The sequence below is a fragment of the Tropicimonas sp. IMCC6043 genome, assembly GCF_004146235.1.
Classification (GTDB): Bacteria; Pseudomonadota; Alphaproteobacteria; order Rhodobacterales; family Rhodobacteraceae; genus Tropicimonas.
Genome location: NZ_SELO01000024.1, coordinates 1 through 57,671, shown reverse-complemented (window position 1 = coordinate 57,671; position 57,671 = coordinate 1). Strand labels below are relative to the sequence as shown.

The window sequence follows — 57,671 nt, the reverse complement described above, 5'->3', positions numbered from 1 at the left end:
ACAGCCTGGGAATGCCGGCGGGGCGCCCGAGGCGTTTGAGCGCGGCGGTGCGGTAGGGAGCGTTGGGAGCGCCGTAGCCGTCATAGCCGCCGCGCCGCTCGACGATCTCGAAGAAGAAGCCGTCGCCATAGGGCCGCGAGTAGAGCTGGAAGTAGCTGCCGCCCGCGCCGTCCTCGTCGTAGAGAATGTTCGCCGCCTGAAACGCCTGAACAAGCTCCACGTCCAGCCCGAAACCGCTCTCGATCTCGCCATAATAGTTGGCCGGGATCGGCAGGCTCTCGAACCCGTTGGCCGCGAGCATCCGGGCCGTCTCGAAGATGTCTCCAGTGGCGAAGGCGAGGTGCTGGACGGAGGAGCCGAAGCTGTCGGAGACGAAACGGCCGGCGAAGGTGCGGTGCGTGTCGACACCGTTCAGGGTGATCCGCAGCCCGCCATCCGCGCCCTGCAAGGCGCGGGAATGGACGATCCCGCCGGGATCCGCCACGTCCACCTCGGGCGCCTTCTCGATCTCGAAGATCGATGTGTAGAACAGCATCCAGGTGAGCATTTCCTCGTGTTTCATGACCTGGGCGACGTGGTCGATCCGGGTCAGACCGGTCGGGCTGGCCCCCGGGTCCGGTTTGGTCGGGTCGAACTCGACGGCCCAGACTCCGGCCAGCTCCGGGTTCCGGTCGAGGAAGTGCAGCACCGAGCCGCCAACGCCGCGGATCGCGGGGATGTCGAGCTCACCCTCGCCGCGGCGCTGCGAAAAGAGGTTGGCGCCGAGCGCCTGTGCCCGTTCCGCCGTGGCCCTGGCATCCTCGACCAGCAGGCCAATGTCGCAGACGCTGGTGCCGTGCATCACGTAGGAGGAATGCGCAAAGCCCTCCTGCTCGGTATTGATCACGATGTTGATGTCACCCTGTTTCCAGAGCGTCACCTGCTTGGCGACATGCTGTGCGGCCGGCGAGAATCCGAGCCGGTGCAGCATCCCGCCCAGGATCTCCGCCTCCTCCTCGTTGGCGGAGAACTCGACGAATTCCACGCCGGTCACCCGCCCCTTGGCAGGCATTTCCGGCACGTCGATCCGCGCCGAGGGCTCGGCCCGGCGGAGCTGGTCGGCGAGGTAGATCAGCGAGCGGTGGCCGTCCTGTGCGGCAATCCGGGCGCTGCCGCCGCGCAGCTGGTCGTTCAGGATTTCCAGGCTGTAAACGCCATCGTAGCCGGTGGCCGCGACGGCCCGCAGAAAGTCCAGCACCGGCAGGTCGCCCTCGCCCGGCATGACGCGGAAATGGCGCGACATGTAGTCGAGATCCATGTTGATCACCGGCGCGTCCGCCAGCTGGACGTGGAAGATGCGATCGGCAGGGATCGACCGTATTCCCTCCGGGTCGACCTTCTTTGCCAGCGTGTGGAAACTGTCGAGAACAAGCCCGACGGCGGGGTGGCCGGCGCGCCGCACCACCTCCCAGGCGTCGCGATAGTCCGCGACATGTTTCCCCCAGGACCGCGCCTCGTAGCAGATCCGCATCCCGCGCGCCGCGGCGCGGGCGCCAAGTTCGGCGAAATCGGCGGCGATCCGGTCGATGCCTCCGAGGCTCTCGGGATGGGTGCTCGAGCTGACCAGAAGCAGATCGGTACCAAGCTCGCCCATCAGGTCAAATCGACGCTCGATCCGGTCGAATGCCTTGGTCCGCAGCGGCTCCGGCAGGCCCTCGAAATCGCGCACCGGCTGAAACAGGTCGATCCTGAGCCCGTGGTCGCGGACCATCCGGCCGATCTCCGCCGGGGAGCCGCTATGGGCGATGAAATCCTGTTCGAAGATCTCGATTCCGTTGAAGCCGGCCGCGGCGATCGCGGTGAGTTTGTCGCCGAGGTCGCCGGCGATGGAAACGGTGGCAATGGAGGTCTGCATCGCGTGGTCCTTCCTGTGGCGCCGGGGCGGCGCGAACTGCGCGCCGCCGCCATTCTTTTGCTCCGGCCGTCAATCTGTCGAAACGTGGCCAGCATTGCCCTCTGGCGAGTAGATGTCGAGGATGTTCCAGTGCCCCGATGTCGGCGTCGGGTTGTTGACCATGGCGACATCGATGACGGTGGGCCGGCCGGAGGCGATGGCGGCCTCCAGCGCCGGCTTGAACGCGTCGGCCGATGTCACCCGCACCCCGTCGCAACCATAGGCGCGCGCGATGGCGGCGTAGTCGGGAGTCTGCTCCTCGGGGGATGCGGCGCGCGGGAAGGTAGTGCCGTGGGTCAGCCCGTAATTCGCCTTCTGCAGCCCGGCGATGGTGCCATAGGCGTTGTTGTTCATGATGATCCAGATCACCGGCGTTTTTTCGGCCTCAGCGGTGGCCAGCATCGCCGGGTTCTGGCCGAAACCGCCATCACCGACGAGGCTGATCACCACGCGGTCGGGGGCGGCGATCTTGGCGCCGATCGCAGCCGGCGGGCCAAACCCCATGGTGGCGAAGCCGCCGGGAATCAGGATCGAGCCGGGCTCGTAGATGTCGAACTGCTGAGCCACCCCGTTCTTGTTCCAGCCGACGTCGGAGGTCAGGATCGCATCCCGCGGCATTGCCGCGCGCAGGTCGGCGAGGATCCGTTCGGGCATCATCGGGAAGGCGTCGGAGCTCTGCATCTCGACATTCTTCTCCGCGAAGGCCCGGCGTTCGGCGGCAATCCGGTCCGCCAGCCCGGGCGCCGCGCGGCCTTGGGGCAGCATGTCGCGCGCCACACGGTTCAACACCTTCAATGCCGATTTCAGATCCGCCACCACGCCGATCTCCGTCGGGTAGTTACGGCCGATCTCCTGCGGCTCGATGTCGATATGGATCAGTCGCGAACCGCCTTCGCCGATGTTGAACGTGTATTCAGGGTACCAGGACGAGCAATCGGCCTCCTTGAAGCGCGTGCCAAGCCCCAGGATCCAGTCGGCGCCGAGCGTCTGCTCGTTGGTGAACTTCATGCCCCAGAAGCCGGTCATGCCAAGCACCAGCGGATGGTCGTCGGGCAGCACCCCCTTGCCCATCAGCGAATGCGCCACGGGGATCTGCATGTGGTCGACGAAATCGCGCAGCTCGTCATAGGCCCGCGCCAGGGCCACGCCGCCGCCGACATAGAGCAGCGGCGACGTGGCGGCGGCGAGACGGGAGATGATCTCGCGCGCGGTCTCTTCGTCAATCGAGGGCTTGGTCAGCGTCTTGGTATTGGCCCGAAGACGCTCCCAGAGTGCGACGTCGATCTCGGCCGAAAAGATATCCATCGGCACGTTGACCAGCACCGGCCCGGGCTGCCCGCTTTCGGCCAGAAGGAATGCCTTTTCCAGGATCTCCGGCAGCAGTTCGGGTGTGTCCACCCGCCAGGCGCGCTTCACGAAGGGCCGGTAGATCTCATACTGGCTGGCATCGCTGTGCAGGTTCACCTCCTGGTGCGGGTGCTTGCCGTAGTAGTAGGACGGCACATCGCCCGCGATCACCACCATCGGGATGCAGTCGAGCGCCGCGTTCGCCACGCCGGTCGCGGCATTGGTGAGGCCGGGCGAGAGATGCGAAAGCAGCACCGAGGCCCTGCCCGTCACCCGCGCATAGCCATCGGCCGCATGCGCCGAAATCTGCTCGTGGCGAACGTTGACGAAACGGATCTTCGAATTCGCCATCGCCGAGAGTACCGCGATATTGGTGTGCCCGCAGAGACCGAACACATGCGCGATGCCGCGCCGCTCCAGGTAACGGACGAGCTGGTTGGAGATCAGGTCGGTCGCCATCACATCACCTCGGTGTTGTAGAATTCACCGAAGAGTTCCTCGTCGGAGGGACGGTCGATGGGGATCGGCCGGGCGACCCAGGTGACGTTCATGTAATGCTTGAGCGAGATGTTCTCGTTCGTGATGTTGCCGCCCCAGATGCCGCAGCCAAGCGAGGAGGTCATAGGCATCCCGTTCTCGAAGCTTCCGGCATTGGCCTTGGATTGCGGCTGGCGCACCATCACGCGGCTGACCGGCGCATTTGCGGCGTGCCGGAGAATACGCTCTTCGTCGAAGCTGTAGATGCCGCAGGAATGGCCCTTGCCGCCGACATCGAAGATCGCGCGCACCATCGCCATCGCCTCGTCGAATTCCCGGAACCTGTAGAGCGCCATCACCACGCAGAGCTTCTCGCCGGAGAACCTGTGCTCGGGGCCAATCTCGTCTTGCTCGACCATGATGAATTTCCGGTCCTCGGGAATCTCGAACCCCGCGATGCCGGCGATGGTCTGGGCGGAGACGGCGACGGTATTGATCGTCCGGCGCCCCTGATCATCCCAAAGCGCCTTCTCCAGCAACGTCTTCTCCGCGGCAGTGCACAAATAACCGCCCTCGTCGACCAGTGCGGCGCGCAGGTCGTCATAGATCTGGTCTGCGATAACGAGGTTTCCGTCGGCCGAGCAGCCGGAGCCGAAATCGGAGGTCTTGGAGATGCGGGAGTTCCGCGCCGCCTCCTGGATGTCGGCGGTCTCGTCGATCACCATCGTCGAGTTGCCCGCGCCCACGCCATAGGCCGGCTTACCGGAGCTGTAGGCCGCCTTGACCATCGGCTTGCCGCCGGTGGCCATGGTCAGGTCGCATTGCTCCATGAGGTATTGCGTCATCGGGATCGAGGGCGTCTCGACGCATTGGAAGATGTCCGCGGGCGCGCCGAGCTTTTTCAGCGTCTCGCGCATCACGCGGACCATCTCGAAGGTGGTCGCCTTGGCGCGCGGGTGCGGCGAGAAGATCACCGCGTCCTTGCACTTGATGGCGTTGATACCGGTCACCGGCGGTGTCAGTTCCGGGTTGGTCGTGGGAATGAGCGAGGCGATGACGCCGGCCGGCTTGGCGATCTTGGTCAGGCCCTTCGCGGGGTCCTCCTCGATCACGCCCACCGATTTCTGCCGCAGGGCGTCGCGCAGAATGCCCAGGACCTTGAACCGCTTACCGCCGCGGCCCGCGCGATCGCCAATGCCGCTTTCGTCCACGCCCATCTGGGCGATGCGCAGAAACGTCTTTTCGTTGCCGCAGTTCCAGCCCAGGGCCTGGGCCAGCCGGTCCACCTGCGCCTGGTCGTAGTCCTTGATCTCGTCCATCGCCTTGCGGGCGCGGGCGAGCATTTCATCGACGGTGGCGATCTCTTCTTCGGTGATGGCGCGTGCCATTTCGTTTCCTCCTGAAATCCGGTGCCGACCATGGGCCGGCTGCGTGTTGCGCCGCGGTCAGACGTCGAAGACGGAGCGGGCCGCCTCGATGCAGTTCCGGGCGTGTTTTTCGGGTCCGAACTCCGCCATCCGCGCCGCATGCGGCAGTTCGATGGACAGCGGCAGATCCGGGAAAAGATAGTTCACCGACCAGAAGTCGATGGCCCCCTCGCCGGGATAGAGCCGGGCATCGCGGGCAATGTGGATCATGTCTTCCTTGGTATAGGCGAGGTCCTCTGCGTCGCAGATATGCAGGAAGTTGATCCACTCCGGCGGCACCCGCTCCAAGGCCAGGAGCGGCGCCTTGTTGAAATGCATGTAAAGCGTATCGACAAGCACGCCCTGATTGCGGCGTTCGGTGCGCTCGAGGATCTCCAGCACCTCCTCCAGCGTCGTCAGGCGCGAGAAGGCGGGGAACTCTAGGTTCACCGTCAGGCCGAATGGCGCGGCGAGATCGCAGATCTCGGCAAATGTCTCGACGATATAGGCACGGTCGTTCCGCACATCGGTCCAGGCCGAACAGATCACCTGAGTCGCACCGAGCGCGGCACCGGCCTCGAAGGCAGGAAGGAACTGCCTCGGATCGAGGTCGCGCACGATGCGCATCAGCTCGATGTCGAAGCATTGCAGCCCGGTGTCGGCCAGCGCCTGCCGGGTCTCGCGGATGATTTGCGGCGAGGTCGGATCGATATCCGGCTCGCCGGCCACGCCGAGATGAAAGAGCCGGTAGCTGACATATTCGTAGCCGGCCTTCGCGGCGATATGGGTCTGCTCCGGCGGCGTGACGCCCGGCACCGTCAGGTAGGAGAGCGAATACTTGTGGCTCATGTGACCTTTTCCTCTGTCCGGTCCCAGGGCGGAGGCGGGACGTGGCTCGTCCGCGCCGGCAGCGTCCGCTCCAGCAGCGCCTCGGCCGCGGCGACCGGTGCGCGCAGCGCCTGCCAGTCAATGCCGGTGTCGAGCCCCATCTGCTCACAGGCAAAGGCCGCATCCTCGGTGGCGATATTTCCTGTGGCCCCGGGCACGAAGGGACAGCCGCCCAGCCCGCCCAACGCCGCGTCAAAGATCCGTACGCCGGCCTGAAGCCCGGCCACCATGTTGGCGAGCCCCAGTCCGCGGGTGTCGTGCAGGTGGAGCGAAAGCTGGACCGCTGGGTCGATCTCGCCGCGCAGCCGCGTGCAGAGGTCGAACACCTGGCGCGGGTTTGCCAGCCCGGCGGTGTCGGCGATGTTGATCTCGCTCACACCGAGCGCCGAAAAACTGCGGGCGATGGCGACGACAGTCCCGGGGTCCACCCGGCCCTCGAATCCGCATCCCAGGGCTGACTGGATCCCGGCGCGCACCGCGACACCTGCGCCGAGCGCCGTTTCGATCGTCGGGACGATGGCCGCGCGGGCCTCGTCGACCGACTTGTTGGTGTTTTTCCTGGAATGGGTTTCGGAAGCGGAAACCGAGATCGACAGGTGCTTCACCCCGACCGCAAGCGCCCGCTCCAGCCCGGCCCGGTTCAGCACAAGCGCGGTATAGACGATTCCCGGCTGCGGCTCGATCCGCTCGAAGAGCGCATCGGTGTCGGCCATCTGTGGCACCCTTTTGGGATGCACGAAGGAGCCGACCTGGATACGCCGCAGGCCCGCGGCCTCCAGCGCGGCGAGAAAGCCGAGCTTCTCGTCGATCGAAAACAGGCGCGACTCGTTCTGCAGGCCATCCCGCAGGAACTCGTCCTCGATCAGCACATCGCCGTGAAAGTCGAACATCGGAGCCTCCCGGCACCCGGGGATCGGCCCATGAGTGCATCTGACGCAACCCTACGTCGGACCAAACGGAATATCGAATACAGAGATTGGTGGTTCGGCAAACACAATGTTAATCTCTTTCGGGAGGGGACGATCCAAATGCTGACGCTAAGGCAGATCGAGGTGATCCGCGCGGTCACTGTCGCGGGCACCGTAAAGGGAGCGGCCGAATTGCTCGGGGTCTCGGCGCCGGGGATCAGCCGGTTGATGAAACATACCGAGAGCCAGCTCGGCATCCGCCTGTTCTCCCGGACACACGGCCGCTATGTCCCGACCGACGAAGCGCGCGACATCTTTTCCCAGGTGACGGCTGTCTTCAAGTCCGTCGAGAACCTGCAATACTCGATCGAGGCGCTCAAGGCCGGGCAGGGCCGGGTCGCGGCCTTCGCGGCGGTTCCCTCGATTGCCCATCACGTGCTCCCGGCGGCCGTGGCGCGCCTTGCGGCCCGGTTTCCGGACCTTCGCATGAGCCTCAACACGATCAAGATCGAGGAGGCCATCGACTATCTGCTGCTGGGGCGCGGCGAGATCGCCCTGCTCAGCTATAAGCTCGATCATCCCGGCCTGACGATGCAGTTGCTCCACGCCGGCCGACTCATGGCGATCTTCCCGACCGGGCACAGGCTTGCTGCAAAGGACCACGTCTCCGTGCAATCTCTTGTGTCCGAACGCCTGATCGGCGTCGGGCTCGACGACCCCTATGGGCGCATCCTGCACGAGCCGTTCCGGCAAAATGGCCTCGACGTCGAATACGCGATTCTCGCCCGCACCGGCGAGATGATCGCCTCTCTTGTCGGTCGTGGCCTCGGCGTCGCGATCATCGACGAGTTCTCGCTCGCCGGACCGTCCCGCTATCCGGGGATCGAGATCCGCCCGATCGCCGAGCCGACCGCGTTCCGGGCCTATGCGGCCTTCAACGCCAACACGCCCCGGTCGGTCTTTGCCGACGCGCTGGTCGAACAGGTGAAAGCGGAAATGAGCGGCGCAACCGCCGCGCGCGCCCGGACTTGATGCACGCCGTCCGCTATCGGACGAGCCTGCGCCACGCCACTCTGTGCCAGGCAAATCTAGCCAGCTGAAACGCGCGGATTGCGTTCTCAGTCCGCACCCGAGGCCAGATCCTGCCGCAGACGATCCTCGTCCAGCGGGAGATCGGAGAAGATCGACCAGGCATGGACGCCCTGAAAGAAGAACAGTTCGTAGCCAGAGATGATCTGCATCCCCTCCGCCGCCGCATCCAGCAGGAAAGCCGTGTCGATCGGCGTGTAGACCGCATCGAATGCCCATTCCTGGCCGCCCATCAGGTCGCGCGGGATAGCGGAGCCGGGATAGCCGACCATGCCCAGCTGCGTGCAGTTGATGAGGCCAGTCGTGTCGCGCGCCATCTCGGCCGGGCTGGCGGACGCCGCCACACGTGTCTCCGTGCCGGCCTCCCGCAGCGCCCGGGCCAGCGTCTCGGCCTTTTCCGCGTCCCGGTCGAACAGACGGATCTCGCTCGCCCCGAGCGTCAGCAGGCCGAAAGTGACCGCGCGCCCGACACCGCCCGCCCCCGCAACGCCGACGACGCCGGGGGCTTTGTCTCCCCGGACCGCCCGGTAGCCGCCGATGAATCCGGTGTAGTCCGTGTTGAACCCGAATGCCGCGCCATCCTCGAACCGGATCGTGTTCACCGCGCCGATGCGGCGAACCTGCGGGTCTTCGATGGTGACCTTGCGGGCCGCGACTTCCTTGTAAGGATAGGTGACATTGATCCCGCGGAACCCGGTCGCGCGACAATCGGCCAGGATCTCGTCGAAGGACTTGCCGAGCTCCGCCGGGACAAGCCGGTCGTATCGAACGTCGAGCCCGTTTTGACGTCCGGCGAGGCGATGCAGCCGTGGTGCCGAGGAGCTGGAGATGTTGTCACCGATGAGTCCCAGTTGAAGATCGGCCATGGCCACGTCCTTGCTTTGGCAGGGCGCGGGCCTGTTGCGACCCGCGATTGGGGAGGAGACAGATTGCACCGGCGGATTCACCGGCACACTGCGGGCACAGGAGAGACGCGGCCGCCGAAGCGCGGTCCGGCCGTCGCAGGCGCTCAGTCCGCGAGGAGCGTTCCGAGGCGGCGCATGGCGAGTTCGTAGCCCTCGATGCCACAGCCGACGATAATGCCGTCCGACCGCATGCTGACATAGGAGTGGTGCCGGAAGGCCTCGCGCTTGTGTACCTGGCTGATATGCACCTCGAAGACCGGTCCTTCGAAGGCGTTCAGCGCATCCAGAATGGCCACCGAGGTATGCGTGAAGGCCCCCGGATTGATCACGATGCCGGCAGCCGCCTCGCGCGCCTCGTGAATCCAGTCGACGATCTGGCCCTCGTGGTTGGATTGAAGCAGCCGCACGTCGAGGCCGAAACCTGCGCCGACCTTGGCACAGTTCCGCTCCACGTCCTCCAGCGTCTCGCGCCCGTAGATTTCGGGCTGGCGCTTGCCGAGCAGGTTGAGGTTCGGTCCATTCAGGACAAAAATGAGCTTAGTCACGATCTCTCTCCTTCGGATCTGCGGAATCTGTATCCCCTCCGGAACGGCATGGCGACTGCCCGATTGCACGCAGTGACAAACCGGATGTTAATTTCGTGGCGCACCGCGCACCCAATCCTCGCCAGAGGCATCTCGCACCCCGGTAGGCCGGCCATAGGGCCACGCACCCGCCGCGCGACCGCGACCCGATCGGCGCGGAACGGTGTCTTCGAGGGATCGATTCCCTGTTCGGGTCGTCGCGCCGCCGGGACCTCGCGGCCCCGGCCGCCCTTCTCCCGCCGTCAGTTGAACGGCGCGGCGCGCTCGATCAGCTCCTCAAGATCCGCCTCGTCCGGGTTCCGCGGCTGGCCCGGATGGATGATGCTGACCTGGCAACTCTCCGCCGCCTCGACAAGCTGGCGGTAGGTGCCGGCGTCCGGATCCTTGATATAGGCCTGCTTGTTATCGTCATAGGCGAAGAGCGCGCTGTTTGTCTGGACACACTCGTTGCAGGTCGTGCAGCGCGGCGTCTCGATCCACGGCGCACCATCCGCCGCTCCCTCCTGCGCCGCCGCGGGTGCCTCGGCCGGGACAGGTGTTTCGGCGACTGGCTCCGGCGTCTCGGCCGCGGGGGTGGACTCTGCGGTCTGCTCGCGTTTCAGGCGGTCTTCCTGCAACAGGCGCAGCGCGTGGGAATTGTTGATCCCAGCCAGTTCCTGCAGGCGCCGCCAGGCGTCGTTGCACCGGCGCACCATCTCCGCGAGCTTGCCCTCGACGGTCACCCGGAAGAGCCGCGCGTCGGGGTCGATTACCGGGATCGCGGGCGCCGAGAAATTGGCCGCCGCCCTCTGCAGCTTCATCCAGTCGCGAACCGTGACCGGCGCCTCCTCGCGCGCCTCGCCGTTTACCGGCTGGAAGAACCGGGCGTAGCGGCTGTCGCAAGCGGCGAAATCGGCAAAGGTGAAGGCGACCTCCTCGCTCTGGCGCTGGCCTTGCGCGTCCTCATAGTCCAGCCGATGCAGCGGCCAGTCGGCCTCGCGCTGCGGGTTGTATGTCAGGTCGAACCGCGCCGCCCAGTCACCACCAGCGGACGGGTCGTAGGTGAAGCTCGGGAAGGCGCGCGATTCGGTGGCCGCCGCCGAGACGATATAGGGCGCGACATCGGGCACGCTCGGCGTCGCGCCGGAGAAGATCGAGAACAGCGCCGGGCCCTCGTATTCCATTCCGCGTTCCAGTTCCGCGTTCATGCCGTGGATATGGGCGGAGGCGCATTGCAGAACGAAGGCGTTGTTCAGCCCGATCGCCATTGTCGCGAGCCGGGCCGTGCCGGCCCCGAAACTGTGCGCGGGCGGCTCCGGCGATGTCGGGCCGAGGAGGTCGTCGACCTGGATCATCACCGTGATCGGCAGGCCACAGGCCAGCGCCTCGTAACTCCGGGCGATCTCGGCCGATTCGGTCTCGCCGTCGCGCAGGCAGACCAGCGCCGAGGGCAGCAGGTTGATCTGCTCGGCCGAAAGGTCGCTCTCGTCGAAGCTCGCGAGGATCCCGTCATGCAACTCCGGGCGATACTTGTGCGCGACCTCGAGTTCGGCCACCGTCAGCGCCTTGGTGAATTCGAGCACGTCCGGCAGGCGCTCCCGATAGGCGTCGAGCGCGGCCGAGCAGGTATCGAAAGTGTAGCTGTAGGGGTCGCGCCGTTCGGCGCAGTTATGCGAGGCGCGGCCCGGGCCGAAGAAGGGTTGGCACCGGAGCACGCCGAGCGCGCCGCGGATACGGTCGACCCGGTCGGCGGGCAGGCGGTCTTCGGGCCGGGCGCGGTGCAGCACCGAGGAGAGCGCGCCAAAATCGATCGCCCCGTTGGCGGTCTCGCCCATTGCCGAGGCCAGCGCGCTCGGACCATGCGCCTCGTCCGACTTCATGTGGTCGGATTTCAGGATGTCCTCGAGCTTCAGGATCAGCCCGTCGACGATCTTGCGGAACCGGTGCGCCTTGGCCGCCTGTTTCGCGTCCCAGGCATGGCGCAGGACCTTGCCCGGCGTCTCGCCATCGCAGCCGATCACCATGCCGTCGAGCGGAAGCGCCTTGCGCGCGGTCTCCAGGTTGTTGTCGAGGGCGCCGAACGGCGCCTCGCCGCTGGTCTCGATCATCTCCGCAGCGACCTCGCGCCAGAGATCGGAGAGCCGTCCCTCCCGGCCGGCAAAGATCCGCGCGCGGATCCCGGCCTCGAGCCGGAGCACTTGGCTCCGAAGCGCCTCGCCGGAGAGATCCGCGGGCGCGACCCGCTTCAGGGTGTCGTCGATGACACGGGAGAGCGGGCGCAGCAGGGGCCGGTCCGCCTTCCGGTCGACGAGGATGAGCGGGTAGTCGTGCCGCAAGTCCTCAAGCGCCCGGTAGCGGGCAAAGAGCGCGGGCCGAAGCGACGGCGTCGCCGGGCCGCTCGGCATAGGTGTGGGGGCAATCGTCTGGTGTTGCATCTGCCTATCTCCCGGCCTCCGCCGTCTCTGCCGGCCAGATGCCGACCTTGTCGAACTCCTCGTTGAGCACCGTCTCGACCAGCGACGGGGTCGAGGGGCGCTCGCCGGCCCGCAGCTCGTCGTAGCAGGGCACTTCGGGGTTCTTGTAGAGAATGCCGACCGGCACCTCGTCGGTCAGCGCCGCCAGCGCCAGGGCACGCGGCATGTCGAGCGGGTCATGCGTCTCCTGCTTCTTGTAGACCCGGGACAGCTCCGGCTTCAGGCGCAGACCGTCCGAATGGGTCAGGATCCGGGTGCGTGCCGGGTCCTGCATCCAGTTGTCGAAATGGTGGTCCATGAAGTTCGGGCAGCGCTGCAGGATGCGGATGAAGGAGAAGCCCTTGTGCTTGTAGGCCATGTGCAGGACCTCGTAGAGCAGCTCCGGAATCCAGTCGACCACCTGGGCCACGAAGGAGACGTTTGAGATGCCTAGCGTCACCGTCAGCGGGTTCAGCGGATTGAGCGCGGCGCCGAAGGGAGTGGTGTTGGTCGTCAGCCCCTTGGGCGAGGTTGGCGAGGCCTGTTTCTTGGTCAGGCCATAGACCTGGTTGTCATGCAGCATGACCACCATGTTCATGTTGTAGCGCACCGCGTGGAGCCAGTGCGCCGCGCCGATCGAACAGTTGTCGCCGTCGCCTGTGGTGACGAAGACCGAGAGGTCGGGGCGGCGGATCTTGATTCCTTCGGCGATCGGCAGCGCGCGGCCATGGATGCCGTGGAAACCATAGGCATTCATGTAATGCGGCAGCCGCGAGGCACAGCCGATGCCCGAGACGCTGACGGTCTTCTCCGGCGGGAGTTGCTCGTCGCGGCAAAGCCGCTGCATCGCCGTCAGGATCGCGTTGTCGCCGCAGCCGGTGCACCAGCGGGGCTCGATCTCGCTCTGGTAGTCGGTCATGCCGTAGTCGGTCTGGACCAACTGCGTCAGGCACTGGGTCATTGTCGCGGTCATTTCACTTCTCCCAGCTTGGCGAGGGCGGCGGCGGTGATCTCACCGGGCTTCAGCGGCTGTCCGCGCGAATTGCCCCAGCAGTCGACATCGACCAGCCAGCGCGAGCGCAGGAGCATCGCCAGATGCGACAGGCGGCGGTTGTCGGGGGTGACGAGCGGGTCCGACAGCGGGTCGTTCCAGTTGTTCTCGATGGTCATCACCTTCTTGAACCGCTTCATCACCGTATCGATGCCCGAGGCCATCGGTTGCAGGAATTTCAGGTGCAGCGAAGAGACCTTGTGCCCCTTGGCACGCAGCCGGTCGACCGCCTCCTGGATCGCGCCGCGGCTCGATCCCCAGCCGATCAACAGGAGGTCGCCCTCCTCGTCGCCGTGGACCGGTTCGAGGCGAAGCGTTGTCTGAAGCGCCGCGAGCTTGCGCGAGCGGTTGAGCAGCCCCTCCTCGTTGGTCGCCGGATCATAGGCCACATGGCTGTCCCGGTCGTGCGCAAGCCCGGTGAGGCAATGCATGCCGTTCGGCTGGCCGGGAATGAAGCGGGTGGCGATGCCGGTGCGCTCGTCCCAGTCATAGGGGTGCGCATCTTCCGGCACTGCGCTCTGGTTGACCGGCGGCGCCAGCCAGTCGGCGCGGAACTCCGGTCGGCGGAAGGGCTGCTGTGCCGTCGCAAGGGCGGCATCCGACAGGATCACCACGACCATGTTGAAGGTCTCGGCGATCTTCCGCGCGGTGATGACCGAGTGGAAACAGTCCTCGATCGAGGACACCGCCATCACCACCTTCGGTGCGTCGCCATGGGTACCGAACATCGCGGCCATAAGGTCGCCCTGCTCCACCTTGGTCGGCAGGCCGGTCGAGGGTCCGCCGCGCTGTACGTCGATGACGACGAGCGGAATCTCCGACATCACCGCGAGGCCGAGTGCCTCTTGTTTGAGCGAGAGGCCGGGGCCGGAGGTGATCGTCACCGCGCATTTGCCGGCATAGGAGGCGCCGATGGCAAAGCAGCAGGCGGAGATCTCGTCCTCCGCCTGGTGCACGACGCAGCCCACCTTCTCGAAGATCGCCGAGAGGTAGTGGCTCGCGGAGGTCGCCGGCGTGATCGGATACATCGCGCAGACTTCCATGCCCGAGGCCACCGTGCCGAGCGCCAGCGCGGCGTTGCCGTTCATCACCACCTGCGGTTCGGTCACCGGCGGCGCCGGGATCCGGTAGGCGATGTCGAGGTTTTCCTCGGCCCAGGCGCGGCCCGCATCGAGCAGCTCGATGTTGGCGTTGATGATCCGCTGGTCCTTCTTGGCGAAGATGTAGCGGACCTGCGCCCGAGCCGCCTCCTCGTCAAGCGAGTAGATGGCGCAGAGCATGCCGAGCGCGAACATGTTTTTGCCCTTGCGCGGATCGGGAATGAACTTCAGGCATTCCTTGCCCATCGGCACTTCGTAGAGCTTGTAGCCCTTCGCGCGCACATCGGCGCAGACCTTCAGGTAGGAGGCGACGATGCCGGGATGCATGTCCTCCTGCCAGCCGCTCTCGATCAGGATCGTCGCGCCCGGCTTGATCTCGCCGGCATTGAGCCGGCCGAGCAGCACCTGCTCGTTGAAGGCGACCACGAGGTCGGCCTGGTCGCCGATATTGGTCACCGGGCCGGCCGCCATGCGTACGCGGTTGCCGGAGGCACCGGCCACCGAGCGCGGCGGCGGCTGGATCTCGGCGGGGATGATCTCCACCGTCCAGATCCCCATACCCGAGCGCGCCGCGATCGCCGCCAGCGACTGGCCGCAGCGCTGCGCGCCTTCGCCCGAGTCGCTCACGATCTCGACGATATGTTCCTGAAGCACCTCCGCCGGGCGCGACCGCGCCGGCCGTCCTGCGTCACCCTCGTCTGCCCGGGGGTCGGCGACTGCTTCCATGCTGTCTGAGGTCATTGTCCTGCCTCGCCTTCTTCTAGATCTGCCGCAGCTGGGTGAAGTTCTTCTCGGCCATGTCGATGCCGAAGAGCGTATCCTCGAAGCCCGTTCGCTCGGGTTCGTAGACCACCATCGAGTCGCGGATGCCGAGATACTTGCGGATGCTCGTCGCCGCGCGCCGGCCGGCGCCCATGGCGAGGATCACCGTCGCCGCGCCGGTGACGATATCGCCGCCCGCGTAGACGCCCGCGAGCGACGTCGCGAGATCCGCGTCGGTGTCGATATAGCCCCATTTGTTGAGCCCGACCTTCGAGGTCTGCCCGAGGATCGGGTTGGGCGAGGTGCCGATGGCGTAAACCACCGTGTCGGCCTCGAACTCATATTCCGATCCTTCGATCGGCACCGGCCGCCGCCGGCCCGAGTCGTCGGGCGCGCCCAACTCCATCCGCTGGCAGCGCATGGCGCGGACGTTGTTTGCGTCATCCCCCAGAAGCTCGACCGGCGCGGTCAGCCAGTGGAACTCGATCCCCTCTTCCTGCGCGTGGTGAAGCTCTTCCTTGCGCGCCGGGCATTCGGCTTCGGTGCGCCGGTAGACGCAGTGGACCTCCTCGGCACCGAGCCGGAGCGAGACCCGCATCGCGTCCATCGCCGTGTTGCCGGCGCCAATGACGGCGACCTTCTTGCCGATCTCCAGCGGCGTGTCGAAATTCGGGAACTCGCCCGCATGCATCAGGTTGCAGCGGGTCAGGAGCTCGTTGGCCGAGAGCACGCCGTTGAGGTTCTCGCCGGGGATGTCCATGAACTTCGGGGTGCCTGCGCCGGTGCCGATGAACACGGCGTCATAGCCCATCTCGTCCATCATCTGCTCGACGGTGAAGAGCCGACCGACCAGCGTATTGTTGCGGATTTCGACGCCGAGATCCTTCATGTTGCCGATCTCGGCATCCACGACCGAGTTGGGCAGCCGGAATTCCGGAATGCCGTAGCGCAGTACCCCGCCGGGCGCGTGCAGCGCCTCGAAGACCGTGACCTCGCAGCCCGCCTTGGCGAGATCGGCCGCGCAGGCCATGCTCGCCGGACCCGATCCGATGACACCGATCCGGAAGCGGTTGGGCTCGACATGGCTCTTCTTGTGCCAGCCGTTCTCGATCGCCTTGTCACCGAGCCAGCGTTCGAGCCTGCCGATGGCGACCGGCTCCAGCCCGCCGCTCACGGCCACTGCGCAGACGCCTTCGCACTGGTCCTCCTGTGGGCAGACCCGGCCGCAGACCGCGGGGAGCAGGGTAGAATCCGTCAGCACCTCCCAGGCGCCGTGATAGTCCTTCTTGATCATCCTGGCGATGAAACCTGGGATGTCGATGCCGACCGGGCAGCCTTCGACGCAAGCGGGTTCGGGGCACATCAGGCAGCGCTCGCATTCGACCAGCGCGTTCGCCTCGTCGAACCCGAGCGAGACCTCTTCGAAATTGGTTGCCCGAGTCTCGGCGTCCAGCACTGGCATGAAGGCCCGTTCCTGCGGGATCGACCGGATCGTCTTGCGTGCCATCTAGCGGGCCTCCTCTTCCATCGCCAGCATGCGGCAGTTCTCGTCCCAGCGTTCCATGGCCTTGGCCTCCTGCGGCCGGTAGCGCTTCAGCCGCGCCATCAGGTCGTCGTAATCGACCTCGTGGCCGTCGAAATCCGGTCCGTCGACGCAGGCGAACTTGATCCGCCCGCCGACGCGGACACGGCAGCCACCGCACATTCCGGTTCCATCCACCATGATCGGGTTGAGGCTCACCATTGTCTTTATACCATGCGGTCGGGTCGCCTCGGAACAGGCACGCATCATCACCGGCGGGCCGATGGCCACCACCTCGTCGATATCGCCATGCGCCGCGATCGCCTGCGCAATCCCGTCGGTGACCATACCCTTGATGCCGGCCGACCCGTCATCGGTGCAGATGATGAACTCGTCGCAGACGTCGCGGAACTTCTCTTCCCAGAAGACGAGATTGGCGGAGCGGAAGCCAACGACGCCGATCACATGGGCGCCTGCTTCTTTGAAGGCCCGCGCCTGCGGGTAGATCGGCGCCACGCCGAGGCCGCCGCCAACGCAGATCACCTTCTTCGCATGGGACACCTCGCTCGGAATGCCCATCGGGCCGGCGATGCCGTAGAGCGTCGCGCCAACCTGCGCGCGCGCCTGCATCTCGCGACTCGACTTGCCAACCGCCTGGATCACCAGCGTGACAGTCCCCTTCTCGCGGTCGAAATCGGCGATGGTCAGCGGGATGCGCTCGCCGTGCTCGTCTATCATGACGATGACGAACTGACCCGGCTTCGCCGCCCGCGCCATCTGCGGATGCTCGATCTCCAGCAGGAAGGTCGTCTCCGAAAAGTCGGTTCGCGCAACGATCGGAAAGCCGCTCGCCCGGCCGTCCTGCGCCGCGCGCGTTGTCCCCTGCCCCGGCTCTGCTGCCGGGACGCTCCCATGCGTGTCGCTGTCGGACATGCGCGTGCTCCTCCTTCGGCTCGCGCGGTCCAGGCCGGGGTCGTGCGACTGTGCGCGACGGAATACAGCCCGGACTCGGCTGGCATGACGCTATTCATGCAGCGCTTCTCTTCCTTGATTACGATCAAGTCGGCAAACGTTTTCGCAAGGGGTGCGCGATTGGTCGCAGTATATGCGTGTTTTTGAATACGTCAGCCGTCGGCCATGGGTTCGATCAGCTCCGGACCGGTGGCGCGATTGGAGTTCACGGCCGGGTCGACCCGGTGCCAGGCGAGGCTGCCTTCCGGCGACGGCCGCATCAGGACCGCGGCGCCGTGCCCCGACTCGCCGAGCCAGAGCGGCCAATCCTCGGCCGCGAGGATCACCGGCATCCGGTGGTGCAGAGCCTCGAGCCCGCCGCCCGCGGCGCAGGTGACAATGGCGACCGTCGTCATCCGTGCCCCTTCCCGCTCCCAGTCCTGCCAGACACCGGCCATGACCATCGGGCCTGCGTCCGCGGGGCGGATATACCAGGGCAGCCGCGCGCCCTCGGCGCCCTTGGTCCATTCGAAGAAGCCCGAGGCGGGAACTAGGCAGCGGCGACTGCGGATCGCCTCGCGGAAGGCGGGCTTGGTGGCAATGCCCTCGGCGCGCGCGTTGATGATGAGCGGGCCGTCGGTGGGCGTCTTGTACCAGTGTGGCAGGAAGCCCCAACGCATGGCGCGCAGGCGCCGTTGGCCGTCTTCCGAGACGGCCGTGGTGATCATGTTGGTCGGGCAGATATTATAGCGCTCCCCATCGGGGAGGTCGTTGCCCGGCACCGCCTCGAAGAGGCGCGCCATGGCTTCGGTGGGCAGGAGATTGACGAAGCGTCCGCACATGGGCGGCAGCATAGCCCAGACGGCTCAGCGCTGAAACGGTCGCGACACATGGCCGAACCGGCCGCCGGCTCATCGCCCGAAACCACGCCGCCGCGACCGCGGCACCTTTCGCTCCGGTAGAACGAAGCCAGTCGATCGCGCGGGGCCGACAGGGCCGGCCCAGCGTCGCTTTGCGTTCGGAAGCGCTACTTGGTGGCGATCCGGCCATCCGTGTAGGGCTTATAGGGCCCCATTTCCGCGAGATATTCGGCCGTTACATCGGCAAGGTCGGGGCCGAAATCATAGGCATTCTTCGCGTCGCGGAACATCGCGTAACCGTCGCCGCCACCGCGGACGAAGTTGTTGGAGACGAGGTAGTAGCTCTTGGCCGGGTCGATCGGCGCCCAGCCGTCGCCCTCGGCGACCATCACCTCGACGACCCGGGAGCCGGGCTCGGCGGCCGGATCCCAGGTGAACTTAATCCCGGCGACCTGCGGGAAGCGACCGCCGCCTTCCTCGACCTCGCTCACGCCGTTCTCCAGCGCGTCGATCACGGTCTGGCCGGTGACCTCGAAGGTCGAGAGCGTGTTCTGGAAGGGCAGCACGGTCAGCACCTCGCCCATCGTCACCTCTCCGGCATCGATCGAGGCACGCAGGCCGCCACCATTGGCGATTGCGATGGTGACACCCTGGTCCTTCACCCGGTCGAGCATCGCGTCGGCCACGAGGTTGCCCATCGGGCATTCCATGGCACGGCAGACTTCGCGGGAGCCCTCGATCGCCTCGGACGTCTCGGCAACCACCTTGTTGCGGATCTCGTCGAGCGGCTTGGCGAGCTCGGCGATGCGGGCGACAGCCTCAGGATTCTCGGCAACCGAGGCATCCATGATGAGCGGCTCACCCTCGGCAGAGATCACCTTGCCCTCGTCGTCGAAAACCACCTTCAGCTCGCCGAGGAACTTGCCATAGGCATAGGCCTGCACGATGGCCGTGTCGCCGACCATGGTGGGATATGGCCCCTTCGCATTCTCGGACACGTTGGACAGATACGTATTGTCATGTCCGCCAACGATCACATCCACGCCCGTCGTGTTCGCGGCGACTGCCTGATCCACCAGATATCCCGAGTGACTGAGAACGATGATCTTGTTGATCCCTTCAGCCGTCAGCTTGTCGACTTCGGCCTGAACGGCTTGGGTGGGGTCGGTGAAGGTCAGATCCCTGCCGCCAATCGTGAGTTCGGCGGTGTCCTGAGGCGTCAGGCCGATCAATCCGATCTTCTCGCCGTTGCGCTCAATGACTGTGGACTTCTTGATCGCATCCTTCAGCAGCGGTTCACCGCTTACGTCCGCGTTCGACATCAAGACCGGGAAATCGACCGCGTCCACAAATCCGCGCAGCACTTCGGGGCCGTCGTCGAATTCGTGGTTGCCCACGGTCATCGCGTCGTAGCCGAGCTTGTTCATGAACTCGGCCGCCATCTTGCCCTTGTAATAGGTATAGTAAAGCGTGCCCTGGAACTGATCACCGCCATCGAAGAGGACCGGGTTCTCGGCGCGGGCGCGGGCCTCTTCCACGGCCGTCACCAGGCGCGCGGAGCCGCCGAAGCACTTGCCCTCGGCATTGTCCTCCGCCGAGCAGCCCGAATCGTATTTGCTGATCGGTTCGAAGCGGGAATGGAAGTCGTTGGTGTGCAGGATGGTCAGAGTGTAATCGGCCTGGGCGGCGCCTGCCATCGTGGCGAGCGCGGCGACCGAAGTGAGAAGGCGTGCGAACATCGGAATCTCCCTGTTATATGGCGCAAAGAGTGTCGGGCTTCGGCTCCGGCGTCAAACCCTTCGAGTCTTTCTATCGATGCCGGGAAACGGGATCGTGACAGGCGCTTGACCCAGCCCGCGCGGCGGGGCACATCGCCTGCATGCTGATCTACAAGATACTCCGCCGCCCGGAATGGGAGGCCTTCCGCGATGCCGGCGAAACCGCGGGTGCGCCCGTGGACCTCGAAGACGGCTTCATCCATTTCTCGACCGCCGCGCAGGTCACGGGCACCGCCGAGAAGCATTTCGCCGATGAGCCGGATCTTGTGCTGGTGGCCGTGAAGGCCGAGGCGCTCGGTGAGGCGCTGAAATGGGAGCCGTCGCGGGGTGGCGCGCTTTTCCCGCATCTCTATCGGACGCTGCGGCTGGAGGAGGTCACCTGGGACAAGTCGCTCCCCTTGGGCGGGGCGGGCCACATCTTTCCCGAAGGCGTGGTATGAGCCGGCTGGAGCGGATCGGCCTCGCGGCGATGCGGCGGCTCGATCCGGAGCTTGCGCACGGGCTGGCGCTCAGGGCGCTCACCGCCGGGCTTGTGCCGCTGCCGGGGCCGATCACTTCGCCGCGACTCCGCGTGACGCTGGCCGGGCTGAACTTGCCGAACCCGCTCGGCCTCGCCGCCGGCATGGACAAGAACGCCGTGGCGCTCTCGCCGCTGGCGCGCGCCGGTTTCGGTTTTCTCGAGGTCGGAGCCGTGACGCCGCGCCCGCAACCGGGCAATCCGAAGCCGCGGCTCTTCCGTCTCAGAGAGGATCGCGCTGTCATCAACCGTTTCGGCTTCAACAATGACGGCATGGAAGCGATGGCCGCGCGGCTCGCGGCGCGTCCAAAGGGGGCCGTGATCGGCCTCAACCTCGGCGCGAACAAGGACAGCCCGGATCGCACCGAGGATTTTGCCCGCGTGCTGGCCTGCTGCGGACCGCATCTCGACTTTGCGACCGTCAATGTCTCCTCGCCCAACACCGAGAACCTGCGCGACTTGCAGGGCAAGGCGGCGCTTGAGGCGCTGCTTCGCTCCGTCCTGGAAGTGCGTGACGGGTTGGCGCGGCGCATTCCGGTCTTCGTGAAGATCGCGCCGGATCTCACCGAGGCCGATATCGCCGATATCGCCGAGGTCGCCGGACAAACGGGTATCGACGCGATCGTCGCGACCAACACCACGCTCTCGCGGGAGGGGCTCCGGAGCCCGCATGCCGTCGAGGCCGGCGGTCTCTCGGGCGCGCCGCTCTTCGAGAGATCGACTTCCGTGCTCGCGCGGCTCTTCGCGGAGACCGGCGGGCGCATCCCGCTTGTGGGCGTGGGCGGCGTTGGCTCGGGCGCGGAGGCCTATGCCAAGATCCGCGCCGGCGCGACGGCGGTGCAGCTCTATACCGCGCTGGTCTATGGCGGGTTGTCGCTCGTGGGCGAGATCCTGCGGGACCTAGAGGCGCTGCTCGCGCGCGACGGGGTTTCCAAGGTCGCGGAGGCGGTGGGCGCGGACCTTTAGGTCCCGGCTTTTCAGATCACGGCGCGGAGCGACGCCTCGATCTGGCCGCCGCACCAGGCATCGCCGAAGCGTGCATCGCTGTCCCTTCGCTGCGCCGCGAGCGCCGGACGCGCCGCCATCCGGTCGCAGAGTCCCGCGATCCGGGGCGCATTGGCATCGAGCACCGGCCTGAGCGGCGGCAGCTTTTCGGTCATCGTTCCCCAGAGCGTCGCGGTCACAAGATCGGCGAGGCAGGCGTCCGCGGTGCCTAGCAGGAATCCGTCACCGGCCTCGAGGCCGAAACGTCGCCCGGTCTCCTCGAAAATCCCCATCCAGCGGTCGAGCCGGGGCCGAAAGACGCGCCAGGCATCGTCGGTCCACATCTGGTTGCCGTTGTGGCGGGTCATCTCGTAGAGCACGTCATTGGCATCCTCGACCGCCTTGAGGCAGAGCGCCCGGCGCATCGGCTCCTGCGGAAACAGGCCATGGCGTTCGGCGAGGTAGAACAGGATGGCGGGCATCTGGGCGATGCTGGCATTGGCGCGGAGGTCGGTGAGCACGGGCGGCCCCATATGCGGCACGATCTGATCTCGCGGCGCACGCGACTTCTGCGCCCGGATCTCGTCCATGCCCGGCTCTTCCCAGGACGCGCCCGCATAAGCGAGGACCGCGCGCACGAACTCTCCTCGAAACGCGATGGGCCAATAGTGGAGGAGGTAGTCGGTCATCGTCCCTGCCCGGATACGGATCCTGTGAGGGCGAGCCTATCCCGCCGCCGCTTGCCTGGATAGAGACTGTTCGCACCGCCCGGCCGAAAGGCCGCGGCGCGGACGGCAGGGCACCGCCAGCGGGATCACTGGCCGACGGCGCGCTCCAGCGCGGGATAGCGGATCCAGAGCGTCGTCCCCCGCGCAACAAAGGAGACGGCCAGAGCCGCCCAGAGGCCGTGATTACCGAAAACGGGCATCAGCGCGGCCAACGTCAGCACATAGGCCAACGCCGACAGGAGCATCATGTTTCGCATATCGCGCGTGCGGGTCGCGCCGATGAAGATGCCGTCGAGCATCCAGGGCGCCGCGCCGAGAATGGGAACCGCCACCATCCAGGGCAGATAGTCCCGCGCCGCGATGCGCACCTCGGGCGCGGTGGTCATGAGATCGATCACCGCGCCACCGACAAGCGCGAAGCCCGCGGCCATCGCGAGCCCGGCGCCGAGCCCCCAGAGGCTTGTCATCACCGCGCTCCGGCGGAGCGCCGGGACGCTGCGCCGCCCCATCGCCTGTGCGACCAGCGCCTCCGCAGAGAAGGCGAAGCCGTCCATCGCATAGGCCGTCACCTGGAGGAATTGCAGCAGCACCTGGTTGGCGGCGAGCGCCACGTCGCCAAGATCGGCGGCAAAGAAGAGGAAGGAGACGAAGATCGCCTGCAGCAGCAGCGAACGGATCAGGATGTCGGTATTCACCGAGGCCATGCGAAACAGCTGCACGCGGTCGAAGACCCGGGACCAGTCGCGCCAGAAGCGCCCCGCGAACGCGTCCCGACAGAGCCACAGGCCGAGGCCCGCGCCGCCCCATTCGGCAACGAAAGTGGCGACGGCAACGCCGCGCACGCCCCACTCGAAACCGAGGACAAAGAGCAGGTCGAGCGCGATATTGACCGCGTTCATCGCAACCTGAAGGACCAGCACCGAGCACGTTCGCTCCAGCGCGATGAGCCATCCGGTGAGCCCGAAGATGGCGATGGCCGCGGGCGCCGACCAGACGCGGATCGCCAGATACTGCCGCGCCAGCGCCTCGACCTCGGGGCTCGCGGGCGACAGCCGGAAGGCGCCGGCGAAGATCGCCGATTGCGCAAGGATCGTCGCGCCGCCCGCGATACCGGCGACGATCAGGGCCCGGGTGAGCAGCGCGGAGACCTCGGCCCGGTTCCCGGCACCATGCGCCTGGCCGACCAGCCCGGTCGTCCCCATCCGGACGAAGCCGAATATCCAGTAGATCGACGTCAGGATGATCGCGCCGATCCCAACCGCGCCGATCGGCGCGGCCTCGCCCATCTGTCCGACCACGCCGGTGTCGACCAGCCCGAGGATCGGAACCGTCGTGTTGGAGAGCACGATGGGTGCGGCGATGGCCAGCACGCGCCGGTGGGTGATCGGCCGAACCTCGCCCGTGTGGGCGGCCTCAGTCATCCGCGGGCATCAGGAAATGGCCGGTCGCCTGGGCAAAGGGCCGTGCGCGGTTGTCCTGCCAGGCCTCGACATGGACGGAGGCATAGCGCCGCCCGGAGCGGTTCACGAGGGCGCGGGCATAGGCATCGCGCGGCAAGCCGGTGCGCAGGAAATCAGTCGTGAAATCGATCGTCTTGGGCAGGGCCGGGATCCGGCCGGCACCGATCGCGGCGGGGTCGACGGCGCCGCTCTCGATCCTCTCCCAGAGGATCGACCAGCCGAGCCCGATGATCGCGGTCACCTCGAGGAAGGAGGCGGTCGCGCCGCCATGCAGCGCCGGCAGCGTCGGGTTCCCGATATGAGTTTCTCGATAGGGCAGGATCGCCGTGAGTTCGTCGCCGCGGCGGTCGAAGGCGATGCCGAGAAAGGCGATATAGGGCACGCCACGAACCAGCGCATCGAGCGCCCGGTCACGCCGTTCCTTGATCACCTGCACAGGTTCGGGCCGCGGCTTGCTCACGACACCTCCTCCCGGCGCTCGAAGGTGAAGGCGCCGACGGCGGTGGCCACCGGGCCGGCCTCCGCATCCTCGTCCTGAGTGGTGGCCCGGATGAAGGCGACGGTGCGTGTGGTGTGATAGCAGACGGCCTCACAGCGCAACCGCTGGCCGGAGCGGGCGGGACGCATGTAGTCGATTCTCAGATCCAGTGTCGCGGTTGTGCCCGTGCCGTCGCCGCGCGCGATGACCGCGGTGCCCGCGGTGGTGTCCATCAGAGCGCTCACCGCGCCGCCATGGATCACGCCGGTATGCGGGTCGCCCACAAGCCGCGCGTCCCAGGGCATCGAAAGCACCGCGCGCCCTTCCCCGACTTCTTCCAGCCGCATCCCGAGCGCCTGCGAGAAGGGCAGCGACTCGATCACCTGCCGCGCAATCGTCTGGTTTTGCACACCGCTCTCCCGTGGCTCCACGTGTTGGCCCGGACTATCCGGTTCGAGACCGGCCTTGCAAGCCCGCCCTGTCGTCGCGGTTTGCCGATCGGCCATTGAACGCTTTCGCGGACAGCCATACCTTTTTCTTGAACCCATAGACGGAGAGCGACCCGGTGCCCGGCGTCCGGCTGAGTTTCAAGGAAATGTGCGCAAAGTTCGATGTGACGCCGCGCACGTTGCGATATTACGAGTATATCGAACTGCTTCAGCCCGAACGGGAGGGACGGACCCGCTGGTATCACCCGCGCGAGGTGGCGCGCATGACGCTGATCCTGCGCGGCCGGCGGTTCGGCTTCAGCCTCGAGGATATCCGGCAATGGCTTCTGCTCTACGAGCAGGAGGGCACACGCCGCCAACTCGACACCTGGATCGAGATGGCAGACCGCCAACTCGCCGAACTCGGGCGCCGAAAGGCAGAGCTCGAAGAAACGATTCTCGAGCTTCAGAAACTCCGCGACGAAACCGCGGCGGCCCTGAACTAGGGAGGATGGCGACGTGACCAGATCATCCCTGTCCCCCGCCGCCTTCCAAAGCCCTTTGATCGTGGGCGCAAGGAAATTTCGTCGTCAGGCAAGAAACCGGCCTTTCCGGTCAAAATGTGACGCAGCGTCAGACTTACGCTGGCGTAAAGCAATGTGTAGGGAAGCGCCGGAAACGCGTGCCCCGGTTGTAGTTGGTTCTGCGGAGTGCGGAGAGGAAGAGAGATGAGTAACGAAGACGACCTGATGACTATACGCAAGATGTGCGATGCTTATGGTGTAACCCCGCGCGCGCTGCGTTTCTACGAGTCCAAAGAGCTCCTGTCGCCGATCCGGCAAGGCACGCGGCGGCTGTTCACCCGGCGGGACCGGGCGCGGCTGAAGCTGATCCTTCGCGGCAAGCGGTTCGGGTTCAGCCTCGAGGAGATCCGCCAGCTTCTCGATCTTTACGACGTCGGCGACCAGCAGGTGACCCAGCTTGCTCGGACCTACGAGGTCGCGTCCCGGCACCTCAATGACATGGTCCGGCAGCGCACGGAACTCGATGAGGCTATCACAGAACTCAAGGAACAGCTCGCCTGGTGCGAGCGTCGGCTCGTCGAACTGAACGTCCATTCGGCCGCGGAATAGCCCGAATGCCGGCCCGAGGAGAGTCCTCATGCCGAGCTACACGGCTCCAGTGAACGACATCCAGTTTGTCCTGCACGCGTTGCTCGATGCCTCGCGTCAGGACATTCCGGGCTATGACGAACTCGACGCAGGTTTCACCGCCGCGGTCCTGGAGGAAGCCGGCAAGATCGCCGGCAACGTCCTTGCACCGCTCAACGCGGTGGGGGACCGCGAGGGCTGCCGGCTCGACAACGGCGTCGTGCGAACGCCCGCGGGCTTCGGGCAGGCTTTCAAGGAAATGAAGCAGGGCGGCTGGACCGCGCTTGACTGCGACCCCGCCTATGGCGGTCAGGGCATGCCGGTCCTGCTCGGCACGGCGGTCGGCGAGCTGTTCTCGGGGGCCAACCAGGCCTTCACGATGTATCAGGGGCTGACGCACGGCGCCTACACCGCGATCCACACTCACGGGACCGAAGCGCAGAAGGCCAAATGGCTGCCGAAGATGGTTTCCTGCGACTGGACCGGCACGATGAACCTCACCGAGCCGCATTGTGGCACCGATCTTGGCCTCATGCGCACGCGGGCCGTGCCGCAGGAAGACGGGAGCTATCGGGTCACCGGCCAGAAGATCTTTATCTCGGCGGGCGACCATGACCTCGCCCAGAATATCGTCCACCTCGTGCTGGCGAAGATTCCCGGATCCCCCGAGGGCATCAAGGGGGTATCGCTCTTCATCGTGCCGAAATTCCTCGTCGACGACACCGGCAGGCTCGGTGCCCGCAACGGTGTCTCCGTGGGCAAGCTCGAAGAGAAGATGGGCATCCACGGCAACGCGACCTGCGTGATGAATTTCGATGAGGCCGAGGGCTATCTTCTGGGCGCGCCGCACAAGGGCATGCGGGCGATGTTCACGATGATGAACGAAGCCAGGCTCGGCGTCGCGATGCAGGGTCTTGCGCAGGCCGAGGCCGCTTACCAGAACGCGGCGGCCTATGCCAAGGAGCGGCTTCAGGGGCGCGCGGTGCCGCTGCCTGCCAATCCAAACGGGCCGGCTGACCCGCTGATCGTGCATCCCGATATCCGCCGCAACCTGATGGACCAGAAGAGCTTCGTCGAGGGCGCGCGGGCCTTCCTGCTCTGGGGCGCGAGCCTGATCGACCGATCGCATCGCTCCGGCGACGCGGAGGCCGAGGGTCTGGTCTCGCTCCTGACACCCGTGCTTAAGGGGTTCCTGACAGACAAGGGGCTCGAGATGTGCGTCCAGGCGCAACAGGTCTTCGGTGGGCACGGCTATATCGAGGCTTCGGGCATGTCGCAATTCGTCCGCGATGCCCGCATCACCCAGATCTACGAAGGCGCCAACGGCGTTCAGGCGCTCGACCTCGTGGGCCGAAAGCTCACCCAAGACGGCAGCCGGCATGTCACGGCCTTCTTTGAGCTTGCGCAGGACTTCATCCGGGACAGCGAGGGGGACGTGGGCCTGGAGGCGGACTTCCTCGATCCGCTCGCACGGGCCATCGTGGACTTGCAGGCGGCGACGATGTTCTTCATGCAGGACGGCATGACCAATCCCAACGCCGCGCTCGCAGGCTCCTACGACTTCATGCATCTCTTCGGCCACACCTGCCTCGGGCTGATGTGGGCTCGGATGGCCAAGGCGGCGCGGGAAAACCTCGCCGCCTGCACGGGCGACGCGGCCTTTCTCGAGGCCAAGCTCGCCACCGGCCGATATTATATGGCGCGCCAGCTGCCGGCGACCGCCCTGCATCTCGCCCGCATCCGGAGCGGCGCGGAGCCGGTGATGTCGCTGCCTGCCGACGCCTTCTGAACGGGGCCGCTACGATGCCGAAACGCCTGCGCCTCACCCGCCGATTGAACGTCGCGCTGAGCGAGGACGCCTATCGCCGCCTGCGCAAGTTCGCCGAGGAAGCCGGGCTGACGCAGGACGAGGCATTGTGCTTTCTGTTCGAGAATTTCGGCAGTGTCACCGATGACGACGCTCTGCCACACCGGCTCCGCCTCTTCCAGGCCGAGCTGGAGGCGCGCAAGAGGTAACGGCGGAGGCAGGTTTGGCGAGGGAGAGGCTCGCCAGCAAGAAGCAGGGCCGACCGGTGCGCGGGGGGAGGAACAGGGTCCGGCGGCCCGACGCGTCTTCTCCCTGGGCGGTTGTCGGCGCCACCGCCAAGCGCAGGGAAAACATCGCCTCGGACTGGGGCAAAGTGGAGAACGGGACAATGGCAATCAGGCTCTATTGCTTCGGCGAATCCGGCAATGCCTACAAGGCGGCGCTGTCGCTTGAACTCGCCGGACTCGACTGGGAGCCGGTCTTTGTCGATTTCTTTCATAGCGAGACCCGAAAGCCGGCCTTCCGCGCCCTGAACCCGATGGGCGAGGTGCCGGTGATGGTGGAGGATGAGATTGTGCTCACCCAGTCCGGCGTGATCCAGGATTATGTCGCTGAGACGAGCGGGAAGCTTGGCTGGAAGGACGCGGCCGAGCGGCGCGAGATTCTGCGCTGGATCCTGTTCGACAACCACAAGAATTCGGGCGTGGCGGGGCCAGCGCGGTTCAATATGAACTTCCTCCCCTCTTACAAGCGCAGCGATGCGGTCAACGCCTTCCTGATTGCGCGTCACACTGCGGCGATGACCGTACTCGACCGCTGCCTCGAGGGCCGCGACTGGCTGGTTGGCGAGCGACCGACGATCGCCGATATCGCCAATTGCGGCTACCTTTTCTACGAAGAGCCCTTCGGGTTCGACCGCAAGGACTTTTCCAATATCGACGCCTGGCTCGACCGGATCGCCGCGCTGCCTGGCTGGAAGCATCCCTACGAGCTTATGCCCGGCTCCCCCGCGGACCGGGCCTGACACCGCGGAGAGCGAAGGAAGACCGATGAGAGACGCCTATATCTACGATGCCGTGCGTTCTCCACGCGGCCGTGGCCGCAGGGACGGGGCGCTGCACGAAGTGACCTCGGCGCGGCTTTCGGCGCAGATGCTCGACGCCGTCAAGCGGCGCAACGGGCTCGAGGGCCACGCGGTCGAGGACGTGATCTGGGGCAACGCCACGCAGGTGAAGGAACAGGGCGGATGCCTCGCGCGCACCGCAGTGCTCGCGTCGGACCTCGACCAGAGCATCCCCGGGCTCTCGATCAACCGCTTCTGCGCCTCCGGCATGGAAGCCGTGAACCTTGCCGCCAACCAGGTCCGCGGCGGTGCCGGAGAGGCCTATATCGCCGGCGGCGTCGAGATGATGTCCCGCGTGGCGATGGGGTCGGACGGCGCTGCGATCGCTGTCGATCCATCGATCGCCATGGAAACCAATTTCGTGCCCCAGGGCATCTCGGCCGATCTCATCGCGACCCTTTACGGCTTTACCCGCGACGAAGCCGATGCGCTGGCGGTCGAGAGCCAGCGACGCGCCAGCGATGCCTGGGACGCCGGCCGGTTCGCAAACTCCATCGTGCCGGTCACCGACCAGAACGGACTGACACTTCTCGACCGCGACGAGAGCATCCGCCCCGGCACCGACATGCAGGCGCTCGGCGCACTCCTGCCCGCCTTCGAGCAGATGGGCAAGACGCTGCCCGGCTTCGACAAGGTCGCGATCATGAAATACCCGCATCTCGAGGAGATCCGCCACATCCACCATGCCGGCAACAGCTCCGGCATCGTCGACGGCGCGGCGGCGGTGCTGGTGGGCTCAAAGGATTTCGGGGTAGCACAGGGCCTGACACCCCGCGCGCGCATCCGCGCAACGGCCAAGATCGGCACCGACCCTACGATCATGCTGACCGGCCCGGTGCCGGTGACAGAGAAGATCCTTGCCGAGGCCGGCATGGCGATCGGCGATATCGACCTGTTCGAGGTCAACGAGGCATTCGCGGCGGTCGTGCTGCGCTTCCAGCAGGCCTTTGGCGTCTCGCCGGACAAGGTCAACGTCAATGGCGGCGCCATCGCCATGGGTCATCCGCTCGGCGCCACCGGCGCGATCATCATCGGCACGCTGCTCGACGAGCTCGAACGCTCGGACCGGGAGGTCGGCCTCGCCACCCTCTGCGTCGCGTCGGGCATGGGCGCCGCGACGATCATCGAGCGGGTATGACGCGCCGCACCGCACGTTCTCCGGCCGTCAGCGCGGCTGGCCGCCAGGGAGCGCGCCCCCGCGGGCGGGCAATCAACAGGGACTGTTCCAGATGAGCGATTTCAGCATGGACGTGGGCGACGACGGCGTCGCCATCATCACCTGGGACACCCCGGGCCGGTCCATGAACGTGATGAGCCTCCAGGGCTTCGCCGACCTCGAGGCCCTTGTCGACCGGGTAATCGCGGATGATGCGATCTGCGGCGCGGTCATCACCTCCGGCAAGCCCGACAGCTTTGCCGGCGGCATGGATCTCAAGCTCATAGCGACGCTGAAGGAGCGCGTGGGCGAGATCCCCGCGAAGGGTCTCTTCGAGGGCGTGATGGGCATTCACGCAATTCTGCGCAAGATCGAGCGTGCCGGCATGGACCCGAAGACCAACCGGGGCGGCAAGCCCTTTGCGGCGGCGCTGCCAGGCACGGCGCTCGGCATCGGTCTCGAGATCCCGCTCGCCTGCCACCGGATCTTCGCCGCCGACGTCCCGAAGGCGAAGATCGGCCTGCCGGAGATCAAGGTCGGCCTCTTCCCCGGCGCAGGCGGAACGACACGGCTGGTGCGTCGGCTCGGCGCGATGGCCGCCGCGCCGCTGCTGCTCGAGGGCAAGCTGAACGATGGCAAACAGGCGAAGGCCGCCGGCGTGATCGACGAGGTCGTGCCGCCGGAGGAGTTGGTCGAACGGGCGCGTGCCTGGGTCCTGTCGGAGCCGAAGATCGTCAAGCCCTGGGACGAGAAGGGCTACAAGATGCCTGGCGGTGCGCCTTATCACCCTGCGGGCTTCATGACCTTCGTCGGTGCCTCGGCGATGGTGAACGGCCGGACACAGGGCGTCTATCCGGCCGCGAAGGCGCTCCTATCGGCGGTCTACGAGGGCGCGCAGGTCGATTTCGACACCGCGCTTCGGATCGAGTGTCGCTGGTTCGTCAACGTTCTGATGAACCCCTCCTCAGCGGCGATGATCCGTTCGCTCTTCATCAACAAGGAAGCGCTGGAAAAGGGCGCGAACCGTCCGGCCGCCCCCGACCAGAAGGTGTCGAAGCTGGGCGTGATCGGTGCGGGGATGATGGGCGCCGGCATCGCGCTGGTCTCGGCCCGGGCCGGCATCGACGTGGTTCTGCTTGACCAAAGCCAGGAGGCGGCGGATCGGGGCAAGGCGCATAGCGCGGCCTATGCCGACACCGGAATCAAGCGCGGCAAGTCGACGCCGGAAGAGAAGCAGGTGCTACTCGACCGGATCACCGCCACCTCGGATTCCAAGGAGCTTCGGGGATGCGACCTCGTGATCGAGGCAGTCTTCGAGGATCCCGGCGTAAAGGCGGAAGTGACGCGGCAGGTGGAGGCGGTCGTCGGGGAAGCCTGTATCCTTGCCACCAACACCTCGACGCTGCCGATCTCGGAACTGGCGAAGGCCAGCACGCGACCGGAGCAATTCATCGGCATCCATTTCTTCTCGCCGGTCGAGAAGATGCTGCTAGTGGAAATCATCAAGGGGCACGAGACCGGCGACCAAGCGGTAGCCAAGGCGCTCGACTACGTGCGCCAGATCCGCAAGACACCGATCGTCGTCAACGACGCGCGGTTCTTCTACGCCAACCGCTGCATCATCCCCTATCTCAACGAGGGGATACGGATGGTGACCGAGGGCATCAACCCGGCGCTGGTCGAGAACGCGGCGAAGCTTGTCGGCATGCCGCTCGGCCCCTTGCAGCTCACCGACGAGACCTCCATCGATCTCGGAGTGAAGATCGCCAAGGCAACGCGTGCGGCGATGGGTGCGGGCTATGACGATGCCTGCGACGATATCCTGTTCTGGCTGGCCGACGAAGGCCGATTGGGGCGGAAGGCGAAGGCCGGCTTCTACGCCTATGACGAGTGCGGCAAACGACAGGGTCTCTGGACCGGGCTGACGGAGAAATACCCTCTGGCTGCCGAACAACCCGCGCTGGTCGAGGTCCAGCACCGGCTGCTGTTCGTACAGGTGCTCGAGGCCGTGCGGGCGCTCGAGGAAGGCGTGCTGGCGGACATCCGGGAAGGCGATGTCGGCGCGATCCTCGGCTGGGGCTTCGCGCCGTGGTCGGGCGGGCCGTTCTCCTGGCTCGACATGCTGGGACCGCCCTATGCCACCGAGCGGACGAGCGCGCTGGCCGCGGCCCATGGCGCGCGTTTCTCGCCGCCGGACCTCCTTCGGGAGATGGCCGCAAAGGGACAGAGCTTCTACGGACGGTTCGCTCCGGCGGAAGCCGCAAACGGATAACGCCGCCGTTTGGACGACTCCCGGGACACGCGGGATGTCCCGGCCTGCCCGCCTGGCCTGAAGGGATAACCTTTGGGAACAGGCCACTGCTGCCGGCTGCGGCGGCACCGATCACGCTGCTCTTTCCGCTTGACCGGGCCGGACGGACCGACTACGCCCGCCGATACTGCGCGGTTGTAGCTCAGCTGGTTAGAGTGCCGGCCTGTCACGCCGGAGGTCGCGGGTTCGAGCCCCGTCAACCGCGCCATTTCCGCTTGGACACGCCCTCTGCTTTGGCGCATGCCTTTCTGGATGTTCAGGGCCGCCGCCCTGCAACACTCGATTGATGTTTTGCATTCGATGTTCTCCGGCGTTGACCGGATGCGAAAGCTGGAAAGGTTTGACCGGAGCACCTGTCTGGACCCGAGCCCAGACATGGCGGCTACGGCCAGAAGAGATTCACATTGGTGAGACCCGCAGATTTCGTCCTCTTGTGAATCGCCACAATACGATCCTGCAGTTTCGGAAACTGGCTCTCATGCGTTTCGACGAAGAGTTCACCGACTAGGTCGAACCGTTTCTCCTCCAACATCCGCTCGAGAATCGCCACTTCGGCACCTTCGATATCCATCTTCACCAGCGCTGGCGCTTGCTCCAAACTTTCGATGAAAGAGAAAAAGTCGACGCACTGGACCTCGAACGGGATGCTACCGGCCGTATGCTTCCCTCCCTCGACGATTGAATGAGACATCAACGCCAGCGGGTCTGCGCCTTCGTTGTTCTCGGGCCAGAATTGCACCGTTCCAGCCTCCGCCGCAATTGCCGCTTGATGGAGGACAACATTTGGCGTGTCGGCGAAACGGCGTTCGAGTTGAGCGAAGAGGGTTGGTTCGGGCTCGAAGGCATGGACTTCTGCACCCGTCGCCGCAAGCTTTGCTGTGTAGTCCCCGATATTCGCCCCAAGATCGAGGGCAATGCTGCCAGGCGTCAAGCCGGCAAGCACGGTATCGAAGGCAGCGAGGGTGTCCTTCATCCGCTCCATCCGAGCGGTCTTGAGCCACTCGAGGTAGGCCCGATTACCTTCCCAGCCCGGCATGAAGCGATACAAATGGTAGACGGACCCGAGTTTTTTCCTGAGCCCAAAGCCTTTCTCATACCAGCGGTACTCAGAACGTCCGTTGGTCGCGTTTCCCATCAGCGCTCCTCAATCTTTTGGTTCAAAAACTGCGTGATGCACGAAAGAATACCGGATTAAGCACGCATTTTCTCCAACTTTTCCACTTTGAATGTCTGTTCAAGGCGTGTCGGAAGACAGCGGTATGTCCGGCCCCCCTTTCTATGGGCCACTCCCAATTGGATATTCTGGGACCGGCGATCCGCCGGCGAGAGCTGTTCAAAAGAGGCCAGCGACGCACTGCCTCTTACCATGCGGGACCCGCCCGCCACGTAGTAGGTCGTCGGCTTAAGCCCAGTAAACCGCGCAGCCTCTTGCCGGTAGGAGAGCCTTTTCAGGCTATTTCGACATGACCGACGTCATTCCCTACTCGAACCTGAGCTTCGACCCGGCGACCTCGAAGATTCGCAGTCCTAGCTCGACCGAATCCATATTTTTTTAATGAAAAGAATTACTTGCGGCATCAAGGGAGGGTCCGCATCAGGGGTCGCTGTGCAGATCCCCGTATGTGTGCCCCTTCTCGAAGAAGCCGATCCAGAGATAGTGTCGGCGGTGCTTGAGCTGCTCGATCACCATGTGGACATAGGTCCAGTCCACCCAGATCTGAATCGTCTTCTGCGCCGCATCGTAGCTCGGCGTCTGCAGTTCGTCGTCCGACACGAAGCGCAGGATGCCGCGGGTCACGTCCGAGCTCGGCGTCGGCTCGCCGGTGAAAACGATATAGGCCTGCGATGTCGGCCGGCCGGCGGCGCTCGGAATGAAGCCGGCGGTGTGGTAGCGCGCCGTCCGGATTTGCAGGATCTGCCGGCCCGGCAGGGCCGCCAGCGGTTCCCCGGCCAGGTCCATCGCATCGCGGATATGCTCGATCTGGCGATCTATCTCGTCTTCGACGACAATGGTGCGGTTCATCTCGGCTCTTCCCGTCAGCATGGCGCCGAACATCCTGCGCCGGAGCATGACGGGAAAAGGTTACTTCGAGATTTCCGGCGGCGTGAAAACCGACCCTGCCCCTAGCTCCGCTCCGCCGACAGCGCCGCCAGCACCCGCGCCCAGCTGCGAATACCCTTGTGGAAACTCTCGACGTTGTATTTCTCGTTCGGCGAATGGATCGCGTCGTCGTCATTGGCGAAGCCGATCAGCATCGCGTCCATGCCGAGGACCTCCTTGAAGAAACCGGCGATCGGAATCGAGCCGCCCATGCCGACCAGCACCGCTTCGCGGTCCCATTCGTCGGAAAGCGCGGACCGGGCGGCCTCGAACTCGGGCCGGTCCGTGTTCATCACCGCGGCCGGGGAGCCATCGAGATTGCCGTCCCAGGTGACCGTTGCATCGGGCGAGAGCCGGTCCGAAACATGTGCGCGGATCTTCTCGCGCAGGCGGTCGGGGTCCATCGAGCCGACCAGCCGGCAGGTGATCTTGCAATGCGCTTTCGAAGGGATCACCGTCTTGCTGCCGGCCCCCATATAGCCGCCCCAGAGCCCGTTCACCTCTAGCGTTGGACGGGCCCATTGCTGCTCGAGCGTGGAATAGCCTTCCTCGCCATGCGCGCGGGACATGCCGACGCTCTCAAGGTAGGTCTTCTCGTCGAAGCCGCTGGCCTCCCATTGCCGCTTCATCTCGTCCGAGATCTCCTCAACGCCTTCGTAGAACCCCTCGACCGCGACGCGGCCGGTCTCGTCGTGGAATGAGGCGACGACGCGGGCGATCTCCTTCAGCGGGTTCAATGCCGGGCCGCCGTAATGGCCGGAATGCAGGTCGATCCGCGGGCCGGTGATGGTGAACTCATCCTTCAGCATGCCGCGGAGCTGGCTGGCGATTGAGGGCACGCCCGGCGCCACCATCGAGGTGTCGCAGATCAGCGCGAGCTCGGCGGTGAGCTCGGCGGCGTTTTCCTTCATGAAGGGGATGAGCGAGGGCGAGCCGCTCTCCTCCTCTCCCTCGAAGAAGAAGGAGATCTTCGCCGGCAGGCTGCCATGCACCGCCTTCCAGGCGCGGCAGGCCTCGACGAAAGTCATGAGCTGCCCCTTGTCGTCGGAGGACCCGCGGCCGCGGATCACCTGGCCATGCTCTTCCGTCTCCTGAAGCACCGGCTCGAAGGGCGGCGTCTTCCACTCGCCGAGCGGATCCACCGGCTGGACGTCGTAATGGCCGTAGAAGAGGACATGCGGACCGGCATCCGCCGTGTGGCCCACCACCATCGCATGGCCCGGCGTCGGTCGCTTGGCCGCGTCGACGCCGATCGAGACAAGATCGGCCACAAGCCAGTCGGCCGCCCGGTCGCATTCGGATCTGTAGGCCGGGTCGGTCGAGATCGACGGAATGCGCAGGAACTCCATCAGCCGGTCGAGAGCGGCGGGCAACTCGGCATCGATCCGGTCGAGGACGGGGGCAAGGCGGGGGTCTGACATTGGCGACTCCTTTTCGGGATTTTGGCGGGACCCTAGATCGGTTCGCGGGGGGATTGAAATCGCAATCGGCATGTCGTGGGACCGTTTCGGCGACAGCTGAGGCAACGGGCTGAAATGCCGCCGTCACCGCACGCCCGGAGTCCTGGAAACGCCCCCCGCAGGGGGACCGTCGGAATGGGCCCTTCCCTTGCCCGCGGGAAGGAGTCTTCATGCCTCCGGTTGGGATACTTCTAGACAGAAGAAGAGCCGGAACGTACCGATTGGCCGCCGCCAGATCAATCTCGGCGCAAAACGTCGAAGCGACATTGTTTGGCTTTGGTGTGAACGGACCTGGCCGAGGACACGATTGCCAGGCACATGGTCCGGGCCTTTCGTGCTCCCTGGCTTGCCCGCACCTGCAATTCGCCGCGCGACAGGTCTCGACACTTGAATGGGCTCCAAGAAGGATCCTTCGTTACACCTCGATTCCGGCCAACCGGAAGCTCGCGAGATAGTGCTCGATGTCTTCGGCCAGCGCACAGGTCTTTGCCATGTTACGTGCGTAGCGTACGGTGTCGAACCGCACCGGGGCTGAATCGACGATCTGGCGGGCCATCTCCCTGTCGCCCAGCCGAGCGAGGTTCGCGGCCTTGAGCAACGTGATGTAGTAGGGTGGATCCGGCATCATTTCCAGCGCCGCGAGGCTTCCTGCATAGTCGCGGCAGATATGCCGCCCTTCTCCCAATCCGCAGAAGAACCCGGGCGGCACGAGGAATGGCTTCGTTGGAGACATCGCCTGTTCCATGAGCGCCCGGCCCTTTTCGTAGGAGCCGCAGGCAATGAGAGCGTGACCGTGAGTCATGACGATTTCACCGTCCCGGGCGCCAATTCGAAGCGACGCTTCTGAGAGCCTCAACCCATCCCGCGGCCGGCCAAGCATGATGAGCGTCATTGACGCCTTCTGGAGCGTGAACGGATCGTTCCGATCACATCTCATCGCCTGTTCGAGGGCGCCTTCAGCGAGCTCCACGGTCTGGTCTGAACCAAGTCCAAGTTGCTGCGAAAAAAGACTATATCCGTAGAAGAATGCGACGTAGGCGTGCGCCCGCCCGTAGCGCGGATCGGCTTCGACAGCCTTCTGGGCGAACTGCATGGCCAATGCTTCGTCGCCGGCGCGCCATGTCGAACGGGCCTTCAGAAAGTACGTATAGGCCGTTTTCGAGGTCGTCGGATCCTTGGTGCGTTTCTCCTGCGCCGCGTCGTCGAGATTGAAGGACAGATGAGATATGAGTGCGTCGACGATGGAGTCCTGAACCGAAAAGACATTCGTGGCCGCGAAGTCAAATCGCTCGCCCCAGACCTGCATCCCCGTTTCGACATCGATAAGCTGCACGTTCATCCGGATCGTCTGTTCCACGAACCTGAGCCGACCCTCGACGACAAAATCTGCCGCCAGATGCCGTCCCACTTGCACAGCGGACGGGTTCTGCACGGTGCCATTCAAGCGGGAACGATAGGGCGTGACGGCAAGGTGGCGATACCGCCCCAACTCGATCACGACGTCTTCCCAGAGCCCGTCGGAGACCATTTCTGCGAACCGGTCATTCAACAAACTCGAAAACGGCAGGATCACCACATGGGTCGAAGATGCCTCACGCCCCTGCGCGGGGACGATGTTGTGGGACGTATCAGTAGTCCGGCCCTCGCGAACCTGGCGCTCGACGATCCCGTGGTCGGACAAAGTCGGAGGCGGGCCGACATATTGGTAGCCGCGCCCGTGCACGGTCCTGATGACGTTCGGCCCCAACGCCTTTCGAAGCGCGGAGATATGAACCTGTAGCGTGTTTTCCTCGACCGCGAGATTTGGCCAGACCGCATCCAGAAGTTCGTTCTTTCCGACAACCGAACTCGCACGTTCCAGCAGAACCGACAGAACTTCGCAGGCCCGATCGCCCAGTTGGACCGATCCCTGCGGACCATGCAGCCGCCGCTCGCTCTTGAAGAGTTGGTATTCGCCGAACTGGATATCCAAGCCACGTCTCCCTGAGACCAGGATACCACCTGGACCCATTCCTGTAAGCTCGGTTCAGGAAGCATCAGAATTCTTCAGGTTCGTCCCAAAGACCCCACCGGGACATGCGGTCATCCTTCGAAGAGAAGGAGATGCGCAATGACCACGTCACCAACTCTGAATACCGCGATGGGCAAACCCGCCAATCGCTCGCTATCGGGCTTGCGGTCAGCCACTGCCGGTCTTGTGCGGCGGGTGGCATCGGTCGCTCGCGGACTCGTCAGGACGGTCGCCCTGACCTTCGTTACCGTGGCGAAGGCCTTCGAGATGGCCCATGTGGAGCCTTTCGCCGGACGTGGACCTGATCACAGGCAAAATCGCTAACGCTCGTCGCGACATATGTGCCGGCGCTTCGAACGATGTCGAAGGCGATGCCCCGGCGGTGCCGGCCCAGATTTCTGTCGCCATTTCAAAACGATATGTCTCTTTCACGGCGAGATCCCAGCCCCGGGTTCCTCGCCTCTACACACCACATCGATCCATTTCGTCCCGTCAAGAGGTGGACGTGCACCTTTGCTGTCCGATCGCCCGGTCTCGCTGTTAGCGGATCGGCCCTTGGCGGCGGCGGTCTGGCCACCCGGACGCTCTGCGGCACCGCAGGGGCCGCCTCCAGGGCCTCGTCGACTCCGGCAAATCCGGCCACCAGCGCCACTGCGTCGCGACGCGACGGCACGGAATAGTGCCATGCCGTCCCGGCGCGCCTTGTGGCTTGCGGCCTTCCTGGTCCAGACCAGTATGATCGCTCCCCGTCCTTGTGCGGTTCAACGGCCCCGGCATAGGTGAACAAAGCCTTCCAAAGCAGGGTTCCAAGGGCCTTACCGGGCGGACGGCAATTTGCCGGAAAAGCAGCGGAGCCGCAGCAGTGTCGCGGTTGCGGAAGAAATTATCTCCAAGAGAAACGACTGTTTCGCATGGCGAGACAAAATCACCCGTCCTCCCGGCCTTCTGCCGTGTCCATCGCAGCAATTGTTCCGGCCTCACCGCTCGGCTATCCTTTCGCACAGAGAGGCGGAGCAGGCCCATGACAGCGCTCACAAAATACAGCCGGCTGGAAAGCCCCGGCATCTGGCGTCCGGACCCGGATGCACAGCGCCAGGACGTCATCGTCTCCTTCGGCGACGCTTCGCTGGTAATCTCGGACCGCAATGGCCGCGCGTTGAGCCACTGGTCTCTCGCCGCCGTCGTGCGGATCAATCGCGGCGAGCGGCCGGCGCTCTACACGCCGTCGGCAGATGGCAGCGAGACGCTCGAGATCGACGACGCGACGATGATAGAGGCGATCGAGACCGTGCGCGGCGCGATCCTGAAGTCACGGCCCCGCCGCGGCCGGCTCCGCCTCCTGCTTGTCGGCGGAACGGTCGCGGTTGCGCTCGCTGCCGCAGCGCTCTGGCTACCTGGCGCCCTCATGCGGCACACCCTCGCCGTGGTACCCGATCCGACCCGAGCGGAAATCGGCACCGCGCTCTTCCAGGCCATCGGCCGGGTCACCGGCAGCCCCTGCCGCAGCGCCCGCGGCGATCAGGCGCTGGCTCGGCTCCACGCCCGTCTGCTCGCGCCGGACAAGGGCGGGTTGCTGGTCGTGCCGGAAGGAGTCTCGAACACGATCCTCCTGCCCGGTGGCATCATGCTGCTCAACCGCAGCCTGGTCGAGGACCATGAATCGCCAGATGTCGCGGCGGGATACATCCTTGCCGAAGCGACGCGCCAGGAGAGTATCGACCCGCTCCGCCCGGTGCTCGAGGCCGCAGGGCCGATCGCCACGCTGCGCCTTCTGACCACCGGACACCTGCCAGAGGACGTGCTGAAGAAACATGCCGAGACACTCACCACCGCGGCGCCCACGCCCGTCGCCGAAGACAGGCTGCTCGCGCGCTTCGCCGCCGCCGGGGTGAGTTCCACCCCCTATGCCTATGCGCTCGACGTCACCGGAGAGGCGACGCTGCCGCTGATCGAGGCCGACCCGATGCGTGGCGGCGGCGCGCGCAAGCCGGTGCTGGAGGATGGCGACTGGGTGGCCCTCCAGGGAATCTGCGGCAACTGACCGCGCGACCGGGCTCTGCGGTCGGCAACTGGCGGCAGCCCGTGCGGGGAGCGCGCCCATTCGCCGGGTTGACCCTCCGTGCATCTGGGAACCCTCTGCCGACCATCACGACCCAAAGGGACCCCGCCATGTTCCGGACCACGACCACCGCCCTCTCCGCGGCCCTCCTGCTCGCCGCGTCCACGCTTACCGCGCGGGCCTATAGCGGCGAGATACTTGTCACCTGCCGACTGAACCCGCAGGGCGACAATTTCCTGGCATTGCGGAACTGCGGATCGACCCGTTGCGCGATGCTCGCGAAGCTGGGCCCCGATAGTTTCATGCTGACGCTTGAGCCGTATGCGATCAAGGGCTGGCGGCAGGTCATTGTGCTCGATGGCCCGCAAGACCAGACTCTCGACGGTCCGGCCGGTTGGGTATACGAGGAATACGCCTGCCCGACTGCCTACTGAACGGGTTTTACGCGGACCGGGACGGCTGTACCGGCGGCTCACCACCGTCGACGAGCCGCACCGACAGCGCCGCGAGGTGGCTGTCGACAAGGTCACGCTGCCTCGGCGAGAGCGGCTGGTGTCGCGCATAGCGCGGCGCGGCGCGATCATTCAGTACCGGTGTCGTCCAACCCGCCGTCGTGGCGAAGAACCGTTCCGCCCCGATCTCTCCAAACACGTCGAGGAACCCCAGGACCACCGTGTCGATGTAACTCAGAAGCACCGGATGCGTGACATCCGGCGGCGCTGCGTGGCCGGCGGGCACGGCGTAGACCACGGCCTCTGCCGGCGAGCCGCAGGCGCTGAGCAGTGCCCGGACAGGGTGCCGGTCATAGGCCCGCTCGCGCGAATCGAGTGCCCCCCAGTCCGCGTCAGGAACCTCGGCCACGAGCCCGTCGATCTCGGCGTCGCTGCGCTCCACGGACAGATAGGCGAGCGGGCGCAGGTGGGTGTGGACCCAGACGCGGCGCCAGCCCTCCAGCCGCGCCGGGCGTGCGTTCGCGTAAGTGTGGGTGGCCCGGTTGACCAGCGAGCCGTAGCCGAAGACCTGCCGATGCTGCATGGTGCCGAAATGACGGTTCGGGCAGAGGAAGGCAAGGCTTGTCGGCGCCGCGATCATTCGCTATCCCGAAATCATCCCGCGTCGGGAGAATTCGGTCCCTAGGGACCGATGCCGAAGGAGCAACCGCCCCGGTAAACTCTCAGGCCGAAGGACCGCACGGGTGAACGGAACTCTGGAGAGAGGGGCGATCGCCCCCGCCGAAGGGATAACGATCTCAGGCGAAAGGACAGAGGGGGCATCGGGTGGGCCGTATTGGGGCCCCGGAAACGGTGCCGTTCGGTTTGCCTGACGGCCGGAAGCGAGACGACGGAGGGATGCCCTTGGGCGAGAACCTGGAAAAAACCCCGCTCCACGCACTGCACCTCGAGCTGGGCGCGCGGATGGTGCCCTTCGCCGGCTACGAGATGCCGGTGCAATACCCCACGGGGGTCATGAAGGAGCACCTCCACACCCGCACCGCGGCGGGCCTTTTCGACGTGAGCCACATGGGCCAGCTTCTCCTCGAAGGCGACAATGCCGCGCTCGACCTCGAGCGGCTGGTTCCGCAGTCGATCTGCGGCCTCGGCGACCGGCGCCAGCGCTATGCCTTCTTCACCAATGAAGATGGCGGGATACTGGACGATCTCATGGTGGCGCGGCGGGCCGACGGCGACCTCTTCCTTGTCGTGAACGCAGCATGCAAGGCGGCCGACATCGCGCATCTGCGCCGGCATCTCGGCGCCACAACCGTAATCGAGATCACCGACCGCGCGCTCCTCGCGCTTCAGGGACCGGCCGCGGAGACCGCCCTGTCGCGGATCGTGCCGGTTGAGTCGATGGCCTTCATGGAATCGACCGTCTTTCCCAGTGATTTCGGAAACCTCTGGGTCTCACGGTCCGGCTATACCGGCGAGGACGGCTTCGAGATTTCCGTGGCCTGCGACCGGGCGGAAGATTTCGCCCGCGCCCTGCTCGAAATGCCGGAGGTCGAACCGATCGGCCTCGGCGCACGAGATTCGCTCCGACTCGAAGCCGGATTGTGCCTCTACGGCAATGACATCGACGCGTCGACCGATCCGGTTCAGGCCGATCTCGGCTGGGCGATCCAGAAGGCGCGCCGGAAGGGCGGCGACCGCGAAGGGAAGTTCCCGGGCGATTCCGTCATTCTGCGGAAACTTGCGGATGCGGCCGACGACGCGGACAAGCGCCGGGTCGGGATCCGCCCCGACGGCCGCGGCCCGATGCGCGAGGGCGTCCAGCTCTTCGAGAACGAAGCGGACGACACGCCTGTCGGGACCATCACGTCGGGCGCCTTCGGCCCTTCCGTCGACCATCCGATCTCGATGGGCTACGTTCCCGCCCGCCTCGCCCATCCCGGCACGCGGATCTGGGGCGAGGTACGCGGCAAGCGACAGCCCGCCGAGATCGTCCGCCTTCCCTTCCGTCCTGCCACATACAAGCGCTGAGGAGCTTTGCCGATGATCAAATTCACCGAAGACCACGAGTGGTTGAGCCTGGACGGCGACATCGTCACCGTGGGCATCACCGACCATGCCCAGGAGCAGCTGGGCGATATCGTCTTCGTGGAATTGCCGGAGGTCGGAACCCAGGTGTCAAAGGGGGACGAGGTCGTGGTGATCGAATCCGTCAAGGCCGCCTCCGACATCGTCGCCCCGCTCGACGGCGAGATCGTCGAGATCAACGAGGGGATCATCGACGTGCCCGGCAAGGTCAACGAGGACGCCGAAGGCGCGGCCTGGTTCTTCAAGGTGAAGATCGACGACGAGAGCCAGCTCGACGAATACATGGACGAGACGGCCTACAAGGACCTGATTGCCTGAGCGAGTCAGCGCCCGGCGGTCCGCCGGGCCATCCCGCCGCCGCGCCCAACGCGCGGCGGTTGCATTTCCATCCTTCCCTGCATGAGCCACCTGAAGTCCGGGAGACAAACCGTGCCCTTCCAACCGACCGAATACGATCCCTATGACTTCGCCAATCGCCGACATATCGGCCCCTCCCCCGAGGAGATGGAAGCGATGCTCGCGGCAATCGGCGTCGACAGCCTCGATGCGCTGATCGAACAAACGGTGCCGGCGGACCTCCGCCAGGCCCAGCCGCTCGACTGGAGCCCGCTGCCCGAGGGCGAATTGCTGGTGAAGATGCGCGCCGTTGCGCGGAAGAATAAAGTCCTGCACTCGCTCATCGGCCAGGGCTATTACGGCACCGTCACACCGCCCGCGATCCAGCGCAATATCCTCGAAAACCCGGCCTGGTACACCGCCTATACGCCTTACCAGCCCGAGATCGCGCAGGGCAGGCTCGAGGCGCTGCTGAACTTCCAGACCATGATCGCGGACCTGACAGGGCTCGAAATCGCCAATGCCTCGCTCCTTGACGAGGCCACCGCGGCGGCCGAGGCGATGACGATGGCGCGGCGGTCTTCGAAATCAAAGGCGACGGCGTTCTTCGTCGACCATAACTGCCATCCGCAGACCATCGCCGTGGTCGAGACCCGCGCGAGGCCGCTCGGAATCGATGTCGTCGTGGGGCCGGCGGACGACTTGGACGCTGCCGCCGTCTTCGGCGCGCTCTTCCAGTATCCAGGCACCGACGGCAAGCTGCGGGATTTCACGCCCGAAATGGAGGCGCTCCACGCCGAGAAGGCCATCGGAATCGTCGCCGCAGACCTCATGGCGCTGCTGCTGCTCAAGGAGCCGGGCGCGATGGGGGCGGACATCGCCGTGGGCTCGGCACAGCGCTTCGGCGTCCCGATGGGCTATGGCGGCCCGCATGCCGCTTATATGGCCTGCCACGACACCTACAAGCGCGCCATGCCGGGCCGCATCGTCGGCGTCTCCGTGGATGCACGCGGCAACAAGGCCTACCGGCTCAGCCTGGCAACCCGCGAGCAGCATATCCGCCGCGAGAAGGCGACGTCGAATGTCTGCACGGCGCAAGCTCTGCTGGCGGTGATGGCGAGCTTCTACGCCGTGTTCCATGGACCGCGCGGGCTCCGGGCGATCGCCGAACGGATCCATGTCCACGCCGTCCGACTCGCCGAGGGGCTCCGCGAGGCCGGCTTCAAGGTCGACCCCGAGAATTTCTTCGACACGATCACGGTCGATGTCGGCCCGCTGCAAGGCGCGATCCTGCGCTCGGCGCGCGCCGAGGGGATCAACCTGCGCAAGTTCGGCGAGACGCGGATCGGCATCTCGGTGGACGAGACTTGCAACGCCGACACGATCGAACGGGTCTGGCGCGCCTTCGGCATCGCCAAGAGTTTTGGCACACCGACGACGACCGCCCTGCCGGAGGCCCTGCTCCGGACAAGCGACTACCTGACCCACCCGATCTTCCATCTCAACCGCGCCGAGGCGGAGATGATGCGCTACATGCGCCGCCTCGCCGACCGCGACCTCGCGCTCGACCGGGCGATGATCCCGCTGGGCTCTTGCACGATGAAGCTCAACGCCGCGGTCGAGATGATGCCCGTCACCTGGCCGGAATTTGGCACGCTGCATCCCTTCGTGCCGGCGGACCAGGCCGAAGGTTATGCCGAAATGCTGGTCGATCTCTCGGCCAAGCTTTGCGAGATCACCGGCTATGACGCGATGTCGATGCAGCCCAATTCCGGCGCCCAGGGCGAATATGCGGGCCTGCTGACCATCGCGGCCTGGCACCGGGCGCGCGGCGAGGACCGCGACATCTGCCTGATCCCGACCTCCGCCCATGGTACCAACCCCGCCTCGGCGGTAATGGCGGGGATGAAGGTCGTGGTGGTGAAATCGGCCGCCAACGGCGATATCGACCTCGCCGATTTCCGCGAGAAGGCCGCAGCCGCGGGGGACCGGCTTTCCGCCTGCATGATCACCTACCCCTCGACCCACGGCGTCTTCGAGGAGACGGTGCGCGAGGTCTGCGCGATCACCCACGGGCATGGAGGCCAGGTCTATCTCGACGGCGCCAATCTCAACGCGATGGTCGGGCTGTCGCGGCCCGGCGATCTCGGCTCGGACGTCAGCCACCTGAACCTGCACAAGACCTTCTGCATTCCGCATGGCGGCGGCGGCCCCGGCATGGGACCGATCGGCGTCAAGGCGCATCTGGAGCCCTTCCTGCCCGGAGACCCGGTGGCCGGCGGGCGCGCGGGGCCGGTCGCGGCCGCCCCCTTCGGCTCGGCCTCGATCCTGCCGATCTCCTGGGCCTATGTGCAGCTTATGGGCGGCGCGGGGCTCACGCAGGCGACCAAGGTGGCGATCCTCTCGGCCAACTATATCGCGGCGCGGCTCGCCGGCGCCTTCGACGTGCTGTTCAAGGGACGGCACGGCCGGGTCGCCCATGAATGCATCCTCGACACCCGGCCCTTTGCCGAGTCCGGCGTCCATGTCGACGACATCGCCAAACGTCTGATGGATTCGGGCTTCCATGCGCCGACGATGTCCTGGCCGGTCGCGGGTACGCTGATGGTCGAACCCACGGAATCGGAAACCAAGGCCGAGCTAGACCGGTTCATCGACGCGATGCTGTCGATCCGCTCCGAGATCGCCGCGGTCGAAGCCGGCGAGATCGCCTATGAGGACAGCCCGCTGCGATACGCACCGCACACGGTCGAAGATCTGGTCGCGGACTGGGAGCGGAAATATCCCCGCGAACAGGGGTGCTTCCCGCCGGGCAGCTTCCGGGTCGACAAATACTGGCCACCTGTCGGCCGGGTCGACAACGCCTATGGCGACCGCAACCTCGTCTGCACCTGCCCGCCGGTGACGGATTACGCCTGAACGCAACACGGCGCGCGGCCTCGCACGGGAAGAGCAGACGACCCGTCGGGCCGCCCGCTTCCTTTCCCCCGTGAGTGGAGCTACCCGCGGCGTCCCTCGCGCACGGGCCTTTTCCGAACGACCGAAATGGCCTTGTCCGGCGGCGGGAAAGATCGTCACCGGGGGGTCATTTGGCTCCTATCGGCCAGCGCACACACAACGAAGAACCCGCAACAAAAAGAGCCGATCGGCGACTTTGTTTCGCCCTCCAGAACAATCACTTTGTTCTTCACAGACAACTTTGTTTTGCGAAAACAACTCCGTCAAGAAATTCCGCATTTTTTTTGAGATTTTGCCGTGCAGTTCCACGGCGAACGGGCCGTCACCATCCGGACCGCTTTCCTTTGAGAGCGGCCCTTGGCGGAGAGGCTCCGAATCCATCCATCCGCCATCGTCGCACTGATGATGCGGGCGCGTCTCGCTCGCCGGATGACTCTCCGACCTAGACGAGACCGGGCGCCGACAGCCGCTAGCCGCTGCCGGATTTCTTCAAGAAGACGAAGAGGTTACCAGAAAAGGCAGCCGGCATCACCCGGTGCAGGAAGTCGAATGCCCAGAACAGCGCCCGATTGCCGAAGAAATAGCTGGGGCGGGTCCGGAACACGAAGGAGCGACTTTCGTAGCTCGGAAAAGCCGCCGCGACGTCCCTGAGCCGGTTCAGCTTGTAGACCGTCGGGAAAACGTCTTCTTGTTTCCGATCGGGCTGGCTGCGTCGGATCAAACGGCTGGCGAGGCCATTGCTCATGATCCGTCCAGCCATGGCGATATAGTGCCATTTCGACGGTGTCCGGGCACAGAACCAGCCGCCGGGTTTCAGCACACGGTCGATCTCGGCCGCGAACCCCGCGACGTCGTCGACATGCTCCAGCACATAGTCGCAAACGATCACGTCAACCGCACCGTCCGGCACCGGAATTACGCCATCGGTAATCACCGCGGCACGGTCCACCGATCGGTTCTCGAGGACCGCCGGATCGACATCGACACCGATCACCTCGACGGCGCGCCCCTTCATCAGCCGGAGGTTTCGGCGCAACGGGACGTCGTCGTCCTCGAACCACTCGCCGCGCCCCGCGCCGAGATCGAGCAGAACGGTCCGCGCATCGACAATGGTGGCGACGCGCAGGTAGAAATCCACCGTACCGTCGCCGGGCAGGACGCCCCCCATGAGGCTGGACTGTGGATCGAACATTGCGCCATCCCCGCTTCCCCGAACACCGGTGCGGAGCGCCCGGATCCTTTGCGCGAACAGTTAGAGCGTCGCCAATCCTCACGCAAGGTTCCCTGCCGCCACGGCGCACGCAGTGGACATGGTGACCAACCGCTCCAAATAGTATTTCTTTCAAGTGCAAGTGGTATACCGGCGAGATGCGGGACGAAGGACCGGAAACCGCCCCGACGTTGAGGACAAGAGCCGGTTGCGCGTGAGCGTGCAGGGAAAGGCAGGAGATCAATGGCGAAGCCCCGACAGGCTGCATTGGCCGATCTGAAAGAAGACCTGGCCGTCGAAAGAGTCTCGCTTGCGGAGGTCGCCGCCGAACGTTTGCGCGAGTTGATCCTGCTGCAGAAACTCGCGCCGGGCTGCACGTTGTCGGAACGCGAGCTGTCCGAGCGGCTCCAGATCTCGCGCACCCCGCTTCGCGAGGCCATCCGACAACTGACCCAGGAACGATTGATCGAGATCCCACCCAACCGTCGTCCGCAGGTCGCGGACCCCTCACCCACACATATCGACGACCTGTTTGACGTTCAGGCCACATTGGAAGCGCTCTCCGGGCGGCTGTTCTGCCAGCGCGCGAGCGACGAGCAGATCCGCGAGGTAGCGGAAATGCAACGACAGCTCAACGCGATCGCCATGAAAGAAGAGCCGATGACATTCTTTCGCCTGGACATGGAATTCCACTGCCGGATCGTGCACGGCACGGCGAACGCGGCCCTGGCCGAGACACACAGGCAATACAACGCGGCGCTCTTCCGGGCGCGGTTTATGTCCTCGAAGCAGATGCGCTGGCGCGACGTGACCCTTGCCGAGCATGACGAGATTGTCGCGGCGATCGAGGCACGCGACGGCGATCGCGCCGCCGCCGCGCTGAGCACCCATCTCATGAGTGCCAAGGCGAACCAGGCCCGGCTTCGCGCCGAACGGGACACCGAACAGAGCGACTGAGGCGCCAGTGCCGGCTCCATTGTACCGGAGGGTGTCGCTACAGACTTCTTCCCGAGAAGATCTCACACCGCGGATCGGTCTATTCAGACGGGCTGGATGACGAAGCTGACACCCTGGCCGCCAGCGTACGGCAAACTGGTCCAGCAAGAGTCACGCGCACAGCAAGCGTGGGGCATGTCTGATCTGGCCGGATAAGGAGATCACTCTCTCGTCGCGAAGACGGAACCCTGGTCGTCTACAAACAGGAGCCTGCGCGCTCCGCCTGGCGCGTGTTCATGAGCCGCGTCTACGGTTTTCTTCCAATCGGCAGCCAACTGTAGAGAAAGCGGCGATCGCGGGTCGGTGGTGCGAAAACGGCAGCAACACGGTTCCGCGTTGCCTGCGCGGTCTCAAACGATTTCAGAAAGGAGACAGTCCCGCGACCAGCCCTCGCTCAGAAGCGGATGTTCCAGACCAGAACCGGCCCGCTCTGATAGTATTCGGTCAGCAAGTCTTCGTCCGGCAGGTCCCATTCCATGTGCCGATACCCGAACACGACGTCCTGCCGCCCGAAATTGTATCCGATCCCGACATAGGCTTGCCATGTCAGGTCGGAATTGCCGGCGCCGACATCCGCCAGGTAAGACATGAACCAGTTCTCGTTGAACGCCGCCCGGCCTGCCACACCGACGACCGCATCCCAGTAATCGTCGTCGCTGTCGGCCTTGAAGGAGAGGTTGTTCAGGTCCAGCTTCAGATCACTCTGAAGACGAAGATAGCGCGCCCCAAGCGTGCCGTAGAGCGCGTAGCTGTCGGTTCCGACCAGCTTGTAACCTCCACCGAAGGAGACGATCGTGGTCTTGACCTCCGCGTCGGCCACGGCCTTGACGTCAAGATCCACGCCGGGCGCCGGAGAGATCGTGAATTTCGAACTGCCGTCCTTGCCCAGACTGGCATAGGTGAGGTCGCCCCAGGTCATCCATGGACCCTGGTAGGCGTTGAGCCGGCCCATGAGGGCGACGTTCAGGTTGTCGAGGATCTGATCGAAGCCGAGCGTGAAATCCTCCCCGAGGGCAGTTCCGCCGACCTCGGTGGCCCAAAGGTAAAGTTGCAGCTCATACGTCCAGGCCGGGTCGATGGCTGAATTGGCAGACACATCCTGGGCATCCGCCACTGCGCCGGCAGCGATCAATCCGGCGGAAAGTGCGAATCCGAACATGGGCTTCATGGTGTTGTCCTTTCCATTCGACACGCGTCGCCGCCGCCCTGCGGCATCGACTTGGGGAAGAGTATAGCGAAAGACCGAGGCCGTCTTCATTGATCAGTGACAAATGCGAAAAACACAACGACTTCGGATCGGCACTGCCACCGTTTTCTCGGCGTCCGTCACAGGGTACACGCAGTCGAACGACGGACCAAGCCAGGTCCATTGAGGTCTGCCCAGGAGGCTATCCGCGGTCACCACGAATGGCCGAAGAACGGAAGCTGCGCTGCGACGTGATGGGTGCCGTCCAATGACAGGAGAGGTGCGCCATCACGGCTTTGGCGAGGATGCTCGCCGCAAAGGGCGGAAGCAACGGAAAAGCAGTTCCGGAGGTGCGACCGCGTGTAGGTCCGGTCAGCCGCGTTCTGCCCGATCGATATGGTCCAGGAAGTGCGCCTGATCTTCATGCCGCCGATAGGGAAGCCGCCGCGGATCGGTCCGAATGCGGTCGACGACTTCGGGGGCTTCGGCTCGTGTCTTGCCGAAGATGCGTTGCGCCTTGGGAAGGTCGCCAAGCGCCGCGTGACTGGCGGCCAAGTACAGGTCGGTCAACGGCGACGTGATCCGCATTCGGCCATGGGTTTCGATCACTTCTGCATAGCGGTGCGCGTCGAACAGAACCTGCACGAGCTGCAGCACGTACCAGTCGGGATAATGCGGATTGCGCCGCATTGCGTCCTTCAGGGTGTCAACGCCGCGGTCGGCCTGTCCGGCGCAGCCCTGGAACAGCCCAAGATCGGCAATGATGTCCGCGTCGTTGGGGTTCAGCCGCAAGGCATGTTCGATGGCGTGCAGACAAAGGTCGTGCTTTCCCGCGAAAAGGTGGCAGTAGGACAGCGCCCAATGCCCCCAGGGCTCGCTATCGTCCGCGGCGATGGCATCGCGGGCCTTACGGTAGCCATCGGCGAGAGCAGCATCGAAATCCGGGGCCCAGCCCTCATGTGCTGCGATCACATCGCAGAAGGACAGTTTGGCGTGCGCCTTGGCGAAGCCCGGGTCCAGATCGATTGCCCGCTGCAACAGCGCAGTGCCCGGCTCCAACGCCTCGAATGTCCATTGATCCACCATGTCGATACCCCGCACGAAACAGTCATAGGCCTCGCTGCCAACGGAGGATACGGCGCGTGGACTTTTCTGGAACGCCTTCCGCAGGCGACCTCCATAGGTGTTGGCGAGTGTCGCGACGATCACTTCGGAGAGCTCATCGCGCAGATCCCAAAGATCGTCCCCGGTACGGTCGTATCGTTCGGTCCAGACGACACGGCCGTCCGAACCGTCGACCAGTCGGGCTTGGACCCGAAGGCGCCCGCCGTCGCTTTGCACGCGTCCCGAGAGCGCAAAGCGCACGGCCAGTTCCCGGCACACGCTCCCCACATCCACGGCGCGCTGCTGATAGGCGAAGGCAGAGCGGCTGGCCGCAACGTGCAGGTCGTGGAAGCGGGACAGATCGTCGGTCAGGCTTTCGGTCAGACCGGCAGCGAAATCCTCGACGAAGGACCCGACGCCACCATGGGCCGTGAACGGCAATACCACGATCGACGGCTTTTCGCGGTCAGGCACGGCTGGCGGAGGCAGAGGTTCATTCTGCGGTGCGGTCACCAAGATCGCGGCAGAGATTTGGTGGTAGAGCGACTGGGTCTCGGGACCGGGATCGATCTGCAGGTCGGAGCGCAACCGGTCGCGGCACTGTTGATACTTTCGCAGCGCGCCAACCCTGTCGCCGACAGCAAGTCGTTCCCGGATTTGCGCACGGTAGGCGGCCTCATTGAAAGGATCCGCCTCCAGAACCATCTCGGCCCGGCGTGATGCTTCGGGCAAGTCTGATGTGCGTTCCGCAGTCCCGACAGCTTCGAGCGCCGCCCGAACGAAAAGCTCACGCCAATGCTCCCGTTCCCGTACCAGCCAAGCCTGAAACTCCGCACCCGGCAGCGTCACGCCCAACAGGAAGTCCTGATACCGAAAAAGCGGTTCGGCCTCGTCCCGCATCACCTCGGACCAATCGGCAATCCGCTGGATGTCTGTCCGGACCATGTCCGGAACGATGGAAGCCTCAGTTGCGTCAACGTGAAACGGAAACGGATGCGTTACCCCGCAAACCTTCCGAAGCGCTGAAAATGCCTGCCGCAAGCTGTTGCGCGCCTGCGCTTCGGCGCGATCTTCCCACAACAGCGCCCAGATTTGCGGGCGTCCCACCGAATGACCGTTTTCCAGAGCCAGGAGCGCCACCAAGGCCTGCGCCCGCTGCGACGTCAGGTTGACCGCGGCGCCGTCCGGGGCGGTCATTTCGAACTTACCCATCAGGCGCAGGGTCCATGTCATGGGATCAATTCTGCCCGAGCATCCCTTTTTTTCAAGCGTCTCTCCCGATTTCGCGGAGCTTTAACGGCAGGCAAGCGCCCGGTTCACACCAGCGCGGCAAGGTTCCCGTCATGCCGCTGGACTCGCCGTCCGGCACTCCGAGAAAAGGAATGCTCTGATGAATCGCTCCAATCTCCTCAACGATATCGCGGATGTGTATGTGCCTTTCCGGCTGCTTCACCGGCGGTCTCACGCCGCCCAATTCGGACCTTCGAGCGCATCGCGAAGCTCCGCAAAGCGTCGGCTCGGTCTGGTCAGCATGCGCTTGGCAATCGCCGCTTTAGTCACGGCCGGGTTTGTTTCGCTTGTGGTCGTCTAGCGAGAATACGGCTCGGCGGCACGCGGCAGCAACGCAAGCAGGGGAGCCCTACCTGAGCCGGGGTAGGCAGCGGCTGACATCGAAACATGAGCCAGCGCTCCCCATTTTCGCGACACCACGTCCAGCCGAAGATTATCTGAACCGATGTGGAGGAAGGTGCCCGCTTCGAGACCGACCGACGTCATCAAGGCTCTGAAACCGCTAACTGTCTTGTTCAGCATCCGATTGCGTCTGGCTTTCAGCCCCGCGTGCCGAGAGGAAATGACCCAGCCCTTCGAGCGCAGGGATATGTTCGCAGAAGGTCCGAACGGCAACCAGCAGCGGCGTGGCGACCAACATTCCAACGACCGACCAAAGCCAGGCAAAGAATGTCACCGAGACGAAGACCACCACTGTGTTCAGCCGGAGGTTGCGGCCGACGAAATACGGTGTGACGAACTGCCCCTCGATGCTCGTCAGCGCAAGATACGCAAATGCTGGTACGATTGCCTCGCCGAAGTGGTCCAGACTGACGACCCCCACCACAAACGACAGCGACACGCCGAAAAGTGACCCGATGTAGGGAATAAAATTGAGAAGGAAGGCCAGGATCGCGAAGAGTGCGGGGCTGGGCATTCCGAACCACCACATCGCGAAACCGATCGCCACGCCGAGCACTGCGTTGATCGTCGTAATCGTCAGCAGGTAGCGGGAGAGCTTGCGTTCGATGTCATGAGCAATTCGGATCGCACGCCGCTTGTCCTTGAAGGTGGGCATGACGAAGACGATCTTCTCGTAAAACATGTCACCCGACGACAATAGAAAGAAGAGAAGGATAAGGGTGAACACTACCTGCGCGACGACTGCGGGCACCGACATGACCAGGGTCAGCGCACTTCCGCTTTCCTCGACCTGAACGCGCTGGACTTCGGGATCTTTCTCGGTGACGTCCTCGCCGGAGGCGAGTTTGTCGATCTGCTCCGCGGCTTTCCGCACTCCCTCCGTCGCGCCGCGGATTTCCTCCATCTTCTGCCTGAATTCCCACCCGATCATGGGCGCCCGTTCGACCCATTTTCCGACCGGCACGGCAAGTGAGGCGACACCTGCACCGCCAGCGAAAAGAAGGGTTCCGACGATGAGCATCGCCGATAGCCCGGGCGACAAGCCAAGCCGTTCGAACCTGCGTCGCACCGGGCTGAACACAAGCTGCAACAGAACTGCCAGAACAACGGGCATGAGAAAGGCACGGGCGTAGGCGAGCCCTGCCACAAGAAGAAGAAGGAAGATCCCAATAACCGCCCAACCGGGTGCGGTCACACTTTGCCCGGAGGTTGCCCGATCTTGGAAGCGTTCAGGATTGTTGTCCATTCTCCCTCCTTCCATGACAGGAATTGCCGCAGCGAGTCTTGTCAATCGCCAAACACGGTCACCGGCATTGGGCAACTGTCGGGCTTGCATTCCTTTCGATTGACCGAACGCGACTGGCATCGCACCGGTTCCGATATCGTCTCGCCAGATCCCCGCCGCAGATCAAACAGGCGCCCCCGTCGCTTTCCTCGGCGACGGTCGCCACAAGTCGATCAGGGCAGACGCAAGCGTCAACGTTCTGCCTTGTCGACCGTCTTTTTGACCGGCACCTGCGTCCAGGCCGTCTCTCTGCGGATCCATTCCGACTCTCCAGCGACCGTGAAGCCGCGTTCTTGCTCTGGATCGGACGTCCACCTGAGGACCCGCAGCCGGTCACCGGTATAGTCAAGCTGGTTGAAGGCATTTCCCTGCCTGTCGCGCAGCCGCGTGGAAAGACCAGTACCCGCCTGGACGAACAAGAGATCCGGAGCGCTTCTGAAGGGCTGGACCGAGGCAATGTGGAGGTGGCCCGAGAGCACGACGTCCGCGCCGCAATCCGACATTGCGCGAAGTGCCTTGCCAGCCCCCCTCGTCAAACGTTTCGCGGTCTCAGGGCCGTGCTCGAGCGGGTGATGCAATACGCCGACCCTGAGTTTGCTTCCCGAACCGGAAAAGCGTTCTGCGATCCTCGCCAACCGACGGCGGCCGATCCTGCCGCGCTGCCACGCGAAGCGATTGACCGTGTTGACTCCGACCACCACCATCCTGTCATCGCTGTGCACCGGTTCCAGGTCGGGGTTGATGAAACGGCGGTAGCGGCCGAAAGGGTTCAGGAACCGCAGCAGAAGATTTTCCAACGGAACGTCGTGATTGCCCGGCACGCACAGCACCGGCCCGGGGAGCCGGTCCAGAAATCGTCGCGCGGCGGCAAACTGGCCGCGCCGCGCCCGCTGGGTCAGATCCCCCGAGACCACCACGAGATCGGGCGCAAGACTGGCCACTGTATCGAGCAGCGGTGTCTCCAGAGCCGGATCCACCCGTCCGAAATGCAGGTCGGAGAGATGCACGATACGGCTCATCCGGGGAGATCTTCCTGCACACGAGGCAACAGAATGGTGAGTGGGGCCTCGGAAATGCGGAACTCGAACGGGTTCGGGGTGCGCGTCTTCTCGCCATCATAGGCCAGAAGGTCCCGCCGACGACGGGTTTGGACGGTGAGCTTCCGCGTGGCGAGGAAATCGTAGTCGACACCCGGCTCGGCCGTTTGCGCGACCAGCCGCGCGGTCACTCGGAACAGGTCGGCGCGGGTGCTCGCGCGGCCGATCAGAACTGCGAAGGAATCGTCGCTGATCGCATCGCCGCCTTGCAAGCCATAACGCTCGAGCTGGTAGGCAGAGCGCGCGACGAACAGCAGCGGAGTGCGGCGCAGGAGCGTCTCGCCGTCGGTCTCGATCCTGAGATCCATCGGCTTGCGAAACCGCAGAAAGGTACGGATGACCGACCAGTGGGCCATGATCCGCCGCCGGCCGTAACGGCCATAGATGTCTTCGCGTTCCTTGAGAATGGCGGGGTAGATACCAAGGCTTGCGTTGTTCAGGAACACCTGGCCGTTGACGGTACCGACGTGGATCTGGCGCGTATCGGAATCGAGAATGGCGCGGGCAGCGTCTTCCGGGTCTTCGGGGATCCCCAGGCCCCGGGCGAAGTAGTTGAACGTGCCGAGGGGCAAGACGGAAAACGCGCAGCCTCTTCCCAGCACTGCTCCTGCGACGGCCATAGCGGTGCCGTCCCCTCCCGCAGCCACAATAGCATGCGCCCCATCCGCCAAGGCACGTTCAACCAAGCCAGTGATGTCTTCGCGCGGCGACCAGCGGTAGAGCCGCGCCCGCTCCGGACCGAAGACCTTCATGGCACGGTCCAAGGCCCCGCCGTCGCGCGCGTTCGCCCCGGACCGGCCATTCACGATCACGGCAATCGGTGCGACGCCTTGGCCGAGGGTCGATTGCGCCTCGCCTATTTCGACCTCACGGAGAGTGTTGGTAGCCCGTGTCATGGAAACCCGGTAGCAGTTGTGCCCGAAAGCAATACGCCCTCATCGAAGTATCGTTGCAATGCGGATTGTCGATTTCGTGAGTCGGGGAGTGCGTGTGGCAGTCGACCGCAGAGCTTGGGCGACTGGCGCCCCCTGCCGGGCGCTCCGGGATCTCCCGAAAAGGGACACCCGAAAATTGACCAATTGGTGACCAACATCGGCAGCCACCCAACTATCGAAATTTTTCGGCGGATATAGTCGAGCCGGGGTCCGCGCAAGTCTCTGATATTGTGTTACATAGACGTTCCCAGGAAATCCATCCTACCAACAATACATAGGGTCCGGCACTTCCATCATGTCGCGCGTCGTGAATTTCTTCCCGCATCTGCATCGACCCAGTGACATCCTGCTCATGCCACGGGGAAAGCGTCGCAATGAGCATGACGATGGACGACAGCATCAAGCGATGGGCGGCGAAGCGGAAGACGGCCCTGGGGATCGAGATCTTCCAGGGCAAGGCGCCAGCGACCGAAGCGAGCCGTTCATTCGACATGTCTCCGCCTGAGATCGAGGGTTGGGTCGCCGTCCACGATGCAGAAGTCCTGCACCATACCGGCGCCCGAAACAGTCATGGAAACCACCAATAGAGATGCGGTGCGCATTGGATCTCCAATCGGCCAATCGATCACGGAACTTGCCCGGCACTGCAACGGCGCAAATCAGCGTTCATTTCAACGAAGCGAGGGCCTTGTCCGGCTCGACCATCGTCTTGACGATATCCACGAGGCCCGCCGCCTGCGGCTGAGCATTGCGCCTGGCGCGCGGGTGAGACGGTGGATCGCGTAGTGGCTGGCCGAAACGTGCTTTGACAACTGGTCATTGCGCCCAAATGAGCAAGCCGCCGCTATGCGGGCCGCCGCGAACACGGACCAGCTTGCAGAAGCCGACCCAGCCTCGCGCGCGGCTGTCGCGCAACCGGATACATTCGAGACCCGGTTTCATGCGATGGACAGCGTGGGGGCAGGGAATCGGGTCCCGAACTACCCCGATTTTCCCGGCGCTCGCATCTGGAATCACCATATTCGCAGTCCCGACTTGGGGCAGAGCGTGCGCCGCGCTATTCGTTCTGGATTGCACTCTTTACCTGCTCGACCAGTTCGGGCGTCGCGTCCAGACCGTGGACTTCCTTCGCATGGGCCGCGGCCGCTTGCAGAATGTCCTGTTCTGTCTCCCCCCGCGCCTCGAAGTCGCAACCCGGCATAAGACTTCCGCACTTCAGAACCTTCGTCATCACGGCCTCCCTTCTTTCGTCGATACGGCAGCCTATCACAGAATTCAGCTTGGACTTGGGTCGATAAAGATGGTCGGGGATGTCGCAACCATTACCGAAATGGCGGAAGCCGGGACGGAAATGAACGGCCAGAACTGGGGCGCAGCCCGCGCGCTCGCGGCGGCCATCTGCCACTATCAGAACTGGCGCTGTGCTTCGAGAGCCGAGTTTTGCCCTCGTTGCTGCCTTGCTTGCGGCAGCTTCTCCAGAATTTTCCGAATGCACTCGCTTTGGTCCGCTCCCCAACCGAGGATGTTCCATGGTATGTTGCCAACGCAGGGAAATTTCCTTGCCTCATCCCGCACAAGATTGGTTGTTCCACATGACCCGCGACCAGATGATCGCTCACCTTCTTGCAGCCAACGCCGTTGCTCTTCGCGCTGCCGCACACGGTCACCATCCGTTCGGCGCGGTATTGGTCGGCCCTGACGACAAGGTCCTCATGAGGCAAGGCAATATCGACACAGTGCATCACGCCGAGACCGAGCTTGCGAGGCGTGCCGCAGGCGAATACTCGCCCGAGTTTCTCTGGACCTGCACGCTGGCCTCCACGGGTGAGCCCTGTGCTATGTGCACCGGCACTCTGTATTGGGCGAATATCGGCCGTTTGATCTACGGTTTCGAAGAGGCAAAGCTGCTCGAGTTGACGGGCGACCATGCCGCCAATCCGACCATGAACCTGCCCTCACGTACTGTGCTCAACCACGGGCAGAAAGATATTGAGGTGCACGGCCCATTCCCCGAAATTGAAAACGAGCTTCTTGCCCCGCACCGTAATTTCTGGCGACGTTAGTCAGCAGGGGTCTAGGTGTTCAGTCCCGGCATTTGGTGGATCGGATCGACATTGAATCTGTCTGGCTCTGAAGTCCAGATCTTGCAGATGTATTCGTATGGCGTGAGACCGCTGAGGGTCTTGAGCCTTCGGGCGAAGTTGTACGCAGCCATGAAGTCGGCGAGGTGCGCGCGCAGCTGATCGTGGCTGTCGTAGTGGAAGCGTTTGACGGTCGCGTCCTTGATTGTCCGGTTCATTCGCTCGACCTGGCCGTTGGTCCATGGATGGTTGGGCTTGGTCAGGCGATGCTGGATCCGGTTGGCCTCGCAAATCATGTCGAAGCGCATTTGCCGGGAATAGATGGTGTTGCGGTTCCGGGGCTGGTCGGCGAACTGGATCCCATAGCACGTCGGGAATCCTTCGGTTCGGGAGGTTATGGCCGCCTGCGGAGCCCCCGAGTTGCGCAGCTGGTGGCCATAACCGGTTTTCAGGTCTCAACAGTGGTTTGGCTGAACCACACTGATGA

At 64.8% G+C, this 57,671-nt stretch carries 48 protein-coding genes, 1 tRNA gene, 1 pseudogene and 1 riboswitch (1 of these 51 running past the window's edge); of the genes and pseudogenes, 19 read left to right on the top strand and 31 right to left on the bottom strand.

Annotated elements, in window-relative coordinates; genetic code table 11:
* The 5 genes from EU800_RS18430 to EU800_RS18410 form a co-directional block, all read right to left on the bottom strand.
* A protein-coding gene (locus EU800_RS18430; RefSeq protein ID WP_129634496.1) for a bifunctional sugar phosphate isomerase/epimerase/4-hydroxyphenylpyruvate dioxygenase family protein crosses the window boundary here: on the bottom strand, positions 1-1,894 show its 5' portion. 2 nt of this gene lie to the left of the window's left edge; only the first 1,894 of its 1,896 coding nucleotides appear in the window; its start codon is at positions 1,892-1,894; the stop codon is cut by the window's left edge — 1 of its three bases falls inside, at position 1.
* Positions 1,895-1,963: 69 nt separating this feature from the next.
* Positions 1,964-3,739: a thiamine pyrophosphate-binding protein gene (locus EU800_RS18425; RefSeq protein ID WP_129634495.1), complete on the bottom strand. Its 1,776-nt coding sequence runs from the start codon at positions 3,737-3,739 to the stop codon at positions 1,964-1,966.
* Positions 3,739-5,145 carry an aldehyde dehydrogenase family protein gene (locus EU800_RS18420; RefSeq protein WP_129634494.1) on the bottom strand — a complete coding sequence of 469 codons (1,407 nt, stop codon included), beginning with the start codon at positions 5,143-5,145 and terminating at the stop codon, positions 3,739-3,741. Before EU800_RS18420 ends, EU800_RS18425 begins: the two co-directional genes overlap by 1 nt.
* A 57-nt stretch (positions 5,146-5,202) precedes the next feature.
* Complete coding sequence (locus tag EU800_RS18415) at positions 5,203-6,012, bottom strand: sugar phosphate isomerase/epimerase (RefSeq protein ID WP_129634493.1); 810 nt, start codon at positions 6,010-6,012, stop codon at positions 5,203-5,205.
* Positions 6,009-6,941, bottom strand: a complete 933-nt coding sequence (locus tag EU800_RS18410; protein WP_129634492.1) for a hydroxymethylglutaryl-CoA lyase — start codon at positions 6,939-6,941, stop codon at positions 6,009-6,011. Before EU800_RS18410 ends, EU800_RS18415 begins: the two co-directional genes overlap by 4 nt.
* 138 nt (positions 6,942-7,079) lie before the next feature.
* Here EU800_RS18410 and EU800_RS18405 point away from each other — a divergent pair, with 138 nt between their 5' ends.
* The gene (locus tag EU800_RS18405; RefSeq protein ID WP_165354724.1) at positions 7,080-7,991 is read left to right on the top strand and encodes a LysR family transcriptional regulator; all 912 of its coding nucleotides are present in this window, start codon (positions 7,080-7,082) and stop codon (positions 7,989-7,991) included.
* An 86-nt stretch (positions 7,992-8,077) separates the two neighbouring features.
* On the opposite strand, the gene EU800_RS18400 is transcribed toward EU800_RS18405, so the two are convergent.
* The 9 genes from EU800_RS18400 to EU800_RS18360 all read right to left on the bottom strand — a co-directional run bounded on the left by EU800_RS18400 (position 8,078) and on the right by EU800_RS18360 (position 19,954).
* A complete protein-coding gene (locus tag EU800_RS18400) occupies positions 8,078-8,914 on the bottom strand; it encodes a shikimate dehydrogenase (protein WP_129634490.1) in 837 nt (278 codons plus the stop codon).
* Between the two features lie 143 nt (positions 8,915-9,057).
* A complete protein-coding gene (gene aroQ / locus EU800_RS18395; RefSeq protein WP_129634489.1) occupies positions 9,058-9,498 on the bottom strand; it encodes a type II 3-dehydroquinate dehydratase in 441 nt (146 codons plus the stop codon).
* A gap of 281 nt (positions 9,499-9,779) precedes the next feature.
* Positions 9,780-11,951: a ferredoxin gene (locus EU800_RS18390; RefSeq protein ID WP_129634488.1), complete on the bottom strand. Its 2,172-nt coding sequence runs from the start codon at positions 11,949-11,951 to the stop codon at positions 9,780-9,782.
* Positions 11,952-11,955: 4 nt separating this feature from the next.
* Positions 11,956-12,942, bottom strand: coding sequence for a thiamine pyrophosphate-dependent enzyme (locus tag EU800_RS18385; protein WP_129634487.1), 987 nt, complete (start codon positions 12,940-12,942; stop codon positions 11,956-11,958).
* Positions 12,939-14,861 (bottom strand): 2-oxoacid:acceptor oxidoreductase subunit alpha, encoded by a 1,923-nt coding sequence (locus tag EU800_RS18380; RefSeq protein ID WP_207209936.1) that lies wholly within the window; start codon positions 14,859-14,861, stop codon positions 12,939-12,941. Before EU800_RS18380 ends, EU800_RS18385 begins: the two co-directional genes overlap by 4 nt.
* Before the next feature lie 19 nt (positions 14,862-14,880).
* Positions 14,881-16,389: an NADPH-dependent glutamate synthase gene (gene gltA, locus EU800_RS18375; protein WP_129634486.1), complete on the bottom strand. Its 1,509-nt coding sequence runs from the start codon at positions 16,387-16,389 to the stop codon at positions 14,881-14,883.
* Positions 16,390-17,337, bottom strand: a complete 948-nt coding sequence (locus tag EU800_RS18370) for a sulfide/dihydroorotate dehydrogenase-like FAD/NAD-binding protein (RefSeq protein WP_129634485.1) — start codon at positions 17,335-17,337, stop codon at positions 16,390-16,392. It lies immediately after the preceding gene.
* A 191-nt stretch (positions 17,338-17,528) separates the two neighbouring features.
* Positions 17,529-18,197, bottom strand: coding sequence for an SOS response-associated peptidase (locus EU800_RS18365; RefSeq protein ID WP_129634484.1), 669 nt, complete (start codon positions 18,195-18,197; stop codon positions 17,529-17,531).
* 185 nt (positions 18,198-18,382) lie between these two features.
* Positions 18,383-19,954 (bottom strand): bifunctional UDP-sugar hydrolase/5'-nucleotidase, encoded by a 1,572-nt coding sequence (locus EU800_RS18360; RefSeq protein WP_129634483.1) that lies wholly within the window; start codon positions 19,952-19,954, stop codon positions 18,383-18,385.
* Positions 19,955-20,094: 140 nt separating this feature from the next.
* On the opposite strand from EU800_RS18360, the gene EU800_RS18355 reads away from it, so the two are divergent.
* The gene (locus EU800_RS18355) at positions 20,095-20,433 is read left to right on the top strand and encodes a DUF952 domain-containing protein (protein WP_129634482.1); all 339 of its coding nucleotides are present in this window, start codon (positions 20,095-20,097) and stop codon (positions 20,431-20,433) included.
* The gene (locus tag EU800_RS18350; RefSeq protein ID WP_129634481.1) at positions 20,430-21,476 is read left to right on the top strand and encodes a quinone-dependent dihydroorotate dehydrogenase; all 1,047 of its coding nucleotides are present in this window, start codon (positions 20,430-20,432) and stop codon (positions 21,474-21,476) included. Before EU800_RS18355 ends, EU800_RS18350 begins: the two co-directional genes overlap by 4 nt.
* An 11-nt stretch (positions 21,477-21,487) precedes the next feature.
* On the opposite strand, the gene EU800_RS18345 is transcribed toward EU800_RS18350, so the two are convergent.
* The 4 genes from EU800_RS18345 to EU800_RS18330 form a co-directional block, all read right to left on the bottom strand.
* Complete coding sequence (locus EU800_RS18345; RefSeq protein WP_129634480.1) at positions 21,488-22,183, bottom strand: glutathione S-transferase; 696 nt, start codon at positions 22,181-22,183, stop codon at positions 21,488-21,490.
* A gap of 125 nt (positions 22,184-22,308) precedes the next feature.
* Complete coding sequence (locus EU800_RS18340) at positions 22,309-23,643, bottom strand: MATE family efflux transporter (protein ID WP_129634479.1); 1,335 nt, start codon at positions 23,641-23,643, stop codon at positions 22,309-22,311.
* Entirely contained in the window at positions 23,636-24,142 is a 507-nt protein-coding gene (locus tag EU800_RS18335; RefSeq protein ID WP_129634478.1) for a PaaI family thioesterase, read from the bottom strand. Before EU800_RS18335 ends, EU800_RS18340 begins: the two co-directional genes overlap by 8 nt.
* Positions 24,139-24,570, bottom strand: a complete 432-nt coding sequence (locus EU800_RS18330) for a PaaI family thioesterase (RefSeq protein ID WP_129634477.1) — start codon at positions 24,568-24,570, stop codon at positions 24,139-24,141. Before EU800_RS18330 ends, EU800_RS18335 begins: the two co-directional genes overlap by 4 nt.
* Before the next feature lie 185 nt (positions 24,571-24,755).
* On the opposite strand from EU800_RS18330, the gene EU800_RS18325 reads away from it, so the two are divergent.
* From EU800_RS18325 to EU800_RS18290, 8 genes are all read left to right on the top strand, one after another.
* Entirely contained in the window at positions 24,756-25,094 is a 339-nt protein-coding gene (locus tag EU800_RS18325; protein WP_371685645.1) for a MerR family DNA-binding transcriptional regulator, read from the top strand.
* Between the two features lie 222 nt (positions 25,095-25,316).
* Positions 25,317-25,721, top strand: a complete 405-nt coding sequence (locus EU800_RS18320) for a MerR family DNA-binding transcriptional regulator (RefSeq protein ID WP_129634475.1) — start codon at positions 25,317-25,319, stop codon at positions 25,719-25,721.
* 28 nt (positions 25,722-25,749) lie between these two features.
* Positions 25,750-27,528, top strand: coding sequence for an acyl-CoA dehydrogenase C-terminal domain-containing protein (locus EU800_RS18315; RefSeq protein WP_129634474.1), 1,779 nt, complete (start codon positions 25,750-25,752; stop codon positions 27,526-27,528).
* Between the two features lie 14 nt (positions 27,529-27,542).
* A complete protein-coding gene (locus EU800_RS18310) occupies positions 27,543-27,755 on the top strand; it encodes a hypothetical protein (protein WP_129634473.1) in 213 nt (70 codons plus the stop codon).
* 179 nt (positions 27,756-27,934) lie between these two features.
* The gene (locus EU800_RS18305) at positions 27,935-28,570 is read left to right on the top strand and encodes a glutathione S-transferase family protein (RefSeq protein ID WP_129634472.1); all 636 of its coding nucleotides are present in this window, start codon (positions 27,935-27,937) and stop codon (positions 28,568-28,570) included.
* A gap of 25 nt (positions 28,571-28,595) precedes the next feature.
* On the top strand, positions 28,596-29,807 hold the full coding sequence (locus EU800_RS18300) for an acetyl-CoA C-acetyltransferase (protein ID WP_129634471.1): 1,212 nt from the start codon (positions 28,596-28,598) through the stop codon (positions 29,805-29,807).
* 91 nt (positions 29,808-29,898) lie between these two features.
* Positions 29,899-32,097 (top strand): 3-hydroxyacyl-CoA dehydrogenase NAD-binding domain-containing protein, encoded by a 2,199-nt coding sequence (locus EU800_RS18295; RefSeq protein ID WP_129634470.1) that lies wholly within the window; start codon positions 29,899-29,901, stop codon positions 32,095-32,097.
* A 170-nt stretch (positions 32,098-32,267) separates the two neighbouring features.
* Positions 32,268-32,344: transfer RNA gene (locus EU800_RS18290), tRNA-Asp, on the top strand.
* 174 nt (positions 32,345-32,518) lie between these two features.
* Here EU800_RS18290 and EU800_RS18285 read toward each other — a convergent pair.
* The 4 genes from EU800_RS18285 to EU800_RS18270 form a co-directional block, all read right to left on the bottom strand.
* Positions 32,519-33,271 carry an FkbM family methyltransferase gene (locus EU800_RS18285; protein WP_129634469.1) on the bottom strand — a complete coding sequence of 251 codons (753 nt, stop codon included), beginning with the start codon at positions 33,269-33,271 and terminating at the stop codon, positions 32,519-32,521.
* Between the two features lie 459 nt (positions 33,272-33,730).
* Positions 33,731-34,180, bottom strand: coding sequence for a hypothetical protein (locus EU800_RS18280; protein WP_129634468.1), 450 nt, complete (start codon positions 34,178-34,180; stop codon positions 33,731-33,733).
* Positions 34,181-34,260: 80 nt separating this feature from the next.
* Positions 34,261-35,658 carry a M20/M25/M40 family metallo-hydrolase gene (locus EU800_RS18275; RefSeq protein WP_129634467.1) on the bottom strand — a complete coding sequence of 466 codons (1,398 nt, stop codon included), beginning with the start codon at positions 35,656-35,658 and terminating at the stop codon, positions 34,261-34,263.
* Positions 35,659-36,112: 454 nt separating this feature from the next.
* The gene (locus EU800_RS18270) at positions 36,113-37,669 is read right to left on the bottom strand and encodes a winged helix-turn-helix domain-containing protein (RefSeq protein ID WP_165354722.1); all 1,557 of its coding nucleotides are present in this window, start codon (positions 37,667-37,669) and stop codon (positions 36,113-36,115) included.
* Between the two features lie 1,060 nt (positions 37,670-38,729).
* On the opposite strand from EU800_RS18270, the gene EU800_RS18265 reads away from it, so the two are divergent.
* Both EU800_RS18265 and EU800_RS18260 read left to right on the top strand, forming a co-directional pair.
* Positions 38,730-39,749, top strand: a complete 1,020-nt coding sequence (locus EU800_RS18265) for a hypothetical protein (RefSeq protein ID WP_129634465.1) — start codon at positions 38,730-38,732, stop codon at positions 39,747-39,749.
* Positions 39,750-39,877: 128 nt separating this feature from the next.
* A complete protein-coding gene (locus tag EU800_RS18260; RefSeq protein WP_129634464.1) occupies positions 39,878-40,201 on the top strand; it encodes a hypothetical protein in 324 nt (107 codons plus the stop codon).
* A 7-nt stretch (positions 40,202-40,208) separates the two neighbouring features.
* On the opposite strand, the gene EU800_RS18255 is transcribed toward EU800_RS18260, so the two are convergent.
* Positions 40,209-40,859, bottom strand: a complete 651-nt coding sequence (locus EU800_RS18255) for a gamma-glutamylcyclotransferase family protein (RefSeq protein WP_371685644.1) — start codon at positions 40,857-40,859, stop codon at positions 40,209-40,211.
* 14 nt (positions 40,860-40,873) lie between these two features.
* Positions 40,874-40,967: riboswitch (glycine riboswitch) on the top strand.
* 155 nt (positions 40,968-41,122) lie between these two features.
* Between EU800_RS18255 and gcvT the strand changes: the two genes are divergently transcribed.
* From gcvT to gcvP, 3 genes are all read left to right on the top strand, one after another.
* Positions 41,123-42,247: a glycine cleavage system aminomethyltransferase GcvT gene (gcvT, locus tag EU800_RS18250; RefSeq protein WP_371685643.1), complete on the top strand. Its 1,125-nt coding sequence runs from the start codon at positions 41,123-41,125 to the stop codon at positions 42,245-42,247.
* A gap of 15 nt (positions 42,248-42,262) precedes the next feature.
* The gene (gene gcvH / locus EU800_RS18245) at positions 42,263-42,622 is read left to right on the top strand and encodes a glycine cleavage system protein GcvH (protein ID WP_129634508.1); all 360 of its coding nucleotides are present in this window, start codon (positions 42,263-42,265) and stop codon (positions 42,620-42,622) included.
* A 111-nt stretch (positions 42,623-42,733) separates the two neighbouring features.
* Complete coding sequence (gcvP, locus tag EU800_RS18240; RefSeq protein WP_129634462.1) at positions 42,734-45,559, top strand: aminomethyl-transferring glycine dehydrogenase; 2,826 nt, start codon at positions 42,734-42,736, stop codon at positions 45,557-45,559.
* Positions 45,560-46,067: 508 nt separating this feature from the next.
* On the opposite strand, the gene EU800_RS18235 is transcribed toward gcvP, so the two are convergent.
* Entirely contained in the window at positions 46,068-46,790 is a 723-nt protein-coding gene (locus tag EU800_RS18235) for a class I SAM-dependent methyltransferase (protein WP_129634461.1), read from the bottom strand.
* 261 nt (positions 46,791-47,051) lie between these two features.
* On the opposite strand from EU800_RS18235, the gene EU800_RS18230 reads away from it, so the two are divergent.
* Entirely contained in the window at positions 47,052-47,765 is a 714-nt protein-coding gene (locus EU800_RS18230) for a GntR family transcriptional regulator (protein ID WP_129634460.1), read from the top strand.
* A gap of 433 nt (positions 47,766-48,198) precedes the next feature.
* On the opposite strand, the gene EU800_RS18225 is transcribed toward EU800_RS18230, so the two are convergent.
* From EU800_RS18225 to EU800_RS18205, 5 genes are all read right to left on the bottom strand, one after another.
* Positions 48,199-48,972, bottom strand: coding sequence for a hypothetical protein (locus tag EU800_RS18225; protein ID WP_129634459.1), 774 nt, complete (start codon positions 48,970-48,972; stop codon positions 48,199-48,201).
* 390 nt (positions 48,973-49,362) lie between these two features.
* Positions 49,363-51,327: a BTAD domain-containing putative transcriptional regulator gene (locus tag EU800_RS18220; RefSeq protein ID WP_129634458.1), complete on the bottom strand. Its 1,965-nt coding sequence runs from the start codon at positions 51,325-51,327 to the stop codon at positions 49,363-49,365.
* Positions 51,328-51,886: 559 nt separating this feature from the next.
* Positions 51,887-53,032 carry an AI-2E family transporter gene (locus EU800_RS18215; protein ID WP_129634457.1) on the bottom strand — a complete coding sequence of 382 codons (1,146 nt, stop codon included), beginning with the start codon at positions 53,030-53,032 and terminating at the stop codon, positions 51,887-51,889.
* 230 nt (positions 53,033-53,262) lie between these two features.
* A complete protein-coding gene (locus tag EU800_RS18210) occupies positions 53,263-54,078 on the bottom strand; it encodes a metallophosphoesterase (RefSeq protein WP_242500626.1) in 816 nt (271 codons plus the stop codon).
* 8 nt (positions 54,079-54,086) lie between these two features.
* Positions 54,087-54,974 carry a diacylglycerol kinase family protein gene (locus EU800_RS18205; RefSeq protein WP_242500629.1) on the bottom strand — a complete coding sequence of 296 codons (888 nt, stop codon included), beginning with the start codon at positions 54,972-54,974 and terminating at the stop codon, positions 54,087-54,089.
* 503 nt (positions 54,975-55,477) lie between these two features.
* Here EU800_RS18205 and EU800_RS18200 point away from each other — a divergent pair.
* The gene (locus EU800_RS18200; protein WP_129634454.1) at positions 55,478-55,690 is read left to right on the top strand and encodes a hypothetical protein; all 213 of its coding nucleotides are present in this window, start codon (positions 55,478-55,480) and stop codon (positions 55,688-55,690) included.
* A gap of 470 nt (positions 55,691-56,160) precedes the next feature.
* Here EU800_RS18200 and EU800_RS18195 read toward each other — a convergent pair whose 3' ends face one another.
* On the bottom strand, positions 56,161-56,334 hold the full coding sequence (locus tag EU800_RS18195; RefSeq protein WP_129634453.1) for a DUF1059 domain-containing protein: 174 nt from the start codon (positions 56,332-56,334) through the stop codon (positions 56,161-56,163).
* Positions 56,335-56,695: 361 nt separating this feature from the next.
* On the opposite strand from EU800_RS18195, the gene EU800_RS18190 reads away from it, so the two are divergent.
* Entirely contained in the window at positions 56,696-57,166 is a 471-nt protein-coding gene (locus EU800_RS18190; RefSeq protein ID WP_129634452.1) for a nucleoside deaminase, read from the top strand.
* Between the two features lie 11 nt (positions 57,167-57,177).
* On the opposite strand, the pseudogene EU800_RS18185 reads toward EU800_RS18190, so the two are convergent.
* A pseudogene (locus tag EU800_RS18185) lies at positions 57,178-57,546 on the bottom strand (integrase core domain-containing protein); the annotation flags it as partial.
* Positions 57,547-57,671 lie beyond the last annotated feature (125 nt).

Bases quoted from the DNA above. Each gene is read 5' to 3' on its own strand.
- EU800_RS18355 (WP_129634482.1), top strand. From the start codon at position 20,095: ATGCTGATCTACAAGATACTCCGCCGCCCGGAATGGGAGGCCTTCCGC.
- EU800_RS18275 (WP_129634467.1), bottom strand. From the start codon at position 35,658: ATGTCAGACCCCCGCCTTGCCCCCGTCCTCGACCGGATCGATGCCGAG.
- EU800_RS18235 (WP_129634461.1), bottom strand. From the start codon at position 46,790: ATGTTCGATCCACAGTCCAGCCTCATGGGGGGCGTCCTGCCCGGCGAC.
- EU800_RS18320 (WP_129634475.1), top strand. From the start codon at position 25,317: ATGAGTAACGAAGACGACCTGATGACTATACGCAAGATGTGCGATGCT.
- EU800_RS18385 (WP_129634487.1), bottom strand. From the start codon at position 12,942: ATGACCGCGACAATGACCCAGTGCCTGACGCAGTTGGTCCAGACCGAC.
- EU800_RS18350 (WP_129634481.1), top strand. From the start codon at position 20,430: ATGAGCCGGCTGGAGCGGATCGGCCTCGCGGCGATGCGGCGGCTCGAT.
- EU800_RS18360 (WP_129634483.1), bottom strand. From the start codon at position 19,954: ATGTTCGCACGCCTTCTCACTTCGGTCGCCGCGCTCGCCACGATGGCA.
- EU800_RS18225 (WP_129634459.1), bottom strand. From the start codon at position 48,972: ATGAAGCCCATGTTCGGATTCGCACTTTCCGCCGGATTGATCGCTGCC.
- EU800_RS18420 (WP_129634494.1), bottom strand. From the start codon at position 5,145: ATGGCACGCGCCATCACCGAAGAAGAGATCGCCACCGTCGATGAAATG.
- EU800_RS18190 (WP_129634452.1), top strand. From the start codon at position 56,696: ATGACCCGCGACCAGATGATCGCTCACCTTCTTGCAGCCAACGCCGTT.
- EU800_RS18410 (WP_129634492.1), bottom strand. From the start codon at position 6,941: ATGTTCGACTTTCACGGCGATGTGCTGATCGAGGACGAGTTCCTGCGG.
- EU800_RS18280 (WP_129634468.1), bottom strand. From the start codon at position 34,180: ATGCTGACGGGAAGAGCCGAGATGAACCGCACCATTGTCGTCGAAGAC.
- EU800_RS18265 (WP_129634465.1), top strand. From the start codon at position 38,730: ATGACAGCGCTCACAAAATACAGCCGGCTGGAAAGCCCCGGCATCTGG.
- EU800_RS18340 (WP_129634479.1), bottom strand. From the start codon at position 23,643: ATGACTGAGGCCGCCCACACGGGCGAGGTTCGGCCGATCACCCACCGG.
- EU800_RS18415 (WP_129634493.1), bottom strand. From the start codon at position 6,012: ATGAGCCACAAGTATTCGCTCTCCTACCTGACGGTGCCGGGCGTCACG.
- EU800_RS18325 (WP_371685645.1), top strand. From the start codon at position 24,756: ATGTGCGCAAAGTTCGATGTGACGCCGCGCACGTTGCGATATTACGAG.
- EU800_RS18195 (WP_129634453.1), bottom strand. From the start codon at position 56,334: ATGACGAAGGTTCTGAAGTGCGGAAGTCTTATGCCGGGTTGCGACTTC.
- EU800_RS18390 (WP_129634488.1), bottom strand. From the start codon at position 11,951: ATGCAACACCAGACGATTGCCCCCACACCTATGCCGAGCGGCCCGGCG.
- gltA (WP_129634486.1), bottom strand. From the start codon at position 16,389: ATGGCACGCAAGACGATCCGGTCGATCCCGCAGGAACGGGCCTTCATG.
- EU800_RS18400 (WP_129634490.1), bottom strand. From the start codon at position 8,914: ATGGCCGATCTTCAACTGGGACTCATCGGTGACAACATCTCCAGCTCC.
- EU800_RS18255 (WP_371685644.1), bottom strand. From the start codon at position 40,859: ATGATCGCGGCGCCGACAAGCCTTGCCTTCCTCTGCCCGAACCGTCAT.
- EU800_RS18230 (WP_129634460.1), top strand. From the start codon at position 47,052: ATGGCGAAGCCCCGACAGGCTGCATTGGCCGATCTGAAAGAAGACCTG.
- EU800_RS18300 (WP_129634471.1), top strand. From the start codon at position 28,596: ATGAGAGACGCCTATATCTACGATGCCGTGCGTTCTCCACGCGGCCGT.
- EU800_RS18370 (WP_129634485.1), bottom strand. From the start codon at position 17,337: ATGTCCGACAGCGACACGCATGGGAGCGTCCCGGCAGCAGAGCCGGGG.
- EU800_RS18295 (WP_129634470.1), top strand. From the start codon at position 29,899: ATGAGCGATTTCAGCATGGACGTGGGCGACGACGGCGTCGCCATCATC.
- EU800_RS18215 (WP_129634457.1), bottom strand. From the start codon at position 53,032: ATGGACAACAATCCTGAACGCTTCCAAGATCGGGCAACCTCCGGGCAA.
- EU800_RS18285 (WP_129634469.1), bottom strand. From the start codon at position 33,271: ATGGGAAACGCGACCAACGGACGTTCTGAGTACCGCTGGTATGAGAAA.
- EU800_RS18425 (WP_129634495.1), bottom strand. From the start codon at position 3,739: ATGGCGACCGACCTGATCTCCAACCAGCTCGTCCGTTACCTGGAGCGG.
- EU800_RS18345 (WP_129634480.1), bottom strand. From the start codon at position 22,183: ATGACCGACTACCTCCTCCACTATTGGCCCATCGCGTTTCGAGGAGAG.
- EU800_RS18305 (WP_129634472.1), top strand. From the start codon at position 27,935: ATGGCAATCAGGCTCTATTGCTTCGGCGAATCCGGCAATGCCTACAAG.
- EU800_RS18315 (WP_129634474.1), top strand. From the start codon at position 25,750: ATGCCGAGCTACACGGCTCCAGTGAACGACATCCAGTTTGTCCTGCAC.
- EU800_RS18380 (WP_207209936.1), bottom strand. From the start codon at position 14,861: ATGACCTCAGACAGCATGGAAGCAGTCGCCGACCCCCGGGCAGACGAG.
- EU800_RS18365 (WP_129634484.1), bottom strand. From the start codon at position 18,197: ATGTGCGGACGCTTCGTCAATCTCCTGCCCACCGAAGCCATGGCGCGC.
- EU800_RS18200 (WP_129634454.1), top strand. From the start codon at position 55,478: ATGAGCATGACGATGGACGACAGCATCAAGCGATGGGCGGCGAAGCGG.
- EU800_RS18220 (WP_129634458.1), bottom strand. From the start codon at position 51,327: ATGACATGGACCCTGCGCCTGATGGGTAAGTTCGAAATGACCGCCCCG.
- EU800_RS18405 (WP_165354724.1), top strand. From the start codon at position 7,080: ATGCTGACGCTAAGGCAGATCGAGGTGATCCGCGCGGTCACTGTCGCG.
- EU800_RS18310 (WP_129634473.1), top strand. From the start codon at position 27,543: ATGCCGAAACGCCTGCGCCTCACCCGCCGATTGAACGTCGCGCTGAGC.
- EU800_RS18260 (WP_129634464.1), top strand. From the start codon at position 39,878: ATGTTCCGGACCACGACCACCGCCCTCTCCGCGGCCCTCCTGCTCGCC.